Raw genomic sequence first — 57671 nt, 5'->3', positions numbered from 1 at the left:
TACCACCGAAAGGATGGGTCCCCCACCTGCGTGGGGGGATGACAGAGAAAAGACGGCGATGACAGAGAAAAGGTGGGGATAAAAGCAAAGGAAAATGAATGGATGAGCAAAGTAAAAATGACAGTGAAAACTGGTCAGCAGCCACTGCCTTTCTTTTTAAGGCAGTGACTGCTTATTACTAATTGAATACAGCCTCACCGGTATTATCCAGCGCCAAGGATGTCGTGGATTGCGATGTGGGTTTTCTCCCTAATTCACGCAAGGGTTTACCGCTTAACAGATAATCCTCAATGGTTTCCAGGCTTATATTTTTTGTTTCCGGCATGAAGTAAACCGTATAAATCAAGCCGAGAAAACAAATCACGGCGTAAATGATAAAGGTATATTCAATACCAATGGCTTTATGCAAAAGAGGAAACGTGAAAACAGTCAATGTATTAAACGACCAGTTACTCATCGACGACATGCCCATACCCGCGCCGCGAACGTACAATGGAAAAATTTCAGCCATGGCGATGTGCGGTACCGGCCCAATGCTGATGGCAAATGAAAAAATGTAGACTGTCAGGCAAAGCACCGACAAATAGCCGAGTAAAGACACCTGGTACAAGGAAAATACGCTGAGTGCCGCGAGGCTTATGCAAGCACCGCTGAAGCCAATCAATAATAATTTACGGCGCCCAATCCAGTCGACGCAAAAAATAGCCAGGATGGTGACCAATAAATTGACAATACCAATCCCCATGGTGGCGAGAATCTGGCCAGTGGCATTAGTAAAGCCAAGATTTTTAAAAATTTCCGGTGCGAAATAAATGATGACGTTAATGCCGCTTAACTGCTGCAGGCAGAATAAAATCATCCCCAATGACAAGACCGGCAGCAAGGGTTTACGAAACAGGTTTTTCCAGTTTTTTTCATGCGGCTCGCGTTTCAGCGTCGCTTCAATGTGGGTTAACTCGTCAGTAATGGACGCTTGCCTGCGCAACAAACGCAAGGCTTTAGCTGCCGCTTCGCGCCGGGCAACACTTAATAACCAACGGGGGGATTCAGGCAGGAAAAGGATGCCAGCAAACAAAATGAAAGCCGGTATGGCACTGGAGGCAAACATCGTCCGCCAGGCCTGATGTTCAATCAGCAGGTAATTGGCACAATAGGCACAGACAATGCCGATTGTAATCGCCAATTGATAAATGGCCACCATTGCTCCCCGTAAATTCACCGGCGCCGTTTCAGCCAGGTAAAGCGGGGTTGTGACTGACGCAATACCAATGGCCAATCCAAGAACAAATCGCGACAAAATAAGCATCCAGATTGCCGGGGCAAGGGCTGCACCCAGGGCGCCAACAAAAAAAAGCGCACCGGCAAAGGACAACAATGCGCGGCGGCCATAGCGCTTCACGTAACGCGTTCCCAACAGAGCACCGATCAACATGGAACCAAACAGCGCACCAAAAGGAAGCGCGGCGGCCATAGTCCCGATATGGGTGTGGGTAAGCGTAAAATGATTTTTCAAGAGATCAAGCGATCCGGCTATAATGCCTTCATCATAACCAAAAAGAAATCCAGCGAGCGAGCCAATAATTGCGACTAACCATGCCATATTATATCCTTAAAAGTCCATGTTGTTTTTTTAATTTACTGCTGCAGGATGCAATGCTTTTTCCAAAGCGGTCGCACACAAATGGGTAATCAATGACCAGTTTTTTTGCTTAATCGCCTCATCGGGTACAATCCAGGAACCACCTACACACTCTACATTAGGCAGCGCAAGATAGTCCAGGTAATTCTTATCATGGATACCGCCTGTAGGACAAAACTTAAGTGTAGGAAATGGGGCGGAGAGCGCTTTCAACAGTTTAATACCCCCAATCGCTTCGGCCGGGAAAAATTTAAACTCATGATAGCCATGGTCTAAACCTTCCATGATTTCAGACACACTTGAAACCCCGGGTATTAACGGTATGTCACTGGCCAATCCAGCTTTAAGCAAGGCAGGCGTTGCGCCGGGGCTGATGGCAAACTGCGCCCCTGCTTCCCGGCACTGCTGCAATTGCTGGCCGTTAATCACGGTGCCGGCACCGACACAGGCTTTAGCGAATTGCCGACTGATCAAACGGATGGCGTCCAGGGCCACTGGCGTCCTCAGGGTTATTTCGAGTACGTGGATTCCACCCGTTAATACGGCATCTGCCAGCGGTTCGGCATCCGCCAGATCATGAAGCACGATCACTGGAACCACTGGCCCCATAGCCAATAAAGACGAAGCAGACAAGTTATTAGCAACGTGCATTGTTTTTTTCCATGGTTTGTTTAAGATACACGGCCGCGCCGAGCAGGCCCGGCTGATGGGCCGCCACCACAAACGTCGCAATGCTGCGGTTAAACGCGGAAAAGCGGCCTTTTGCTTCAAAGCGCGTTCTAAATTCGCTGCCGGCTATCAAGGGCAGGAGTTTCGGCACAATGCCGCCGGCAATGTACACACCGCCAAAGGTGCTGAGCGACAGCGCCAAATCACCCGCAAAGCTGCCTAAACTGGCAAAAAACTGCGAAACCGCAGCACAAGCCAGCGGCGACTGTCCGTTGAGGGCTTGGTGAGCAATCTCAGCCGCGCTTAAAGGCTCAACCCGTTGTTGACTGAACGCCGCAAGAGCGAGGTATAAATTCTCAAGACCGGGGCCTGAGATAACCCGTTCAACAGAAACATGGCCATAACGCTCGTGCAAAAAGCGCTGGATAAACCACTCCTGTTCGGTTTGAGCCGCCCACCCCCCATGCCCCGCCTCACCCGGCAACGGTATGAAACCGCCGACCGCAGGGACCAGATGCGCGACGCCCAAGCCCGTACCAGCACCCAGCACAACCAGTGGTTTGCTCTCATCCACCGTGCCGCCGCCAATGGACAGTCGATCATCAGCCGGCAAAAGAGGCAAACTCATCGCCGTCGCCGTGAAGTCATTCACTACCTGGAGTTGTTCCAATTGAAGCGCTTGTTTTAAATCCTGAATCGAAAATTGCCAATCCAGATTGGTCATGCTCACCTCATCACTGGTTACCGGGCAGGCAATGGCAATTGCCGCATGGCGGATGTCATGCAAATCATGGCTATGTTGATAATGTTTAAGGGCTGCATCCAGATTGGAAAATTGCGCGCAGGGAAACACAGCGAGCCTATCCACCTGCAAATTATATAAATCCACACGACTAAATCGGGCATTGGTTCCGCCGATGTCAGCCACAATGGCATAGGTACTCTGGTTAGGCATGCACATCGTCCTCCGTTACAAACAAACTACAGGCCCCTTCTTCAGCTCCCGACAACTGATTTCTCAAGCTTCCAAACAGTTCCCGCCCCATCCCGGCATAACAGGATGATAAATCGACTGCCTGCGGCCGACGTCGGGCCAACTCGTCTGCACTGACCAGCAACTGCAAAACCCCTTCCCGACCATCCACGCGTATCCTGTCACCGTTTTCAATCCGGGCTATCAAGCCGCCGTCAACGGCTTCCGGGGTCACATGAATAGCGGCCGGTATTTTTCCAGACGCACCCGACATGCGCCCATCCGTCACCAGGGCAACCTGGTAGCCCTTATCCTGCAGCACCCCAAGAATGGGCGTGAGTTTGTGCAATTCCGGCATCCCGCAGGCTTTGGGTCCTTGAAAACGGACAACCACCACACAGTCCTTGTTGAGCTCACCCGCCTTAAACGCCTCCTCCAATGCCTGCTGACTGGCAAAAACAGCCGCCGGTGCTTCAATAACATCCTGATGTTCAGCCAGCGAGGATGTTTTCATCACTGCCCGACCCAGGTTACCGTCTAAAACCTGCAAACCGCCCTGCGGTTTAAAAGGTTTCTCCACTGATGTTAATACCTGCTCATCAAGAGAATAGGCCGGGCCATTGACCCACTCAAGGGTATCGCCAGTCAACCGGGGCTCGTCGGTATATCGGCGCAAGCCAAAACCGGCCACGGTTTCTACCTCTTCATGCAGTAAGCCGGCATCAAGCAGGGTACGAATGAAATACGCCATGCCGCCCGCCTGTTGAAAGTGATTGATGTCAGCTTGACCATTTGGATAAATTCTGGCAAGAAGCGGGGTCACGGTCGATAAATCCGCAAAATCATCCCAATTCAACACAAAGCCCGCTGCCCGCGCAATCGCAATGAGATGGATGGTATGGTTAGTGGAGCCGCCTGAGGCCAGTAAACCCACCATGCCATTGACCAGTACAGCAGCCGTCACCAGTTTTCCTAAAGGCAGGTACTCCTGATCTAAATCGGTTAATTGCACAATGCGCCGTGCGGCGGCTCGTGTTAATTCCTGACGCAAAGGGGTATTCGGATTTACGAAAGACGATCCCGGCAACTGCAGGCCCATGATCTCCATGACCAGTTGGTTGGAGTTAGCCGTACCATAAAACGTGCAGGTCCCGGGGCTATGGTAAGAAGCCGCTTCGACATCGAGTAAGGCATCCTCACTGACCAACCCTTCAGCATACAATTGCCGAACCTTCGCCTTTTCCTTATTGGCAATGCCGCTCGGCATGGGGCCTGCCGGCACAAAGAGGAACGGCAGATGGCCGAAAGTCAGCGCCGCCATGAGCAAGCCAGGCACGATTTTGTCGCAAATGCCAAGCAATAATCCGCCGTCGAACAAATTATGGGCAAGACTCACTGCGGTGGCCATAGCAATGACATCACGGCTTAGAAGACTTAACTCCATGCCAGGCTGCCCCTGCGTGACACCGTCACACATGGCCGGCACCCCACCGGCAAATTGGGCCACGCCTCCCGCTTCACGTACCGCGAGCTTGATTAGCGATGGATACGCCGCATAAGGCTGATGCGCTGAAAGCAGATCATTATAAGACGACACGATAGCAATATTAGGCTTCACCATGGCGCGTATGTCGTGCTTGTCCGAGGCGCTGCAGGCGGCAAACCCATGGGCTAAATTACCGCAATGCAGGGCCTTGCGATGCGGTCCTTTAAGACGAGCCGCTTCAAGGCGCGATAAATAATGTTCACGGCTTTTAAGGCTCCGCTCGTTGATTCTGTCAGTGACTTGCTGAATAACCGGATGCATGATTTACCTCATTGTGCTGCAAACATCACCTGCACGTCCGTGCCGGGATGTTGCAGAAAAGCCCGGATCGGCATGGCGGTGGCTTCGTCTGACGCCAGCGCCAGATTTAATACCGCCAGTTTTTTTTCACCCACTAAATGCAGGTAAACATGCCGGCTTTTCAATAACCTGTTTTTACTGAGCGAAATCCGCGGATAGGGTGCCGTTTTAGGGACTATGTTTAACACGATAAGCCGTTCATCATGAAGACCGGCATCGATTTGTTCGCTGCAGGGAAACAGGGACGCGGTGTGTCCATCCTCCCCCATGCCCAGAATGACAATATCAAAAACCGGTAAGGCCTTGAGCCGTTCTTCGATGTCTAATAGACGTTCAGCCTCTGTCGTTTTGTTGCTATGGAGGCTGATAAAGCGAGCATTGGCCGCCTGATGCTTCAGGAGATAATGCCTAACCAGGGTTTCATTACTGTCGGGATCGGTGGGCGCAACACAGCGTTCATCAGCCAGAGTAATGGTCACCTTTTGCCAGTCCAAATCGGCTTTAGCCAGACGCTGAAACAAGGTTTTTGGCGTGCTGCCCCCCGAAACCACCAGGTAAGCCTGTCCACGCTCCGCGATGGCCTCGCCAAGAATGGTGGTCATGTCCTTGACAAACTGTTCGTTTAATAAGTCTGAATCATTAAAATGATTTAATTGCATCTGTTAATCCCATTGATGATGATGCCGGGCTAATAGCGTTTCTGCCGCGTCAGGTCCAAACGAGCCCGCGGGGTAGCTATGTAGAGGCACGTCGACGTCTTCCCAGGCCTTGAGAATCCCGTCCACCCATTGCCAAGCCTGCTCAACCTCGTCGCGGCGGACAAACAGGTACTGATGACCCAGCATGGCCTCCAGTAGCAGGCGCTCGTATGCGTCGGCGATTCGTAAGGTTTCGAAGGTTTTATTAAAACTTAAATCGAGTTGGCTTTCTTTAAGCTGCATGGTTTCGCCAAGGCCTGGGATTTTATTCATGATTTGAATTTCCACCCCCTCATCCGGCTGTAATCGGATAATCAGCTTGTTGGCATTTAACTGCGGGCAGGTAGCGGCAAAAATATTATGCGGCTGCGATTTAAAATAAATAACCACTTCGCTTTGTTTTTTCGCCATGCGTTTGCCTGTTCGCAGATAAAAAGGAACCCCGGACCAACGCCAGTTATCAATAGCGACTTTGAGTGCGACAAAGGTTTCCGTGGTGCTCGCGGCACGCGCTCCCTCTTCCTCTAAATAGCCGGGAACCGGCGTGCCACCCAGATGGCCGCCGACATATTGCCCTCTTACCGTGTTATCTATCGCATTGTCCGAATCAATGGGACGCAAGGCTTTAAGCACTTTTAATTTTTCATCGCGAATACTGTCGGCATTGAGACTGACCGGCGGCTCCATGGCAATCAATGACAGGATTTGCAACAAATGGTTCTGCACCATGTCCCGCATTTGGCCAGCGTCATCATAATAGCCCCAACGCCCTTCTACCCCAACGGCTTCGGCGACAGTAATCTGAACATGATCGATGGCCGTACGATCCCAGTTCGATGAAAAAATGAAATTGGCAAAACGCAACACCAATAAATTCAATACGGTTTCTTTACCGAGATAATGATCAATACGATAAATCTGATTTTCATTAAAATAATCGGCCACCTGATTATTAGTGGCAATAGAACTGGCCAGATTATGACCGATGGGTTTTTCAAGAACAATACGCGCAGCCCCCTCAGCCAGACCCACACTGGCTAAACCCTGGCTGATGGCTCCAAATAATGAGGGGGGCACGGCCAGATAGCTGACCGGCGTGCGTTGTTTGGACGATGCGGCATCGAGAAGTCTACGATAATCCGCGGCCTGGCTTAAATCCATTTGCACATAAATACTGCGTTGCTGTAGACGATTTAACACAGCCTCATCGAGCGGCTCAGTCACAAACCGTTCAAGGTTGGTTTTTAAAAACTGGCGATACTGGTCACGGTTCAGGGGATCGCGTGCACAACCTATCAGTTGAGTCTCTTCCGCCAATAGATTGGCCTTCTCCAGTTGATACAGGGCAGGAAGGAGCTTACGCCGGGCAAGATCACCCAAGGTGCCAAACAGGATTAAATCACAGGCTTTATGGTCAGTCGTTGTTGGCATCATGAACCCTGATTACACTCCTGATAATGCAAGTTCGAGGATAATAACCGCTTGATCCTCCGCGGAATTCGGGATTGTACAATACTGGTGGTCCGCGTCAACAGCTAAAACCGGATTAAGGATTGAATTTTTGCAGTATTTGCTATCGTTCCGTGTGTGTATGCAATGCGGCATGTGTAAAAAATATTTACTGATTCATTGAAACAGGTAATATGGATTGTCTTAATTTAGGAGAAGGTGATGATAGAAAAACATGGTCTATTTAAAACTGAATCGAAAGAGAAAGGCTCTACTTATATTTATGCCAAACTTGATGCGGAAACAGCGCAAGGTATCGTTGAGGAAAACTGTGGTAAATTTTCAGCCCCCTGGTTAATTCGTGACAGCAGTGTCGACGGGCTTCTCTCTATCACTTTTTTAAGTCTTGAATCAAAGAACATCCATCACCTACGCCTCTGTTTTAACGGAAAGCAATGGGACTATGCCCCTTCTAATCTAAATGCGGCTAAAGCGGTAGCCTTGCAATGCCAAAACGTGTCTAAAGACAAGTTAGATGAATCGGGCGCAGTGCTTTTGGCCTCTTTTTTATCAGAAAAGGGCTATGATACGGTCAATTTAATTCATCCGCCCGAGGCGCAGGCTACAAAAAATAAATTTTATGCCGGTTACGATGTGAGTACTATAAACACATTAAAGCCCTATAGCGCCTAAAAGCCAAGGCATCAGCGTATCGGCTTGTGGGTATATTTCACAAGCCAAACCGTGGCTTCGCCACAGTCGTGATCTCTTACCTTGTGTGTCAGCACCGTAAAATGATGCAGTGCCAGCAAATATTGATATTCTGCCAGGCTTAAAGAAGCATGATAAAGATTCTGTCCGCCATTGTCGCTCCAAATCTCCCCTTCGGCAAAGTCGGTGGTAAAGAGCAAGACACCCCCAACGTTGAGGTGTTGTTCAAACACCTTGAACATGGCGCGCTGATCATCCGGCGGTAAATGAAAAAAACTATGCCAGGCGAGAATCGCATCAAAGGTTTCGCCGAGCGCCAGATTGCGCATATCATCAACGATGAAACGCTGCTCGGGAAAGCGCTGACGCGCCAACTCAATCATGTTCACCGACGCATCTACCCCCGTGATAGCAAATCCCTGTTCAATGAAATAGCGCGCCATCGGTTCGCCCGTTCCGCAGCCTAAATCCAATATCTTTTTACTGCTGCGGCGTATTTCATCACAAACCGCCTCAAGATAAGGCTTTTCGAAGAGTTCACGGCTACGATGCGCGTCATACCAATCGACTATTTTGTTATAAGACTCATACACCCTGTCTTTATTGCTTTGTTCGTTCATAAAAACCCATTGCCTGCGCGCAGAAGCGGAAGTATTTCGATTAATGGCCTTTCCGGCAAATCCACCAGTGTTTTATTGTTATTACCAATACTTGAAAGCAGCATAATCAAGCTGTTTACACCGTGACAAACCGCATCGGTTCGTACCGTACGCGTGGTGAAATTGGTTATAAAGCCGCCAATCGCCCGCTCAGGATTTTTGACGTTATAGGTATTCTCTGCGGTGTAGGCATTCTGCAATAACCACCGGCTGGTAAGCATCATGGCATCTTGATACCGTTGACATTGACTGCCCCCCTGCTGGGTGCAGAATTGATAGAGCACCCCCATGACTTCATTGATCCAGCCATTGCCGCTGGTCGTCATTGCATCGAGGTAGCGGCCATTGCTGTAAATGTCGTTTTTATCCGTGATCTGCCGCGCGAGAATGGCCTTGGCAATGTCATCGATGGTTTTGCGATAGACCGGGTTGTTATGTACTTTTGCCAAATCAATCAGCGACATCATCACCCAGCTTGAAGAAATGGAATTCGCCGGTCGATAATCATCACCGACGATGAAGCCCTGCGTTTGTAATTGCTTTAAAAACTGCCCGGCAATTATTGCAGCTCCCTGATGGTAGCGCTGATCATGCGTCACGCCATAGAGTCGCGAAAGCGCTGAAAGGACCTGCCCGGAATAAAGAAAGGATTGTTTCTTATAGTCTTTCCATTGGCCGCTGGTGCAGCTCGCCACAGGGTTGACCGTGCCGTCCTGATTCACCCGGGTCAATAACCAATCGCCTGCCTTTTTAGCGGCGGCGAGGTATTTGGGTTCATTGGGGTAGAATTGATTGAGTTCAAGCAGGGTAAAAATGGTTTTGGATGTGGTGCCGACCACGACCCGGCAGGATTTTTCTTTGTTTTTGGGGTTGTAGCCGTAATAAAATCCTCCGGCATGAGGTCCGTCTTTCACCTGATTGGAAAGAATAAATTCGGCAATGGGTTTAAACTGTGCCGCCAACTGGTCATCGGGATGCATTCGATAAAGCATCAGCAAGGTGTATAAACTGGAAGATGAGTAAATGGTACGCAGTAAGGCCTGCTGTTTGTCTTTGCCCGCGTTGTAAAATTTGAAAAACCCATGCAATTGCGGATGCATGGTTTTCAGTAAATAGGCTTCGCTGCTTTTTATCTGCGTTTTCAGGGAATCTGCATTCATCGTGCGAACAGCCACTCGACTGCCCGTTAATTCAAGGCCCTTTTCGCCATATTCAATGAAGGAATACCGTCTCGCCGGATAATAATCAAACGCGACTTTGAAGCGGTAATGATTTAATTCCTTTTCATTCAAACGATCAGTCGGCTGCGGTTTCAGGGCAATTTCCGTGGCTTTTTTTAGGACAGCCGCGAGGCTTGGCCCATGGCTTGCTCCCTCGCCGACCTTATTGCCCAGGTGATAAAGGCTGACATGCACACCCCAGTCTGATTTTTGGTAGGCATTATTCCAGGTAGCATCCAGCGTCTGCAGATTCTCTAGTGGAACCTGTTTGATTTGGTTAATGGCAATACCGCGCACGTAGTTGATGATTTCATCTCGAAAAGCTTGATTATCAACCATAGGAACAAAGGGTTTGCTGGCATGACGCATGCTGTAAGACAGGGCGAACTGCGGCGACAGTAAGGCAGGCAATAGCAGGGTAGCAATGAATTTGCGCATGGTTTAAGACGGTCCTACGCCATTTAATAATATCTTTTAAATTACAGCAGTTTACTGGCCTAAACAAGCGTAGCATTTACGATTGTGCACGACAGTGTTAGCATTGGCAGCGAAAATAAAAGGACTTATGCCATCGCTATGAACCGTGGGATTAATCGTTTTGTTGTACTTGTTGCAGCCATTGCAGGATTATCCGGCTTTCTTTTCGGTTTTGATTCGAGTGTCATTGCCGATATTCACCATCAGGTTTCAGCGCAATTATCCTTAAGCACCTGGCAATGGTCACAGGTTGTCAGTGCCAGCTTACTCGGCTCAGTCTGCGGCATTCCTTTAAGCGGCCTCATCGCTGACCGCATAAGTCGACGTTCCCTGCTGAAAGCCGTGGCGTTGCTCTTTATAGTCGGAACCCTGATTTGTGCAGAGGCCAATAGCCTGACGGCCTTGCTCACCGGCCGGCTGTTAATCGGGCTTTGCATTGGCGTGGCCTCCTACACAGCGCCGCTTTATATCGCCGAAATGGCGCCCAAGGACAAACGCGGGGCTCTGGTGCTGATTAATGGCCTTGCCATTACCTCCGGTCAGGCCGCTGCTTATCTTCTGGGGTACTCCCTTCATGATGTATCGTCTTCCAGCTGGCGACTGCTGCTAGCCATGGGTATTCTTCCAGCGCTGGTATTATACCTCGGCCTGTTTTGTGTACCCCACTCACCGCGCTGGTTAATGAAACACCAGGGGGAGGACAAAGCATGCGACGCCTTAAAACGGCTTCGTTGCAGTCACGTGGAGGTAATGACTGAGTTACAGGAAATAAAAAGACACCAGAGCCCATCGCGGACAAGCCGCTTAATCCTCCTGAAACCGCCGCTTGCGGCACTTTTACTGCTTGGCGTCAGTCTCGGCATTTTTCAACAATTATCAGGCATCAATGCCATTTTGTTTTATGGGCCAATGATCTTTCATGACGCCGGATTCACACCGATTAAACAGGCCATCCTGGCCACGTTCTGGCTCAGCCTGGTTAATTTCATTTTTACCGCCATAACAGCCTGCCTTATTGATCGCCATGGCCGCCGCTTTTTATTGCTTGTTGGAACTTTTTTGGCCTGCCTGAGCCTTTTAACGGTAAGTCTTTCCTTTGCATGCGCGCCCGCCCCATCGCCGTTTTTCCTGTTGTCGGCCATGACACTCTATGTCATCGGCTATTGCATCAGTTTAGGCTCACTGTTCTGGGTCATCATTGCCGAAATTTATCCATCCAGCGTGCGCGGGTTTGCCATGAGCTTCGCCACTCTGATGCAATGGGCCGCTAATTTTGCCGTCTCTATTTCATTTCTTCAGGCATATGAACGATTCGGCGAAAGCACGGTTTTTCTTGGTTTTGCCCTCATTTGTTTACTGGCCTTCGCCATTACCTATTATTTTGTCCCCGAAACCTCAGGCATAAGCCTTGAAAAAATTGAAGAAAACCTGTCGAATGGATTGCCACTGAGAGACATTGGCCAACCGCGTCGACACCGGATCATACGATTGACTTCACTTTGGAAAAAACACCATGACTTATTTAACTTATAAACGCTGCCGTCTCGGCATCCTTGGCGCTGGACGCATTGGCAAACTGCACGCGGAAAACATTCAATTCCATCTGCCGCAATTTCAATTGATGGCCATTGCCGATCCGGCTCTGGACAAATCCTGGGCCGAAAGATTGCAAATCCCCTTCATCAGCGGCGATAGCCGCGACATCATAGAGCGTGAGGATATCGACGCAATTCTGATTGCCTCGCCCTCGTCCCTGCACATCGAGCAGATTAAGGCCGCAAGCGCTGCCGGCAAGGCCATTTTTTGTGAAAAACCCATCGGTCTTACCGAAGAATCGATTCAGGAGGCCTTAACCCGCGTCGAGGCAAATCATACTTTGCTGCAATTGGGTTTCAACCGCCGCTTTGATCACAGTTTTGCTACCTTGCAGGCCCAAATTAGAGCAGGTGATATTGGTTCCCTGCAGATTCTGCGTATTTCTTCCCGTGATCCGGTCTGCCCTCCCAAGGGTTATGCCGCGACCTCCGGCGATCTGTTTATGGACATGACCATCCACGATTTTGACATGGCGCGTTTTTTAACGTCCTGCGAAGTGGTTGAGGTATACGCCAGCGGCGCCGTCTTGATCGATCCGGATTTTGAAGCCTGCCAGGATGTGGACACCGCCATTATACAGCTTCGTTTTGCCAATGGCGCTTTAGGGGTTATCGACAACAGCCGCCAGGCCGTCTACGGTTATGATCAACGCATTGAAGCTTTCGGGTCCCAAGGCATGCTGCTCGCGGATAATCAACCCAATCACACGGTGAAGCATTACCGTCAAAACAGCACCACCACCGCTAACCCCAAATTCTTTTTTCTGGAACGTTATCAACAGGCTTTCATTGCGGAATTGCTGGCATTTCATGACGCCTGGCAACAGTCGAAACCCAGCCCGGTGTCAGGGTGGGATGGCCTTCAGGCCCTGCGCATAGCCCGTGCGGCCAAGCAATCACTGGCCACGGGCCTTCCTGTTCATCTGGATTGAGGTGGTTATGACGCAGACCGAGTTTGCCGTTGATAACGATCGCCCTGTTGATGTCATTGTCATGGGGCGTGTCGCCGTAGACCTCTATGCCGAACAGGTAGGTTGCAGCCTGGTGGATGCGCAGACTTTTAGAAAATATTTAGGCGGCTGTGCCGGCAATATTGCCGTGGGTGCGGCACGGCTTGGGTTAAAGGCCATGATGTTTTCCTGCGTCGGCAAGGATGACATGGGTACCTTCCTCAAACAAACATTGATGCAGGAAGGGGTGGACATCAGCCTGCTCCAGGAATCGAGCCAGCATTTAACGGGCCTGGTATTATTGGGGATTAAACCGCCGCATGATTTTCCCCTGATGTTTTACCGCAACGACTGTGCCGACATACAACTAAAACCGGAGCATGTCCAGGAAGACAGGATGGCTGAAGCCAAAGCCTTGCTCATCACCGGCACGGGTTTGTCGACGTCCGCTATGTTTGCCACCAGCCGCCATGCGGTGAACGTGGCTAAAAAAACCCGCACCGCCGTCATTCTGGATCTGGATTACCGCCCAGTCTTATGGGGATTAACCGATCGGGGCAATGGCGAACTGCGCTATTTAACCAGCCGCCGCGTCACTAAGACCTATCAACAGATTTTGCCTCAGTGTGCCTTGGTCGTCGGCACAGAGGAAGAAATCTGCATCGCGGGCGGCAGCGAGGATACTCACAAGGCTTTGCAAACGATTCGAGACTTTACAGCTGCGCCCATCGTCATGAAACAGGGCGAAAAAGGCTGTGCGGTTTACTTCGCTCATGACAACTCCCCTTTATCCGCCAAACCATTCCCGGTACCGGTACTCAATGTGCTTGGCGCTGGCGATGGTTTCATGGCTGGTTTGCTTTGCGGTTTGCTGAAAGGCGAATCCTTCGACACGGCAACAACCTATGCCAATGCCTGCGGCGCATTGGTGGTAACCCGCCATGGCTGCGCACCCGCCATCCCCTTCTGGCCTGAATTAAATTATTTTATCAGCCATTACGGCCGGGACCCGGCCATCTGGTCCAGTGACGAATTGTCCAGGCTTCATCAACAATTACTCCCCCCGTCGCAGTCGGAAACACTGCTTAAACAACCCCAGGGGTTCAAAGACGGTTTAAACCGCATTGTCGACATGCAAAAAACCACGTTGCCTATTGGCATGAACTTCAGTTCCCTGCGTTTAAAAAGCGGTCAAACATTTCACTTCGATACCCATTATGAATTTGCAGCGCTGCTAATGACTGGCCGGGTTATTTTTCACTATCAATCATTGAAAAAAGAAGCCGAACGAACGGATTATTTTTCACAGCTGCCCCGCATCCTTCACTGCCCTGCCAGTACACCGGCTTATGTTGAAGCCTTAAGTGATTGTGAGATCATGCTGATTGAAACAGAAAACAATCAAGCATTTACGCCTCTCTTTTTTGATGAGAGCAATCTGCTTGAATGCGACCATCGCGGCAAGGATTTGCTCGACGATACCTCTTATCGTATTGTCCGAACAGCCTTCGATAAACGGAATCGTCCCGAATCGAATCTCGTTGTCGGTGAAATCATCACCTTTCAGGGTCGCTGGTCCAGCTACCCACCGCATGCCCACCCGCAACCGGAAATTTATCATTACCGCTTTTCTGAACCGCAGGGCTTTGCCTTTGGTGAAAATGGCCGGGACGTATTGCGCATTGAGCACAATGACACCTTCCAAATTGCTAAGGGACAAACGCATGCCCATTGCACCGCACCGGGTTACACCATGTACACACTGTGGTTTATTCGCCATCAACCGGATAATCCCTATTTAACCCCCACCTTCCAGGATGAACACGCCTGGACACGTGATCCGAAGTCGCAATGGCGTACATGGCAAGGATAAGAAGTTAAGGAACAGCATGAACAAAATTCGTTTAACCATGGCTCAGGCGCTTTTGCGCTTTTTAGCCAATCAATACGTGGTCATGGATGGCGTGGAGCAACGTTTCGTCGAGGGCGTCTTCGGCATTTTCGGGCATGGCAACGTCACAGGCCTTGGTGAAGCCCTGGAATATGACGCCGAGGGACTAACCTATTACCAGGGCCACAATGAGCAGGGCATGGCCCATACTGCCATTGCCTTTGCCAAGCAGCATAATCGCCTCAGAATTTTTGCCTGCACATCATCTATTGGCCCCGGTGCGACCAATATGGTCACCGCCGCCGCAACAGCCACCACCAACCGCATTCCCTTGCTGCTTTTACCCGGGGACGTGTTCAGTTGCCGCCAGCCCGATCCGGTGTTGCAGCAGCTTGAAGTGCCGCATGATTACACCTTGTCTGTCAATGATTGTTTTAAACCAGTCAGCCGGTATTGGGACAGGATTTCCCGTCCGGAACAGCTCATGACCGCCTGCCTCAACGCGTTTCGCGTGCTCACCGATCCGGCAGACACAGGTGCTGTGACCCTCTGCCTGCCGCAGGATGTGCAATCCGAATGCTACGATTACCCGGAATCGTTTTTCAGTAAACGCCTGTGGTTTATTGACAGACCCGCGCTGCCACAGGATACCCTGCAGCGGGCCGTGGGTTTACTCAAGCGGGCAAAACGCCCCCTCATCATCGCCGGAGGCGGCGTGCATTATTCGCTGGCTGCAGCGACCCTGGCTGACTTCGCCGCCCGACATGGGATTGCGGTGGCTGAAACACAGGCGGGGAAAAGCGCCCTGTTGGCCCAGCATCCTTTTTATGTCGGCGGAATCGGTGTCACGGGCTCAGCAGCGGCTAACCGCCTCGCTGCCGAAGCAGACCTTATTCTGGTAGCCGGCTCGCGGCTTTCTGATTTTACAACAGCCTCCAAATCGGGATTCAATCACGCCGATTGCCAGTTCATCAATCTCAACATCAGCCGTTTTGACAGCGTGAAAATGGATAGCTTAAGCCTAAAAGCTGATGTGCGCACTGGACTTGAACAATTATCGCAGGCCTTGAATGATTACCAGACCGACCTGCCCTATCAACAACAGATTAGAGAATACCGTCTCGGCTGGGAACAAGAGTTGAAACGACTGAGCCAGCCCACCCGCGCCAAGGGTCTTGAGCAAACGGCCGTCCTTGCCCAACTCAATCAATTTGTCACCGCCGAGGATGTCATTGTCAGTGCCGCCGGCAGTCTCCCCGGGGATTTGCATCGCTTATGGCAATGCAAACAGCCTAAAGACTACCACCTCGAATACGCCTACTCCTGCATGGGTTATGAAGTCGCCGGGGGACTGGGCGTGCGCCTCGCCAAGGGGGATACGGGTGAGGTTTATGTGCTGGTAGGGGATGGCAGTTACCTGATGATGCATTCTGAATTAGTCACGTGTATTCAGGAGCATAAAAAAATCACCATCATTCTTTTTGATAACCACGGTTATCAATGCATCCGCAACCTGCAGGAAGCCCATGGCAGCCAGGGATTTGGCAATGAATTCCGCTACCGTGATGCCCAATCCGGTCAGTTACGGGGAGCATACCTGGCCATTGATTTTTGTCAGTATGCCGCAGCGCTTGGAGCAACAAGTTTTTATGCAGAAGACCATGCAAAACTGGATGAAGCCTTACAGGCGGCTAAAAGGGAAACACAGAGTTGCGTCATTGTTTTACCGGTTCTACCCAAAACCATGAGTCAGGGTTACCACACCTGGTGGCGGGTAGGGATTGCAGCTCAATCCAAATCACCGCAGGTGAAACAGGCCTATGAACACGCGACCCGTCGTCTTGAAACAATTAAAGATTATTAAAGGAGCAATACGATGACCATCAAACTGGGTATCGCCCCCATCAACTGGTGCAATGATGATGATCCCTCTTTAGGCAACGACATCACATTTGAGCAATGCATCCGTGAAATGGCCGAGGCAGGCTTTGTGGGCACGGAAATGGGCAATAAATATCCCCGCAATCTAACCGAACTTAAACAATCCCTGGCTGCACATGGTCTTGAAATGGCAAGCGCCTGGTTCAGTACCTTTTTCACGGAAACCGAGCAATATGACGCCACGCTGTCACGCTTTCTCAATCACTTAAGTTTCATGCGTGCTTTAGGCGCTCAATTCGTTAATGTTTGTGAATGTGGCGGCGCCATTCAGAATACGCCGCAAGCTATTTTAGGCAACACTAAACCCGAATTCACCAGCACACAATGGCAACACTTAATTCAGGGACTCCATACCTTAGGCCGCATGGCCCACGATTTCAATATGCAGGTCGTCTACCATTATCATGCCGGCACCGGCGTATTCACTGAGCAGGAAATTGATTACCTGATGCAACACACCAGCCCACAGCTTGTCTCTCTGCTGCTGGATACCGGTCATGCGGCTTTTGCGGGCATTGATCCCGTGCAGTTGATAAAAAAATACGGCCGTCGCATTCGTTATGTGCACTTAAAAGACATCCGTGAAGACATTTTTTATCAGGTACAGCACCAAAAACTGAGCTTTATGGACGCTGTTCGCCAAGGTGTATTCACTGTACCCGGGGATGGCAAACTCGATTTCGCCACAGTGCTGTGCGAATTACGGCAATTGGATTACCAGGGCTGGCTGATTGTCGAAGCAGAACAGGATCCTGCCAAAGCGCCACCCTTAGAGTATGCACGCAAAGCGTATGCCCATCTGGCGGAGGTCATGTAGAGGGAAAGGATGGGTCCCCCGCCTGCGCGGGGGATGACAGAGAAAAGGTGGAATAACACATAAAAGCGGGAATGACAGAGAAAAGCGGAGTTACAGAGAAAAGCGGGGTACAGAGAAAGGGCTGAACTCATAGAGAAAGGCTGGCCAAACCCGTGTCTTGCCCGCGCTGTCTATGTACCGCCGTCTTATTTATTTCGATAGCTTGTGAAAAGAGGCCATTCAAACAGGACGTCCTGACGCCTTCACCTGGAGAAATAAAATCATTGCCCCAAAAAACTACCTTTTCTTGTAATTATCTGTAAAATCAACGCCATAAAATGACTTTATTGATTTTTAACTCAAGGAGCACGTTATGCCTAATACCCCCCATCCAGCCCACAAACGACTAAAAAGAGTGAAGTATCCCCAGCCACTCCCCAGGTGACATTTTATGCCGGCGGTTTATTTGGCAAAACGACAATCCCGAAAGATGCCCAAAACATCCGTCATCACGACAATCACCTGCATATCACTCGGCCTTGTGGGGATCATGCACATAACTGGCTGGTTTATGATAACGATACGATCTTAAGCGAAGACCAGGTGCAGGCAAAGATACAAGAGAAGCTGGAAGAAAAACTGGAACAATTGATGAAAATGGCATCACTCCTGAGCTTGTTACAGGGAACGAATATAAGTTTTTTAAGCACAGTGGCTAATAAATTCGCCTCCACAGGTGCACCCAAAGACGAAGAGTTTTCAAAAGAACCCGAGAATAACCAGTCTCATAAAATGTAACGAAGCGCAGGTCAACGCGCGTAACCATTCAATGCCCTGCTTTTCGCGCTTTATGCGTGGAATTCAATGGCGACCCTCATCAAGCTCAAGCCGCTGTAAATAATAAACCGCCGCCTTTCTGCGGCGGCTTTAATCCAGTTAATGCTATAATTTTAAAATAGAACTTAATCCTTCATCTGCCATGATTGATATCATTACCCATGAAACTTGCCAGCTGCATGACATGGGCCAATTTCACCCCGAGTCACCGGCGAGGATTGAAGCCATCATGGAGGTATTACAAACCTCTGCTCTGCCCCTGCAATGGCATAGCGCAAGACCCATTGACAGCCAATGGCTTTACGCCGCCCATGCCAAAGCGCATGTTGATCACGTTTTGGCCGCCTCGCCCAGACAGGGGTATAAAGCCGTCGGTCCTGATGCCCTGATGAATCCCTTTTCTCTAAACGCTGCCTTGCATGCCGCCGGCAGCGCTATTCAAGCCGTGGATAAAATATATCAGCAGCAGGCAACGCACGTATTTTGCCTGGTCAGGCCGCCTGGGCATCATGCGGAATACAATCAGGCCATGGGGTTTTGTTTTTTTAATACCATTGCCAGCGGGGTCATTTACGCCATCAAGCATTACGGCGTAAAACGAGCAGCCATCGTGGATTTTGACGTCCACCACGGCAATGGCACCCAGCACATTTTAAAAGACAAGAATGAGGTCCTTTTCTGCTCTTCTTTTCAACACCCTTTTTATCCTTTTACGCCCTTGGTCTATAATCACCCGAACCTTATCCACCTGCCCCTTGCGGCAGGGACCTCGGGCGAGGAATACCGGCTACGCTTCGAAGAAGCTATTCTCGGGCCCCTACAGGCTTTCAAACCGGATATTGTCTTTGTTTCCGCAGGCTTTGACGCCCACAAGCGCGACCCCATCGGCGGTTTAAATCTGGATGAAGACGATTTTTATTGGCTTGGGCATACGCTCGCCAACCTTGCCGCGAACTATTGTGAGGATCATATTATTTCCGTACTCGAGGGCGGCTACCATCTCGAGGCCCTGGCCGACTCCACCCACAGTTACCTGTGCGGCCTGTATGATGGCAGCCGTCATTGATTAAGGCCCTGGCGCATCCCATGGTGTAAACGCCGTCATGTCGTTGAAGGAATACAAAGCGGCGGGCTTAAGAGGCCACGTGTAGCTGTGGCGTTGCAATAGGCTTTCAAGCCTGCCGCTGACCTCATGGGTGATGGTTTGCAGGCACTCATCGGCTGGCTTTTGATAGCGGTACGCCAGGGTCATATGAAAAACCCGCGGTATTTTGTGTTCAAGATCATATTGACGCGCCAGCGTTACAATATCCTCACGCGTTTGTGCCGGCAGATGACCATAAAGCTGAATGACATCGCTGACCACAATCTTCTCAATGGTCAGCACAGGCAACAGGTGCAGCCGGTCAAGACTGGTTTTTAAACGGTGTAAACAAGAACGGTGTTGAGACAGAAACCCACCCCAATCGTTTCCTCCCTCCAAAGCTTCGGTAAACAGGTTGATGGCCGTCATGTGGTAACTGTCCAATGGCAGGGGCGAAAAATAGCGTAATAGCCATTTTTCCTCGGCGAGTATTTGATAAATCAGCGACCAAAAAGGCTTGTCTTCATCCCTGATGGGACAAATGACTGTCACACCAGGAAACAGGGTGTAATGCCCTTCGGCATCAATCTTTACACGCGAGGGTGGGGCTGAGTGCGGCAAATGAAGCATCCTTTAAAAAAAGATCCTTTCATTTTAAAAAGTCAGGCGCGTTTGTCAAATTCACGTTGTTTAATGAGCAGGAATATACCTATAATCAAGAGCATGATTTCAAGGAGAGAGAACACGATGCGACGCCAATGGTATATCGGTTTTGGAGTGGTTTTATTAGGCATCCTGCTGTTTCTGGTGATGCTGCATGATACCATTTGGTTTTTGGCGGTATTAACACCCATCATCATTCTCTGGATTTACGACATCACCCAAAAAGAACACACCATTTTACGCAATTTCCCGGTGCTTGGTCATTCACGCTACCTCCTTGAGTTTTTCCGCCCGGAAATCCAGCAGTATTTTATTGCTGATAATGAAGCGGAAAGGCCATTCAACCGCGAAGCACGCTCCCTTATTTATCAGCGCGCCAAAAATGTGCGCGACACTGTTCCTTTCGGCACCGAACGGGAAATTACCCGAGTTGGGTATACCTGGGTATTGCATTCCCTGGCACCCAAGCATGTCTCCGAAGTCGAACCGCGCATCATTGTCGGCGGACCAGATTGTAAAAAACCCTACAGTGCCTCGCGTTTAAACATTTCAGCCATGAGTTATGGTTCGTTATCGCCCAATGCCATCATGGCCCTAAATAAGGGAGCGCAGCTCGGCAGCTTTGCCCATAATACCGGCGAAGGCGGTTTAAGCCCCTATCATCTACAAGGCGGCGATATTATTTTTCAGCTAGGGACAGCTTACTTTGGCTGCCGCGATGATCAGGGCCGTTTCAGCGAAGAGGAGTTTAAAATTGAGGCCAACCGCGAACAGGTCAAAATGATTGAAATTAAATTGTCCCAAGGTGCGAAACCCTCGCATGGCGGTATCCTTCCAGCGGCCAAATTAACACCGGAGATAGCACGGGTCAGGAAAGTGAAAATGGAGGAAGACGTCCTGTCTCCTCCTGCACATACTGCGTTTAATTCACCGATTGGCCTTTTGGAATTTGTGAAAAAATTACGCGATTTATCGGGGGGTAAACCCGTTGGCTTTAAGCTGTGCCTGGGTCGAAAAGAAGAATTTTTAAGCATTTGCAAAGCTATGCTGGCGACTCATATTCTGCCGGATTTTATCACAGTTGACGGCGCCGAAGGCGGTACTGGAGCCGCTCCGCTTGAATACACCAACCGGGTTGGCGAGCCTCTGGAGGCGGCGTTGGTGTTTGTGCACAATGCCTTGGTCGGCATCAATGTACGTGACAAAATCAGGGTGATTTGCAGCGGCAAGGTCTACAGCGGCTATGATCTGGTGGCGAAAATTGCCATGGGAGCTGACATGTGCAATGCTGCACGAGCCATGATGATGGCCATCGGCTGCATTCAATCCAAACAATGCAATGCCAACACCTGCCCTACCGGGGTTGCGACTCAAAATGAACGCCTGCAACGCGGTCTGGTGGTGGATGTCAAAAAGCAACGTGTGGTCAATTATCATCGCAATACCATGAAGAGTTTTCTGGAGATGGTGGGCGCCATGGGTCTGTCCAACCCCAGCGATTTAAAACCCGATTTCCTGATGCGCCGTGTCAGTGAGGAATCCGTGAAATCGTTTTGTGAAATTTATGACTACTTAAAGCCCGGTCAGCTTTTAGGTTCGGATATCCCGCCCAGTTATAAAAAATACTGGGATTTAGCCACGGCGGACAAATTCTAACTCTGCCCTGATACTAGTCGGGGCAGTTATTTTTCACCGGTGACGACAAACACTGAAAATTTAAACAGGCAATTACCCTGATAATGCTCCTTCACTTTTTCGGCATAGGCTTGTACCATGGCTTCATTGATTCGTTTAATTTCTTCAAGCTCAAGTTGCCCATGAAAAAACGCGATGCCGTTCACAAATTTGCGGAAGGTGTCTAAAGAAGGCAGGGTCAAGGCTTCATCTACTCGTTGTATATCGACTGTTTTAAGCGGCAACACGTTAAGCGTCTCAATACCCTGGTGCAATCGGGAATAATCGACCGGCGGTTTAAATGCCCGCAGGGAAGCAAACTGCCCCGAATCCCTGACGTGGTTAAACGTCCACATGAACGGATCATCCCCCGTGGGGAATAGCGTAAAGAATCGCCCCCCTTGTTTAAGCGCCCGCGTGATATTTACAAACGCCTGTTTAATATCGACTGCCCATTGCAGGCACCAAAAAGAAACGATGTAATCAAACGCCCCCTCAAAAGGCAGCGTCAGTACATCCGCCTGTTGCCAATCAGCGTTCTGGCAAGCTTTGGCGGTTTCTCTCGCCAGGGTCAACATATTCTCCGAGGCATCAACACCCAGAAATGAACCCTGCGGTACTTTTTCAATGATTTTTAAGCTAAAACTGCCGTTGCCACAACCAATATCCAACACCGCATCATCCGGTTTAATATCTAGCAACGGTAAAAACGTATCGGCGACGGTGGCCTGAATAAACGAACCTATAGCATAGTCTGATGCCGGCCATTCTTTGTTTGACATGTTTTCCTCACGGGATAAAACCCGGGCCACACAATGGCCCGGAAAAGGTTATAAACAATGTTTATTCTCGTATTTGGCACAGTGATGAGCAAAATACATTCTCAAAGGCGACGTATAGACCTTCGGCTCCTTATCCATCAAAAACAAGCGTTCCGGCTGCAGCTCCACGTAATTGACGCGGCTTAAAATGCTATCATAGGTCCTATCTGCATACGAATAAAACCAGCGATTGAGAAAAGGCAGGATAAGATCGGGGTCATTTGAATAAAAACGCTCATAAATATCCTGAATTAACTCTTTCATCAAATCATAGTTGCTGGCAAAAAAATGGCTCTGATTGTCATGCAGATAACGAATCAAGGTACTGTCATTGCGGTGATTCAAAACCCCGGCATCAATATTTAAGGATACCGCCACACCGATTGCCGACTCCACCTCAAAAGGCACACCCAGTAAATCCTGGCCATTGTGTGAACCCAGGTAATTTTCAAGATAATAAATGGCACCATCATTTAAAGGATCAAAATAACTGTTGATGGCAAAATGGACCGCATACTCTGTTTTTGGATCATAGCCGCAAAACACCAGCGTATTGTAGAAAAATTTTTCATGCGTGATTCTGGAAACAAAAAAATCATCAATTTCCTTCAGGACTGCCTCGCAATGACGCTCCCCACCAAGATCCCCCTGCACCCGGACGACCTGAGTGGGGTAAGGTTGATGGCGGGCGAACCATTGTTTATGATCTGCAACGTCCTGAAAATTGGTGTATTGTCTGACAACGGTATGCTCGCTTAACCCGGCAGCAACCATTTCTTCTTTAGGCAGCTCCGCTATGTTGGCAAAACCTGAAAAGGATAAAAAAATCAGTGACGCTACAAGTGGCATTTTCATAGTTAATTCCTTTTAAAATGAAAAAGACTTCGCGACAGCTTACGAAGGCGTTGAGACTCACCAATCCATTCTACTCCCACTTTGCTCACAGTACCAACAAGCAAGGCAATTTTAGTCATCATTGCACTGTCAAGGCGTCTCGGGTATGGTAACTTAAGTGAATGCTTTATGAATCAACAGGGTTATGGACAAAAACATCCGTATTTATGCAGAAACAGCACACGCGTTGGGATTACCCGCCTTTTTTCAACCTGAGTTGAATGTCTTGACCATTAAACTCGGCAGACGCTCCTATTTTTTCCATGCGGCAATCACACCCTTTAATCAGGGCGCGAGTATCTACCTCGCCAAACACAAATACCTTGCTAATCATCTGCTCGATGCAGCAGGTTTTCCTGTCCCCAAGGCCGCTCTGTTTCTCGCAACCACCTTTAATCGAGAACGCCTCTTGCAAAAATTAGAGCATTTTAATTTTCCACTCGTCGCCAAACCGGCTCAGGATACTGTACGTGGACGTGACGTGCTCTGTAACATCAAGGACATGGAAACCCTTTACCATTATCTGCAGGAACAGCTAAAAACCCATAAATCCATGCAGGTAGAAGAATTCCATCAGGGTCTTAAAGAATATCGCGTTCTCGTGTTTAAAAACCGGGTTATTGGCGTCGTTGAGCGCTTTGCCGCCCGCGTGGTTGGCGATGGCCAACACACCATTGCCCAATTAATCGAGCACGCGAATGTGGCGCGTGACAAGCTAAGCGAGAAATTAACCATTTCTCCCCTGGTTGTTGATCAGGAATATCAACAATGCCTTAAGGAGCAAAACCTAAGCCTTGAGAGTATTCCGAAAGCGGGGCAAATCATCCAATTGTGCCATACGGTCAATACCGGCCGTGGGGGTGATATTTGGTCACATGGCAAAACCATTCTGCCCAACAATGCGCGCTTGCTGGTCAAGGCGGCTAAAACCCTGGGCCTTGAGTTTGTAGGATTTGATGTCTTGTGTGAAGACATCAACCGTTCTTTTGAAAACTCAACCTGGTTTATACTCGAAGGAAATTTTAATCCCAATATCACCATTCATGAAATCCCTCATCGCGGCACACCAAGCCATGTGACCCGTATCGTATTAAAAGCCCTCATTAAACGCCACCCCTTTGCTTACCTGGCAGCCCTTTCTAAAACACACCCGGTGGCTATGGGTTTAAAATTTATTCTGATCGTCAGTCTGATTATTCTTTTTGAACATTTTGCTAAAAATGCCTGATTTTTAGTGATTTTTTATACCATTTTCGCTTGTAAATAACGGCTTGCCGTGAAATGATTTTGTAAGTTTTTTTATTGACAGGATTGATATGAAAGAATCCCTTGGCGACGGATTGAAGGCATTAAAAACGAAAGTCAATGCGGTTGCAAAACTCAAAACCATCAACCGCGTTACCCACTGGGGTTTACAGGAACTGATTTACCCGCCCACTATTCATGAAGTCTCACTGAGTCAGATAGATAGCCTGAATAAAGCAAGAGAAATTGAAGGATTGCACCATCGTGAACTGGATTTGTTTATCAAACAATTTGAAGAAGCCCTGTCTATCCCGGACTTAACTCGGGCCATGGAGAAAGCAAACCGCCTCCTTGCCAAATTATCGACTAATCTAAAATTCGAAGAGACTAACCTAAACACCATTTTTGACAATAATGCCGAATGGGTCGGCGAGAATTTAAAAACGATTTCCAATGGCCAGGAACTTAAGGGATTTATCCTGGGCGTAACGCGGTTTGATTATGATCTGCGCTTAGCCCAAAGCGCTGCCCATGCGCTAGCCAGTGCGATGACACGGTGTCTGGAAAAGTATTATTCTACTCTCAGTGCATCGCAACTCAGCTACCCTGCTTTCCTACGCAGATTGCAACACCTGGATAGGATTTGTGAGTTAATCAAGGCAACCGATGCCCACTATATGCAATGCAAACAGCAGGTAAAAATGCATATTCAATCCGCAAAAACCAACCCTGAGATTAGAAAGCAGTACCAGCAAATCCTCAAAGAAAGCCAGGAAGCCCAGAAGAAAAAAACTGAAGCTAAAAAATACTCAAAGAAAAAACTCATTCAGGCGTTTCGGGATAATATCATTGGTGAGAATAAAGAATGGTTAGCTGCCGTTACGTTTGATTGGGCTGTGGAAAAAATGCGCGTCAAACAAGAACAGCTTGAAGCCAAAGCAAAAAGCAATCCGCGTTACTCAGAAGCCAACACCGTGGCTGATAATTTATGCAAGACCTTGCAACAGTTACGCCGCGACTATTTTGATGAGTCCAAAATTGCAGATGCGGCCACTTTAAGAACAAAATATGCCCAGCTTATCCTGGATGCACACACAGAATTAGATAAACATCGCGGCGTAAAAAAATACATAGCTGACGCGGTGATCCGCGTCCACGGCACCGTGGGCACTTGCTTGCCTTTTTTTAAAGCGCCTCGCACTGATTCGCACAAAAAACTGGATGATTTATTAAGGGATTTAGACGCAATTGATATTCCCCAGACCGCACCTTCTTGAGGACGGTGATCATTTAGGCAACCACAGGAAATTGTTGAACCATACGCACGGCTAACTGACAAAAATACTGGTCGCGCTCAGGAATAAAGGTATCCGTTGCAAACGGGGTGAATTGGACCGTGCCGCTGCATAGTTCGCGAATGGGACAATTCTCGCAGTATTTTTGGCGGTTTTTTTGGTAATTGCTTTTCAGTTTATCCACTTTATCCTGATCTAAAATAATCGCTTCCTCTTCCTCACTGTATCGCCCGATGATGATTTTTTCAGCGCCTTTTATTGCGGATGAAGCATACGTAATGGTCATTGCCACCTGCCCATCCGGAAGCCATACCAGCGGAATTTTCATTTTGTGCCTTGTCATCGCCTGCAAGTGAGCCGCGCCTTTGACCTCCATGTCAATACCATACTCAGAGGCTAAATGGATTGCCTCCTCAAACGAAGCCATATAAGCATGCAGTTCCGGTTGCCGAACTAAATTCGCTTTGGCATCACCAAAATCACAAATGGGAGCACACTGCAAACGCGATACACCATAGGCAGCGCAGAATCGAACCAAATCTGACATATTGTTTACATTATCAGCATGAATCGTGGCACGCACGGTGACATACTCATGATGGTCCGTGAGTTTTTTTATGGTAGTAATGGTCTCGTTAGCGATGCGTTTCGTTAAATTTTTATTGAAGCGCAAATTGTTGGACACGCCGTCAAAGGATACCTGGAAGTCAATGTTTTTATTGATTAATTGATCAAGGAGTTTCTGGTTAAATACGCCATTGGTCATCAGGCATTGGCGGCAAAGCACATCATTTTCCAGTAAAAAATCAATCGACCCAAGCAATGCATCCTGATTCAGGGTGGGTTCACCCCCGAAATAAATGACAGAATACGTTTCATTTGTGTCCTTATTTAAGGCCAATAGTTGTGCCTTTAAAATACCAACAGCCAGTTTGGACGGCATATGCTCATTGCAATGGGAAATGTAATTAAAGCAATATTTGCAATGAATATTGCATAAATTCGTTAGCGTAAGCCAAGTGGAATAACTGGTTTCCAAATCACCAAACAGAATGGGCAATGCCTCATGCTGTGGATTGATTGACATGACTGACACTCCGCAAATAAGGGCCTTGATAATTGAATAAGGGATAGAGCCGAATAAATTTAAGATTAAACTGCTCAAGGTATTGTTTCTGCTGACGGATGTTGTAGGTATAAGGCAAACATTTTTCCGTTTCAATCCCGGTATTGGCTATGACATGCTGCAATTGCCGTAAACAATGCAAAGCATCCTGCTGGCCCAGCAATTGGCCGTAATTCTTTGCCGCATCGAAAGCGTAGCTGGTGCCATGGCCGCAGTATGCCAGGGTTGTTGCGTTTGTATTGAACAGATAGGATTCCGACTCTTTCTGCCCAGCGATCAAATACGGCAAATGCGGATGGGATAACAATTGCACGCCTCGGGATTGCAATAAATAATCCCCATTGTTTTCTTTAACCTCAAAGAGCCCAGCGTGGCAATGATCGCTCATAATCGTACTCATGATATTGAATCGTTCAGCTAAAAAATCACGTAACTGATGAAACAACCAATACCGCTTGAATAAACAATAATTCATCACGGCTTTAAGGGCCTGCTGGTATTGATACCCCTTTTCATCGTCGGCAGGAATACCGAAAAGTCCTTGGGCAATCTGCTCATCAGAAGCCAGTTGATGCATATAGCAAAACGTGGCAGCAAAACTCGCCCATTCTTCATGAAGTACAGCAGGAAAATACTCACTGCCGGTATGGATAAAACCCAACAACTCTTCAGCCTCTTGTGATTTTTCTGATGCAGGCGCATAGGTTTTAAGCTCAATGGTATTGCTGACTCGCCTCAAATCCCGATTCAGTTCATCTTTATCCAGCTCAAGATACAAGGCGTCAGGATCCAGATCAAAACGGGTATTGGAAAAGGGCTCTTTTCCTGCGGAGTATTGGTCAACCCCCTGGCATAAGACGTCACGCCAGTGTGACAGGGAAAAATAGGCTTCATCCATCTCTAAATGCTGGCAAAATTGCAGCAGTGTTTTAGCAATGGCCTGTGTGGGCTCTCCTCGGAGATTGTGAAGGCGAAAAATCAAAAAGCCGCAACCCGGGTCGCGTAATATTGCAGGCATCAACAAAGTCTGTAGTTTCTTACTCCTGACTAACAAGCCATTCGGGATTTTATTCATTTTAAGCGTGGCCTCGGGAAACAAATGCACGTCATGAGCATCGCTAAGAAAAGTCATTATGTGACGGCCAGTATCCCACAACTCAGGTCGATAAAAATAAGACTGCTGTTCAGGAAGAGCATAAATCCTGATGGGGTCATTTTTCATTTGGGTTTCATGCCGCTTTCTATATCCTGTTGCATCGTGATAGCCCGGTTTACCAACGACTCGGTAGTGCTCCTGAAAGTAGCTTCATTATAACGAGGATTTTCTGTTATCGTGTTGCGTAGGTCATCAAGAGAGCCATTTCCATTTAACATATCTATAGCCGCTCGAATCACATTAGCCTTCTGCTCATGCATCCCCCCGGGTTTGCCTTTACTTTCCACATGCTTAAGCTGTCTTTCCAACTCAATAATCAGCTTATCTGTATCTGTCAGGGGTTTTACCTCTTGATATCGCTCTTTAAACGATGAGCGTGGCTCACTGGGTGTATCATCAATGTGCGAAGTCATTTTTTTCTCCAGTTTTTCTTGGCTTCTTCCTAAGCGTAGACAAGTTCATGATTCTTTGCCAAACAGAGCAACTCTCCTTTAATCCCCTACCAAACCATGCTTTTTACTGTGCTGCTGCACGGTCTCATCCAGGCTTGCGGCTTCTGTTAAAGCCGCGACATTTTCACGGGTAAAAAACCCGTCAAACTGATGGCAGCGTTCGACGTATTCCGTTATAAGAATCGAGTAAGGGGAGTGTTTGGAAAAAATTTGTTTTAAATCCGGCTCCGTGCCGCAGGATCCGAAAACCTGGGCCAAAAAAGGAATGGACAGCTCGTTTTGCAGGGTATTGACCACGTAATCTATGTTTTTAAGGCCGCTCGGGTGATCGCCATCAACCACTTCAATGGCAATATGGTGCATACGCCGGCCATAATTTCTAACAAAGTTCTCCGTGGGCATTGGCAAGCCCTCGAACGAATTAACCATAAAAGGGGTATTATTGGCCGTAAACACCTTGGCGGGCGATTTAATATCATGACCATGCGCGGTGCGATTGACATTGGTGGAAGAATTCATGTCGCTGATATTATAAGCGCCCCAGAAATAATAATTGGACAGGCATAATAATTCTAAAATTGCATCTTCCCGCTCCCCTGCGAGAATGCGGGTGGCCATGTGATCAATGCCTTTTAACAAGGGTTTAATGCCCTTGTCCAGACTTAATTGATCCATGTTATCAAGCACTTTCTGCTGGGCTTTGGTCAGGCTAAAAGGCTGCCCCAGATTCAAGCTTTCAAAGTCAAGCAGGTCTTTATCGGTATAGCCTAAGGCATTAAATGAATAATCCGACAGTTTGGTAAATGCAAAATTGCCGTTGCAGTAAAATTTATTTTCAGTGGTTTCAGGCTCACAGAAATGAAACCCCTGCGCGGTAAGAATTTCTCGCGTTTCCTGCTTATCCTTGGTTTTAAACAGTTCACCAACATAACGCGCATTAAATTTTTCCCGGGAATTGGGGTACATTTTATTGATGCGGGTAATGTCATCACGAAAATTGGGATCCAAGGGCTCAAGGATAATCAAAACAGGCGACTCCGTGGTATTGACCAGGCAATATATTTTATGGGTATCGCTGATATAACTGGCTTTGTAGCGATATGGCGTCATGATATAGAGCTCTTTCAAGTAATTAAGGGCATCGCCGGTTTGAACCTGAATGATGACCGCACACATATCGCCATATAAATCCTGCAAACCCACCGTTTGACGCCGCTCATAAATTTTCATGCGGTATTCATTGAAATAGTCGGAATTTTGCTTGTCGCCTTTTGGGGTGTAGGTTAACGGGTTAATCATTCTGACTCCTGCTCGTCATCGCCTCCGGTTCTAATAAAGTATATACACAAAATCAGAGCCGAAGTGGTGCGCGTGCAGGTTGGCATTGGCCAGATCAAATCAATGTTTCTCCAAACGGTGATGTATCGAAGAAATTCCAATCACTCGTGTAATCTCCTTTTGACTATGAATCAAGGAATTGCCGGGCCAAGACCGACCTACTGATTTAATAATGCAACAGCCACGGCGAAGCATAAATTACACCCTGCCGTGATTTGGTTATGGAGCGAGCGGATTAAATCTGCGGCGAATAGACCTGAGACTCCTGCATGGCAGCGCCGTCCACTTGCCCGGCTTGCATATTAAAAAAGAGAACAAACCCTTGACGTTGTTGCAGAACCCGTTTGATCTTATAGTTCTCCGTATTATCAACTATTTTTTTAAACTGTGCGGCAATATCCTGTTTTGACATGCGGTCAGTCACCGACTCCACCGCCTGCATAAACAGAGTGAGTAAAATATCCTTGGGTAAACACCGGTCGCCTTGTGAGTTTCTCTCATAAATCAACAAAGTGAACGTGTTGATTATTTCCTTTAATTCATTTTGGATTCTAAGTTTATTGGCATCCAGCATCGGCTTTAACTCTGCCCATGCGCTTGAGTCTATGCCACGGATGTCGGTCAACGTCGTATTCGTTTTAAGCGCTTCGTTTAAGGTGGGCATAGCCAATAGTTTAAATTGAGTTATCCCCAAGCCAGCAAAATTTACTTCATGCCGATTATCGCTCAGCGCTAAAGCCAAGTTAAACAGGTCTGCATTACCGCAAAGCGCTGCATCACGGACAATTGACTGCCCATCCCTGTCATTTAAAGTCAGTAATTGAGGACAATTCCGTGCAATCCATTTCAGAACCTCCTGGCTAAGTGAGCGCACGCCATAATGCGCCAATGTCCGACCCCATTTGTCCACTGAGTCCAAGAGCCTGGGACAATGCTGATTTATCCAGTTTAAAACATCAAAATTACCTGATTCTGCTGCATAATGCGCCAGCGTCGAACCCCATTGGTCTGCAGCTGTTAATTGATCGGGGCAGTGCTGCTTTATCAGGTTTAAGACATCAAGATTACCCGCGAGCGCAGCATGATGACCTAGTGTTTGACCCAATGAATCGGCTGAGTCTGACAAGTTAGGACAGTATTGCTTCATCCAATTTAAGGCCTCTGGATTATCGGAATAATAAACGGCATAATGCCAAGCCGATTGACCGTAATTGTCTTTTTGCTCAAAAAGAGCAGGATTACGCTCGTATACCGCATGAAGCCTCTTCACATGACCGGAAAGCGCGGCATAATGCGCCATATTCACACCGTTATGGTCTTTTTTGTGTAAATCGTTATACGTTGCCTCATCACCGAGAAGGGCCTGCAGTTGCCAGTTTTCCCTAATCCAGAACGGACTGAATAATTTTAATTTCTTATGGAGCAATTGATAGACTTCATTGCTGAGAGCCGATGGAATCGAATCCGATTCGATTCTGAGCTCCAGGAGCTCTTCTATAAAATTATTAGTCTCCAATGACATGGCGGTTTCCTTGTTTGTTTGTGGCGTTGTAATAATAAAAAATAGCGAGCAGATCACTAAGAAAAACAAGTGCAGGTCGGGCCCAGGCCAACCTGCATGGATAAGGCTTCAATGCCGAAGGGACTAAGTAAAGACTACCTGATAAACAAGGCATCCCTTTAATTCACTATTAAAATATGATGAAATACGCAAATAGTATGCGTTCAAGCTTAATTTGTTAAATGTACAGCCATTTTATTTGATTAAATTTTAATCATATGGTAAAATTTTTTGAATTTTAAATTCACCTCTCCTTTAGTAGAAGAATGTGTTATGCCTAACAATAATTCCACAGCAATACCTGCGTCACTGCAAGCGTTTCTAGCGCATTCCGATTCAATGTATCGCGCTTCTTTGGACACGATCCCGTTATTTGATGCCGACCAAACACAACATTGGACCAGGCAACAAAAGCAATATTTTGCTGCCACTTTTTATCACTTACGCGGGCACTTTATTAATTTCATGTGGTACATGGCCAATTTTTCTTCTAATGAACACATTAAATTGGCTATATTGAATAATATTCATGAAGAAATCGGCACAGGTACCCGCTTTTCACATGAAATGCTCTATGATCGTTTTGCGACTGAATGCCAGGTCAATATTCATGAGGAAATGTTGTCTGAGACGTTTTATTTGCCCTTTGCACGCGAGTTTAATAAAAAGCATTTACAATGGCTCACTTCCCATAGCGAGGAAGAACGCATTGCCGCTTTTGCTGCTTATGAACGCCTTGATAACCTCGATTATCCCCTCCTGGTCAATCTGGCTAAATCACTGCAAATTTCTCAACAAGGCATGGCGTTTTTTAACGTCCATGTCCATGTGACCCATTTCGATTCGGTACTTGATTTATTATTGCCTCTATGGGAAGCCGAGCAACATAAAGTAAAAGCCGCATTTGAATTTATTTATACTCATCAACGGCAGATGTGGTCAAACCTGTCGCACACCATATTCTCACTGGCGCATTCGGAAGCAATTGGGGTTTAATCAATTTTAGGGAATTTGACAATAAAATGAGCAAACTCATTCATTTTCCCTTTACATTGAATATCGCCTCCTGCAGCTTGCATCAGTAACTTACAATAAGCCAACCCCACTCCGCTTCCGTCTTTGCGATCGGAGTAAAAGAAATCAAAAATTTTTTCCGTATTTTTGGTGTATAACCCTTTAGCGGTATCTTTCACATGAAGATAGTTGAAATCGTCCTTCCCCCTTCCCATCTCCAACCAGATAAAAATCTGCCCTTTACCTGTTTCCTCGATGTATTCAAAGCTATTTTTTAACAGATTCCAGATGAGGTTTTTAAAAGCCATCTCCTCTATCCAAACCTGGAAATCATGATCATAATCACAGTGAATCAAACTTTTTTGTTCGTCCTTGGCAGGATAATCATCCAGGGTTTTTTTAAGTAAGTCCTCCACGGAATGAATCGTGAAAGCACTTGTATCAAACTTCTCACGTTTAATGTTATTTAACTGCATACTGATTAGCTGATTACCCATCTCAATACCTCGAGTAATCTTGTTAAGATTTTCTTTAAGGTCTTTTTGAATCTCAGGGTTATTTAGTTTGGCAAGCAGTAACTCCTGCAGCTCTGCCTGCAAATGAATACTGGCTAATGGCGTTCGCAAGTCATGGGCAATACTCCCTGCCAGCAACCGGAGGCCCGACAAACGTCCCGCCTGGATTATTTCTCTGTCGCGTGCAAACAGGGCGCCAATAAGAATGGCGGCGGCGTATGTTATGGTAAGACCAAATACGGATAAATTACCCGGGATGTATTCAAAAACGTTGGTGGATAGATGAAAAAAACAAAAAAAAGCCAGCCCAACACCCAGAAGCAGCAGAATTAATGCGCCAAGGGCACTGGTTACCAGTAACAGAAAGAAAATAGCCGACACACAATTCATCAGCCAAAGGGTTGTACCGTGATTTAACAAGGTCAAGTAGCAGAAGAAAAAGGGAAGACAGAAAAGCAAGGTCATATACCAGAATAGTGGTAGCGCTTTTAACAGGCGCGTCGGCCAGAATTTATTAAATGCCAATAAAGCACAGAGCGTCGTGGCAATCAGGCGCAAGAAAAATTCCTCGGTTAACTGGAAACTTTCAAGCTTCCAAAACACGCCAAAAAGCGGGTAATTAATCATCATCACAATGCCAAACAACGTGATCTGATGACTGGCTTCTTCGGTTTGCCTAACCAGATAGGAGTATATGAGAATAAGGTTATTTTTTAACCACAGCATTAATAGGTATAAAAAAAGATGAATTGATAGAGAATACCATATTATCTTTCAATAGTGTTGGCTTAAGTCATTAACCACGTCGTTTACTATATACTATTGACATTACCCCCAAATTGGACATAAGATGTCTTCATTGTAAATTATTTTTACTCACATTGGTGTTGTGATGGATTATTTTACCAAACCTGCCCTTTCAAATCGTCTTACTCTCCTCCGCTAAGGCGGACAATACTTACACACCATTGTTATATTTTTTCACTGATGCACCTGAATCAAGGTCATTTTTTTCTAATTCAACAAGAGTAATGATGATGTCTACTACACGATTTGCTGCCTGGATTATGTGGGCCACCGCCTCGATTTTTTATGCTTACCAATACATTCTGCGCGTCATGCCCAACATTATGCTCGAGGATTTTACTCGCCAATTTCATATTGACAGTGCCGTGTTTGGTCAATTCTCAGGCGTTTACTACATTGGTTATTCATTGATGCATTTACCCTTGGGTATCCTGCTTGACCGATTCGGGCCCCGTAAAGTGATGACCGGCTGTATCCTGCTCACCGTTGCAGGCCTTCTGCCCATTATTTTTTCAGATCACTGGATTTATCCGGTTATCGGCCGTGCCTTAATCGGCATGGGTTCTTCAGCAGCCATCCTTGGGATTTTCAAAATAATTCGCATGGCCTTTGATGAGCAACGCTTTACCCGTTTGTTGAGCCTGTCAGTAACCATTGGTTTGATTGGCGCCATTTATGGCGGCGGCCCGGTCAGCGCCCTTTGCGATAAATGGGGTTATCAGGCCGTCATCAAACTGTTTTGCCTGTTTGGTTTTGCCCTGGCGCTCATCACCTATTTCATCATACCCGATTTGCAAAAACCGAATAAAAATAAAATTTTGTCGGATATCAAAGCCGTAATTACCAACAGAAAAGTGATTATTTTATGCCTGCTCGCCGGCTTGATGGTAGGGCCTCTGGAAGGGTTTGCCGATGTCTGGGGAGCTGCTTTCCTGCAACAGATTTATGGCTTAAGCCATGAAAGTTCCAGTTACATCACCTCCATGATTTTTTTAGGCATGTGTTTCGGCGCTCCCTTTTTAAGTTTAATGGGTGAAAAAACAGGTAATTATTTAGGGGTCATTATCGGTGCGGGCCTTGTCATGTTCTTTAGCTTTACCCTGATGCTGGCCGGATACCTCACGTCTGTCAGCCTGGTGGGAAGCTTTATCGCCGTCGGCGTGTGCTGCGCTTATCAGATTCTGGCCATTTATAAGGCATCCACCTATGTCCCTGAACAGATTGCTGGCTTAACGACGGCGGTAGCCAATATGATTATCATGAGTTTTGGTTACGCGTTTCACTCCACCATCGGCATCATCATTCAGACTTTTGGCGGCGCCAAGTCAACGCATGCACTGATTTACGGCGTGGGCATTATACCGGTGAGTCTCGGGGTTGCCAGTCTGGGCTTTTTGATGCTTTTATATAGTGAACGCCGGGCATCATCCGCTCTGCAACGAAAGGAATTATTATCTGCCTAGTCAACAGGAATGATATTGATACCACCCAAGCTCACTGTGGCTAAGGATAGCCACTTTTTTATTGCCTTATGCCAATACAAAACGCACAGTTTTGTTAATGCCGGTATTATCCTCAATAAAGAGGTGCGATTATTAGCTTCTTTCGGTAAGGTTTCGGCCATTGAACCGACCTGCGCATACTTCATAAAAACCCTGTTTAGTCAAACCAAGGCACATATACGCAGTGAACCCCTGATCGGTAACGGCAACATTGATGCAACCCCAGTCACCTACAAGGCTTATGAAATCAGCTACCGACAATACGTCGAATTTCTGCTGTATATGAAGCAGATTGCAAAAAATCAGCAGAGTCCGTCTTTAACGGCCTATTGCCCCTCACCCGATAAAGCAGCCATCACGCTCGTCTGGCAATCGCTGGATTGTCTTGAGGACGCAGAGAATTTAAACAACAATGACCAGCACCAGCACTTGAATTTGATCACCAATAGCTGCCGCCACAGTGCCTTAACGCTTCTTAGGCAAGGCACAGGCCTTAAGCATCCTGGCAGTGGTGTGTCGTCCTTCTTTTTTAAACAGTTGCCGCTGACCACTACCCTGGAAACTGATGCGATGGGCCTGGATGATAGCCTTTATTTATTGCCTCTGCCCCCTGAAGCCTATGCTGTGCCTGATTCCCCTTTGCATAACATTCTACAACCCCTGTACTTACGTCTGGATAACTTGACGGTCTCGCACCAAGCCAATCCACTGACCAGGCAGAAATTTTCGGCCATTAAGGCACTGTATCTATCCTTAACTCAAAGCCAACCCACCAGCATGGCCCTGCTTTTAGAGCGGCTGACCGCCTGGGTAAAAAACAATCAAACGTTGATTGGCAGCCATCGCCAGAGCCATTGGATTTCATTCCCTACGGCGACAGAAAAGGTGTTTGATGCGTTATTGAAGGACGTGGCAGCTCAGACTAAAATTGCTTTTTAAGCAGCAAGGCATCTTCTTCCTCACCGTTCTCATCACGGTAATAAGCTTTTTTAATCGTCTCCACTTTAAAGCCCAGGCTTTCATAGAGTGCGATAGCGGCTTTGTTGCTGGGTCTCACCTCCAGCATCACTGTGGTCGTCAAGGATGGATTCAGTGAATTCAACAGATTTTCCAGGAGAAACCGCCCATAGCCCTTTCCCTGTTGATTGTTATCGACACAAAGATTAAGGATGTGACAAACGCCATAACTATGCCGGCAAATGATATACGCTACCACCTGTGCCGAGGATTCATGCAATTCCAGTACTCGGCAGTTGTACCCCACCAGTACACAATCACGCAAAATGTCACGGCTCCATGGGGCGCGATGTGCTGCGAGTTCGATGGCATACACCCTGTCAATATCACTGACCTGCATGGGACGTACTTTAAGCATTGGTCACCCTGGCATTGGCATTTGTTGGAAATAAAAAAGCTTTCTTTGAGTATACTCTGTTTGGCTGTTTTTGTAACCGAAGACGGCGCCGCTTGCCAGACACAACGTCATTAGCAAGCGGTCTGCACCGAATTTATTTCTTCTTTTTCTTGGGCAGGTACAAATCCGTAATTGTGCCTTCGAACGCTTCGGACGATAGCATGATGGTTTCAGAGAGCGTTGGGTGGGGATGAATCGTTAAGGCAATGTCTTCCACATCACATTCCATCTCAATGGCCAAAGACGCCTCGGTAATTAAATCGCCTGCATTCACACCCACAATGCCAGCCCCCAAAATGCGGTTGGTTTCAGGGCAAAATAACAGCTTGGTCATGCCTTCTCCGCGTCCCATACTTAAGGCACGTCCGCTGGCCATCCAGGGAAATGTGGCTTTCTCATAGGCAATGCCTTTTTCCTTGGCTTCCTTTTCGGTCAAGCCAGTCCAGGCAACCTCTGGATCGGTGTAGGCTACGCTGGGGATGCACTTGGGGTCAAAATAGTGTTTCATACCCGCAATAACTTCTGCAGCCACTCGACCTTCAGGAATAGCTTTGTGAGCCAGCATGGGTTGACCCACCACATCACCAATGGCAAAAATATGAGGAACATTGGTGCGCATTTGTTTGTCGACCTTAATAAAGCCGCGCTCATCCACAGAGACACCCGCTTTTTCAGCGCTGATATTCTTGCCATTTGGCCTGCGGCCGACAGATAACAGGACTTGCTGAAAGCGCAGCGGTTTGTCTGTTCCATGCTCACCTTCCATGCTGACATAGATACCGTCTTTTTTGGCCTCGACAGCGGTAACCTTGGTTTTTAACAGGAAGGTCACGCCCTTTTTAGTCATGCGCTTTTGCAGAACGCTGACTAAATCAGCGTCGGCACCGGGCATCAATTGATCCATAAATTCAACGACCGTGACTTTAACACCCAGGGATGAATAAACAGTCGCCATTTCAAGACCAATAATACCGCCGCCCAACACCAGGAGATCGCCCTTGATGTCTGCCAGCTCCAAAGCCCCTGTCGAGCTGAAAATACGCGGGTCATCGGGAACAAAAGGCAATTTAATCGATTCACTGCCCACGGCAATAATGGCCTGCTCAAATTCAATCGTGGTGTTCGCTTCTTTACCAGCCACAGTGACTTCATGCGTGCCTGAGAATTGCCCTACGCCGGTGATAACCTCCACCTTGCGTTGCTTGGCCAGGGCTTTAAGGCCACCGGTTAATTGGCCGACTACTGAATTTTTCCAGGCGACCATTTTTTTATTGTCGAGCTTGGGCGCTCCAAAACTAATCCCTTGATCGGCCAGCTCATGCGACTCATCCACCACTTTGGCAATGTGAAGCAGGGCTTTGGAAGGGATGCATCCCACGTTCAGGCACACCCCGCCCAAACTGTCAAAACGCTCGACAAGAACCACTTTTTTACCCAGATCCGCAGCACGAAAAGCCGCTGTATAACCGCCAGGGCCGCTGCCCAGCACCACCACATCAGTTTTAATCGAACTCATTACAAAGCCTCTTTCTTTAAAATTACAGTAAAATCCGGCGAATATCGCCCAGCAAATCAGCCAGATATCGGGTAAACCGCGCCGCCTCCGCACCATCAATGACGCGATGATCATAGGATAAGGATAAAGGAAGCATCAATCGCGGTTTAAACTCCCCACCCTGATAGACTGGCTTGATGCTGGAACGCGACAACCCCAGGATAGCCACTTCCGGGCTATTGACGATGGGTGTGAACGCGGTGCCGCCGATGCCGCCTAAACTTGAAATGGTAAAGCAGCCGCCGCTCATGTCCGCAGGCATTAATCCTTTGTCGCGGGCTTTTTTACTGATTTCAGCCATGACGCGGGCAATATCACTGACCTGCAACTGGTCCACCTGACGGATAACCGGAACCACCAGGCCGTTCGGGGTTTCAACCGCGATACCGATATTGAAATATTTTTTGTAAATCAGATTTTCGCCGCTGGCATCCAGTGAGGCGTTAAACTGGGGAAAAGCCATTAATGCTTTGGTCACCGCTTTGGCGACAAAAGCGAGAATGGTTAGTTTGTAGCCGTTTTGGGCGGCGCGCTCCGACTCGTCCTTGCGAAAGGCTTCAAGATCAGTAATATCCGCTTCATCAAATTGCGTCACATGGGGAATGGTTATCCAGGAGCGATGGACGTTTTGACCGGTTAAGCGCTTGATTTTATTCAACGGTCTGGTTTCGACCGCGCCAAATTTACTGAAATCGATAACCGGCGCCTGGGGCAGGGAAAAACCACCCGCCGTGGGTTTCTCACTTAAGCGCGATTTGATGTACTGCTGCACATCGTCTTTGGTGATCCGGTTTTTACGCCCACTACCCGCTACTTCGCTTAAATTGACGCCAAATTCCCTGGCCATCCGCCGCACAGCAGGTCCAGCGGCAAGTGCTGCATTGCTGGTGGTCGAAGGCATCGGGATTGGAGCCGTTGGCATCGCTTTGACCGTCTCCGTGGCTGGAGTCGAAGCAGGCGCTGTCGATTCTGGTTTTTCTGAAGGTGCAGAAGCGGCGGCTGCCTGTGCCGTTTTCATCGTCAGAATTAAGCTGCCTTGCGATACTTTATCCCCGACCTTAATAGCCAGGTTTTCAACCTCGCCGTCAAAAGGCGAGGGAATATCCATTGTTGCTTTATCGCCTTCAAGGGTAATCAGGGCCTCATCTTTTTTGACGCGATCACCGGCACTGACCATCACCTCAATCACATCCACATCCGTGGCACCGCCAATATCAGGAATCCTGACTTCCATGGACTGGGAAATGGGTTGCGCATGGAGTTCATTCGATTTTAGGGTTTCTGCCTCGGCAGGTGATTCAGCCGGTTTAGCCGGTGCCTCCTGCTTTGCTTCAGATAGATTGTCTGTCGCTACCGCAACAATCGAATCCCCTTCAGAAACCTTATCTCCGACCTTCACCAGCAATGCCACAACCTTTCCTGCTGTGGGAGAAGGAATTTCCATGCTGGCCTTATCCGATTCCAGGGTGATTAAAGGGGTGTCCACATCAATGTCGTCACCGGGTTTTACTAATACTTCAATGACATCGACACCGCTCGCGCCGCCGATATCAGGAACTTTCACTTTCATCTCATCTGCCATGTTTATCCTCAGCAAAAAGGGGAAGCCATCATGCACGCATGGCATCATGGCCCTTATTATTCATCGATTAAACGGTTACAGGATCAGGTTTATCAGACTGAATACCGTAACGTTTGATGGCCTCTGCCATGCTGGCGGGTTTCATTTGCCCTTCGGCCACCAGGGCTTCAAGCGCCGCGAGTACAATAAATTTGGCATCGACTTCAAAGAAATGACGCAAACGTTCACGGGTATCGCTTCGACCATAACCATCGGTCCCCAGTACCACGTAGCGGCCTGGAACATAAGGTCTTATCTGATCGGCATACAGGCGCATGTAATCGGTTGCCGCAATAACCGGTCCCTGACGTCCGCTTAACTGCTCGTAAACGTAGGATTGCTGAGGTTTGGCGTCTGGATTCATGCGGTTGCGCCGTTCAACAGCCAGCCCATCGCGTCGTAGTTCATTAAAGCTGGTCACGCTCCAGATGTCGGCGGTGACGCCAAAGTCTGCTTGAAGCATCTCAGCCGCCTTAATCACTTCCCTTAAGATGGTGCCGCTTCCCATTAGCTGGACATGCTGCTTGCTTTTTTTCTTGCTTTCCTGCAGCACATACATGCCTTTGAGAATGCCCTCTTCCACATTTGCCGGCATATCCGGGTGGGTGTAGTTTTCATTCATCACCGTAATATAATAAAAGACGTTTTCCTGCTTTTGATACATACGCTGAAGACCATCATGGATAATCACGGCCAATTCATAGGCATAGGTGGGATCGTAGGCAATGCAGTTGGGGATGGTTCCTGCCATCAAATGGCTGTGTCCATCCTGATGCTGTAAGCCCTCACCAGCCAATGTCGTGCGGCCCGCCGTACCACCAAGCAAAAACCCTCTTGCCTGCATGTCGCCGGCAGCCCAGGCCAAATCACCAATGCGCTGAAAACCAAACATGGAATAGTAAATGTAAAACGGAATCATGGGCAGTTTATTGGAACTATAGGACGTGGCCGCCGCAATCCAGGAACAAAAGGCTCCCGCTTCATTAATCCCTTCCTCCAGAATCTGACCGTCCCGGGCTTCGCGGTAATACATTACCTGCTCATGATCAACGGGCGTGTACAGCTGCCCAACGGGCGAATAAATACCAATCTGACGGAATAAACCTTCCATACCAAAGGTTCTGCACTCGTCAGGAACAATGGGTACAATGCGACTGCCCAGAACTTTATCTTTCAACAAAACAGACAGAATACGGACAAAAGCCATGGTGGTCGAAATTTCACGATCACCCGTGCTCTGCGTCACCGATGAAAAAGCAGACAATTCGGGGATGGGCAACGGTTCGAATGCATGGCTTCTGGCCGGCAGGTAGCCCCCCAGCATCTCACGCTGTTTTTGCAGATACTTCACTTCAGGGCTGTCAGGGGCTGGACGATAGAAAGGAATCTCGGTGATTTTGTCATCACTGATAGGAATACTGAAGCGATCACGGAAAGCCCGTAATTGTTCAATGGTCATTTTTTTCTGCTGGTGAGTAATATTCTGCCCTTCACCAGCCGCGCCCATACCATATCCTTTAATGGTTTTAGCCAGAATCACCGTCGGAGACCCCTGGTGCTCTACTGCCTGGGCATAAGCGGCATAGACTTTTTGCGGATCATGACCGCCCCGGTTAAGACGCCAGATTTCTTCATCCGACAGGTTCTCAACCATTTTTTTCAATTCAGGGTATTGGCCAAAAAAATGTTCGCGGACGTAAGCGCCGTTATTGGCCTTATAAGCCTGGTAATCACCGTCAACGCATTCTTCCATACGCTTTTGCATAATGCCGGTTTTATCACGGGCAAATAAAGGATCCCAGCGGCCGCCCCAAATGACTTTAATGACATTCCAGCCAGCACCGCGGAACACCCCTTCGAGTTCCTGAATAATTTTGCCATTTCCACGGACAGGCCCATCCAGACGCTGCAGGTTGCAATTCACCACGAAAATCAGATTATCCAGCTTTTCACGGGCGGCAATCGACAATGCGCCGACGGATTCAGGCTCATCCATTTCACCATCGCCGAGGAATGCCCAGACTTTGCGCCCTTCCGCTTTAATCAGGCCGCGGTTTTCCAGGTATTTTAAGAAACGCGCCTGATAAATGGCTTGCAAGGGCCCTAATCCCATGGACACCGTAGGGAATTGCCAGAAATCGCTCATCAACCAGGGGTGAGGATAGGACGACAGGCCATCTGCTTCCACTTCCTGACGGAAATGAGCCAGTTGGCTTTCATTTAAGCGGCCTTCAAGAAAGGCCCGCGCATAAATTCCGGGTGAAGAATGACCCTGAATATAAAGCAGGTCGCCGCCATGAGGCGTGGCATTAGGGCCTTTAAAAAAATAGTTGAACCCTGTTTCATAGAGGGTGGATGACGAAGCATAGGATGCAATATGGCCGCCCAGTTCGGGCGCGTATTTACCCGCACGCAACACCATGGCCACGGCATTCCAGCGAATCAGCGCATTAATGCGCTTGCCCACCCCTTCATCGGGTGGCATTTGCTTTTCCTCATCGGGTCTGATGGTGTTGCGGTAAGGGGTATGCACCGCATCGCGCAATCTCACACCCTCCGTGCTGGCCTTGCTCACCAACTCCTGGAGAATATAGGCGGCACGTTCATTTCCATCATTTAATAATACCGCTTGCAAGGCATCCAGCCATTCACGTGTTTCAATTGGATCTATATCGTTTATCTTTTCTTGGGACATGGATGTCTTCCTCGTCAATCTATAAAACGTTTAACAAACAGCCGCAGCCTGCAGGCGTTTCTTCACTACGCCCCCACAGGATTGCACGCAAGCCACATAATCGCCGCGGCAATTGCACGTTGTTTTGCGGCATTGTAGTGGATCAAAATAGGAATTCAAATCCCGTTTAATAATTTGCCCGTTTACAGCACTTTCGTGAAAATAATGATTAAAGTTTTTTGCTGCCGTTTGGAAATTATAGGCGGTGCATTGGGCGCAATTATTACGGCATACTTTATTGCAGGCGCGGGCTCGCTGCTCACAAGACAACGTACAGGCCTTGTAATGGGGTTTGCTTTGCGGGGTTATCACGGGGTGTGAGCAGGCAGCGAGCAGAGCCAGGGTCAGGATTGCCAGTACAACACGAGCCATCGAATTGATCATAGTAAACGCTTCCTCGTTATTATTTAACCCGTTTACAGCCAGGCGACCAAAGTAAAAAAGGCCAAGAACACCAGATAAACAATCAGGGCATGTTCCACCAGTGTCTGCGCCTGCGGCAGGGTAACCACGTCATGCTCCGAAGTCCGCGCCGCAAGTATCCCGCCCTGCCCAAGAAGCAATTCATTCTGATCGGGCCGTGACAGGACGTGCTGGGTAAAGAAACTGAAACCTCTCTGGAAATTACCGACCAGCAAATAAAGCAGAACGGTGACACGGGCAGTAATCCAGTCGAGGTAACGGGTTATTGTCCCGGCGGCTTCGGCTGTTTGCGCCTGAGCCTGGCTTAGGGAAAGCAAGCGGTACACCAGCACCGCTAAAGGACCCAGTAAAATATACCAGAAAATCACCGCGAATAATTGCCCATTAACTGCGGCAAAATAATACCTCGCCGCTGAATCGTCTTCTTCATCGGATTTATCCGTGGCCACAGGATAAAACGGGTTGTTGGGGCCTAAGCAATAGTAAAAAATAACGATATTAAGCAGTAAATAAATAAAACCAAACAGTATGTGGCAGAATAAAAACAAAACCAGAAAGGTCACCAGGACTAAGGGTAGCAGAACCGCCAAAAGCCTCATGTAGGGATTGGCCAGGGCAGAGCCCTCAGGCAGACGCTGGTTAATGGCGTTAAAATACCGGGCAAACCACGTAAACCGGTTTAGAGAAGCAGCATGAATCAGGTAACGTTCGCTAAATAGACACAGTACAATGACCAATAATTTCATGATTAATCCTTCTGCATTTTTTCCGAGAGAGCGATCGGCGTTGGGTATTTCAACACCACGAGGTATGACGACACAATAAACGTTAAAATGGTTGTAGCCTGAATGAGGTTAGAGGCCACTTCTGAAATGAGTTTTGTACTCAGCGCGATACTGGCCACCAACAGCGAGAACTCACTCGCCTGCCCAAGGCGCACGCCGACTTCCTTGGCAATGGTTTTCTTTTCTCCGGCTCGCTGCAGCAGGAACCAGAAAAACAACGGTTTCAGTACCAGCATCAAGACCGATAGAATAATCGCCGGAATAAAAACCTGAGCGCCAAAACCGAAATTAAATGTCGCCCCAATGGAGAAAAAGAACATTACCAGAAAGAAATCGCGCAGCGGTTTTAAGCTTTCGGCAATGAACAGCGAAATAGGGCTTGAGGCTAAGGCCACGCCGGCGACAAAAGCACCGATATCTTCAGACAGCCCTAATTGCTTGGCCAGGAAAGACAGCCCAAGACACCAGCCGATGGAAAGCAGAAACACATACTCCTGGGTTCGGTCAAAACGGGCAAGCAGCTTAACCAGAATGTAGCGCTCAACCGCAAAGGCAAATAAGGTCAGCGACGGCAGCGCCACCAGCACCAGAATGAAATCATCGAGCGCAAGGCCATTGCCCTGGGCACCATTAATCATAATAAGAATGATAATGGCAATCACGTCCTGCATCAGCAGCACGCTAATCATCACTTCACCGGTATGTTGATGATGCAAAATAGTTGTGGGCAACAGCTTGAGTCCAATGATGGTACTGGAGAACATCATCGCTGCGCCAAGAACCCAGGATTCTGTTTCGCCAAGACCAAACCAGCGCCCAATAAGGTAGGCAATGATGGCGAAGACAACGGAACTGACTATCGCAATCCAGGTAATTTTGCGCAACATATGGACCAGATTCTGCGGTTGCAGGTGCAGCCCCAGCAGAAAAAGCAGAAAAACAATGCCGATATCACCGACCTGTTGCACGACGGTGACGTCAGAAACCAGACGCAGGCCCCAGGGACCCAGGGCCGCACCCAGTAATATGTAGGCCACCAGCAGGGACTGTTTTGTATACAATACCAGAGTCGAAAAAATGGCCGCTCCGGCAAATATTAAAAAAATTGTATAAAAAACCGACTCATTATGCATAACGTGAATGCCCTACTGTTCGTGTTATCTGAAATGAATAGCAAATACCCAAAGGAGGCATTATAAAAAACACCTGCATGGGAATCTACCTCAACATTATCAGAATCAAGATCTTGGCTGTCCCTAGGATAACACAGAATAGCGAAGACCCAATCCTTTTATCCGCCGAGAACCTGACAAGGCTTCGGTTATTCTTGCCGACTACCGCCGCCAGCAATCCTCCAAAAAAGCAGAATAGACAATTAATTATCAAGATGATAAAATTTTTTGTTGGTCTATGCCAAAGTAAACTTATTCAGTACAATACAGACCTTTTTGCCCAAAGCCGAAAGCGATTGCATCGTTGGCGAGCCAACCCATGCGTGTTTTATTAAAAATCAGGGAGTATTGCAGTAGATGTCAAACAGTAAAAATCATGGCGTTACGGATGTTATCTTAAGCGGCACAGCCAAGGCCTGGATTGTTTGGGGATTAGGTTGCGTATTCTACTTTTATGAATGCCTCCTGCAGGTTTCCCCAAGCGTCATGAGTAACGAATTGATGCGTGATTTTGCCGTAACCAGCCAAACCCTGGGTATTTTATCCGGCATCTATTTTTATTCCTATGCGGCCATGCAATTGCCGGGCGGCGTGATGATGGATTATTTTGGCCCGCAAAAGTTGCTAACCCTGGCCACCACCATCTGTGCCGTCAGCACAATTGCCTTTGGCCTGACCGACAATTTTTTTGCCGCGTGCCTTGCGCGTCTGATGATTGGTTTCGGCTCCGCATTCGCCGCAGTAGGCGCCATGAAACTGGCTGCCAACTGGTTTCCCGCCAACCGCTTCGCCCTGCTGACCGGGCTGATGGTGACCATTGGCATGCTCGGCGCTATCGGCGGTGAAGCGCCTCTGGCTTTGCTGATTGACCATTATGGCTGGCGCAAAAGCATGGTGATCATGGGCAGTATTGGTTTAATCATCGCTATACTCATTCTTGTCATTGCCAAAGACGCACCAGCCAACAAGAAACCAGTCGTTACCTCATCTCACGATGAACCGTTATGGAGCAGCCTGGTTACCCTGGTTAAAAATAAGCAATTGTGGCTGGTCGCCATCTACGGTGGATTAATGTACATGTCCACACCGGTTTTCTGTGGTCTTTGGGGGGTTCCCTTTCTCATGTATAAAATGGGCCTGGCCAAAGCCACGGCTGCGAATTACATTTCCCTGGTATTCATTGGCTGGGCGATTGCCAGCCCTCTGTGGGGAGTTTATTCCAACCGCATTGGCCGCCGCAAGCCGCCGCTGTACATCGGTGCTGTAGGCGCTCTGATAACCAGCACCCTGTTTATTTTTGCTCCCATTACCTCAGGCTGGCAGATGCAGGGACTGCTGTTCATTTTTGGCGTGTTCTCGTCTGCTTTCCTGCCGGCCTTTGCGGTGGCCAAAGAGCTTTGCAGCCGTCGGTATGTCGCGACCGGTTTAAGCTTTATGAATATGATGAACATGGTGGGTATCGCCCTGGCCCAGCCCATCATCGGCTTTATTCTCGATAGAATGTGGCAGGGTGAAATTGTCAATAAAGTCCGGGTTTATCCTCTCGAAGCCTATCATGTTGCGCTGGCGATTTTACCGGTTGGCATTTTAATTTCATTACTGATTTTACCGAAGATAAAAGAAACCTTTTGTCAAAGTGTTCACGACTAATTAACAGAAAACGACTATGACTAAAAAACTTTTTATTAAAACCAATGGCTGCCAGATGAATGAATACGATTCATCCAAAATGGCGGATGTACTGCTAAACACACACGGCCTGGAAAAAACAGACCGGCTTGAAGAGGCCGATGTGATCCTTTTAAATACCTGTTCAATCCGTGAAAAGGCACAGGAAAAAGTCTTCTCGCAACTGGGTCAATGGCGGGAATACAAAGAAAAAAACCCGCATGTCATTATTGGCGTGGGCGGCTGCGTCGCCAGTCAGGAAGGCGGTGATATTATCAGGCGCGCGCCGTATGTGGACATTGTTTTTGGCCCTCAGACCCTGCATCGTCTTCCTGCCCTGCTCGAAGAACGCGCCCGAACAAAAAAACCGGTCGTCGATATCAGTTTTCCTGAAATTGAAAAATTTGATCACCTGCCCGCCCCCCGTGCCGAAGGCCCTGTCGCCTTTGTTTCCATTATGGAGGGCTGCAGCAAATACTGCAGTTACTGCGTGGTTCCTTACACCCGCGGCGAGGAAATCAGCCGCCCCTTTGACGATGTGCTGGCGGAATGCTATCAACTGGCTTCCCAGGGGGTGCGGGAAATTAATCTACTCGGCCAGAACGTCAATGATTACCGTGGCGCGATGAATTCGGGCGAAACCGCTGACCTGGCCTTACTCATTCACTACCTCGCGGCCATTGACGGGATTGGACGCATCCGTTTCACGACGTCTCATCCGCTGGCCTTTTCAGACAATCTCATCAATGCCTTTGCCGAAGTGCCTGAACTGGCTAACCACCTTCACCTGCCTGTGCAAAGCGGCTCAGACCGTGTTCTTGCCATGATGAAGCGCGGTTATACCGCTCTGGAGTACAAATCAAAAATCAGAAAATTACGCAAGGTGAGGCCTGACATTCGCTTGTCAACCGACATCATTGTCGGCTTCCCCGGCGAAACCGACAAGGACTTCCAGGATACGATGGATTTAGTCCATGATATCGGTTTCGACACTTCGTTCAGTTTTATTTACAGCGCCCGCCCCGGGACACCGGCAGCTAACCTGCCGGATGATACGCCCATGGACGTCAAGAAACAGCGCCTGCAGATTCTGCAAAACCGGCTTTTAATCAATGCGGCCCAATACAGCCAATCCATGGTGGGCAGCACACAGCGCATTCTGGTGACTGGCCAATCCAAAAAGAATGCTCAGCAATTAGCCGGACGTACAGAATGCAATCGCGTAGTCAATTTTGATGGCCCAGAGACGCTTATTGGCCAATTTGTCCATGTGGACATTTCGGAAGCCTTGCCTAACTCTTTGCGTGGCCGTATCAGCGTATCCGAGAGTACTGTTTCGGCATGAATGCACTGGACAATGACTTACACGTCCCCCGCGATCTGCATGGGCAACGCATTGACGTGGCCTTGGCGAAATTGCTTCCTGACTACTCGCGTTCTCAATTGAGCCAATGGTTAAAGCAAGGCCTCATTCAGGTCAATCAGCGGCAATTAAAGCCCAAAGACAAGGTCATGGAAGGCGATATTATCTCGCTGACCGTGGATGAATCAGCCCATCAGCAGGCCAATCAACCCTGTGAACCGGAGCCTATCCCGCTTGATGTCGTGTATGAAGACGACATGCTGCTGGTGATCAATAAGCAGGCCGGTCTTGTCGTGCACCCCGGTGCAGGAAACCCCAAACACACGCTGGTCAACGCGCTGCTTCACCATGCTCCCCAACTGGCTGCACTTTCCAGGGCAGGCATCGTGCACCGTCTGGATAAAGACACCACCGGCTTGCTGGTTGTGGCTAAAACCCTGCCAGCTCACACCTCGCTGGTACGGCAGATGCAGGATCGCGAAATCCAGCGCCGTTACGTCACGTTAGTCCAGGGGCATGTGATAAGCGGTGGGGAAATTGACACGTTTTTTGGCCGGCATCCCCGCAATCGCCTGAAAATGGCGGTTCTTAATCAGGGTCGACAAGCCATAACCCTCTATACCGTCAAACGGCAGTATGATGATTTCACCCTGCTTGATGTGCAACTGTTAACCGGCCGCACCCACCAGATCCGCGTGCATATGGCCCACATAAACCACCCAGTGGTTGGCGATCCCCTTTATGGCGGGCGCACCAGGATACCAGCTGACATTGCTCCTGAATTACGCGAGGCCTTGCAATCCTTCAAACGCCAGGCCCTTCATGCCGCTTCCCTGTCATTTCACCATCCCGAACACGATAAATTATTGACTTTCACTGCGCCTTTGCCGGATGATTTTCAAACCTTGATAAATAGTCTGGATGAGTACCTTGTCTGATTTAATTGCCGATTGGCCGGCTCCTGCGTCAATTCGCGCCATCACCACGCGAAGGTATTCAGGCGGCTTTAGTGAGGCCCCTTATGATCGAAATAATCTTGGCCTGCATGTGGGCGACAATCCCGATCATGTGCTGCGTAACCGCCGTGAATTGGTAACCAGGTTGCAATTACCCGGCGATCCGGCCTGGCTCGACCAGACGCACAGCACCACCTGTGTGGTCATCGAAGAAACACCTAATCGCCGCGCAGATGCCGCCATCACCCGCGATAAACGCCAGGTTTTAGCCATTATGACTGCCGATTGCCTCCCTATTCTGCTTTGCAACCGCGAAGGAACGGAAATTGCCGCCATCCATGCGGGCTGGCGTGGTCTGGTTAATGGCATCGTTGAACAGACGGTGGAAACCATGCATAGTCAGCCCAAGGATCTCATGGCCTGGATAGGGCCTGGCATCTGCGCATCCTGTTATGAAGTTGGTGATGACATGCGTGACCAATTTCAAAACAAATATGACTTTTCATTACCCGCTTTTCAAAAAAAGGACAGCAAATGGCTAGCTGATTTGCCGAGCCTGGCTGCCCTTGTTTTGGAAAATGTGTCCATTCCTACTGTGTCGAAGTCTAATCTTTGCACTTTTGAGCAAAAAAATGACTTCTATTCCTATCGCCGCGAGGCACAAACAGGTAGAATGGCCACTTTAATTTGGTTCACTTAAACGTTCGGAAAAACTATGTCTCGTAAATTACTTTCATTTCTGACTGGTTTGCTCTTCATTGGACTCACTGCGTCTGCCGCAGCCGATGATAATAAAACCATCACTACCTTAGCCCCCGTTCTTAAGAACGTGATGCCAGCTATCGTTAACGTCGCCGTCCAGGGTGTTATCCCCGCAGCCCCCCCTGCCGCAGACAATGATGATGAGGACAATGATCGTTCCCAGCTTACTCCCGAAAAACCACGTAAATTTCAAAGCATTGGTTCCGGCGTTATTGTTGATCCCAAACACGGTGTCATCATTACCAATGATCATGTCATCCGTAACGCCACCCTCATTACCGTCACCTTAAATGACGGCCGTCGCCTCAAAGCCAAACTGATTGGCAGCGACAGTGAAACCGATCTGGCGGTGTTAAAAATCGATGCCAAGAATTTAAAAAGTCTGCCGATTGGTGACTCCGATAAAGCGGAAGTCGGCGATTTTGTAGTTGCTATCGGAAACCCTTTCGGTTTAAACAGCTTTGGCAACAGCCAATCGGCTACGTTTGGCATCATCAGCGCCATGAAACGCAGCGATTTAAACATCGAAGGCATTGAGAACTTCATCCAGACGGATGCCGCCATCAACCCTGGAAACTCCGGCGGTGCGCTGGTGAATGCCCGTGGCGAATTAATCGGCATCAATACCGCCATCCTTTCTCCCTATGGCGGAAATGTCGGTATCGGTTTTGCCATTCCCATTAACATGGCGAAAGATGTGGTGCAGCAATTAATCAAATTTGGCTCCATCCACCGTGGCTTAATGGGCATTTTTGTCCAGCATTTAACCCCCGAGTTAGCGCAGGCTATGGGCTATCCTGAAGATTTCCAGGGCGCACTGGTTTCGCAGGTGAATGAAAAATCCCCGGCTGAACGAGCTGGATTGAAACCGGGCGATATCATTACCCAGATCAACAACACGAAAATCACTCAGGCGACTCAGGTAAAAACCACCATCAGCCTTCTGCGTGTCGGCAGCGACGCCAAGATCACAGTCAAACGGGATGGCAAGGAACTGACCTTAAACGCCGTGGTAACGGATATCAAAAAGCACGAACAGGAATTGCAGGCGACCAATCCGTTCCTTTATGGCCTTGCTTTAAGGAATTTTGAGCAGGATTCTCCGCTGCATGGCCATGTGGTGGGTATTCAAGTTGTGGGCGCATCCGAAAGCAGTGCCGGCTGGCGCGCCGGTTTAAGACCTGGCGACATCATTATCAGCGCCAACAAGGAACGCACGCCTAACGTGAAAACCCTGCAAACGATTGCAGCTCAAAAAAAACAACAATTGCTGATTCAGGTTTTACGTGACGCCGGCGCTCTGTATATTCTGATCATCTAGTCTTTCAGGCGAACAAGTCTTAAGGCTTGTTCGCCCCTCCAAAAAATTAAAAATTTAAGCATTTAACTCTTGACAGAATTCTTCATAAACGACAAAATCACGGCCTCTTGTGGCTATGTAGCTCAGCCGGTTAGAGCGCGGCACTCATAATGCTGAGGTCGGTGGTTCGAGTCCACCCATAGCCACCATTTATGCCTTCATTGATTCCTTCTATTCAATTCACTTTTTTGCACCAACTCTGATTCATACCTGTACGCGGCATTAACCCAGTACCCTGTTTCAATTAATACTCTGATTATTCAAAAACGCTATTGAAACCGTGTAAATTTGGTTATGATGTCATAATTGCTTATTTCAGTGTTGCTTGATGCGTAAGATTTTATCATTAATCCTGATTTCACTTGGTTTGGCCTGTGCTTATGCGACCACCGTTGCTATCAAAAACATAGCGATTGATGGGCGACCCGCCTACGAGCTTATTGCCGGGCATTTTGCCAATGAAAACAGCGCCCTTCAGTTAAAGCTCAAGCTGTCCTCCACCCTGAAACAACCGGTAACCATTGAGCATGACAAAAGTCAGAATGCCTATGTGGTCAAAATTGGCCCGATTGAGGATTATACCGTTGCTCAAAACATCAAACAGCTGTTAAATCATGAACCCTCCACGGGCAGCAATAAGCCGCCAGCGGCCCAAGCTCCACAATTAACACCGACTGAATTAACGGGTTCTGAGAAAAAATTATGGAATCTTCGCAATGCCGACATCCGTGCGGTGATTGCCGAAGTTTCCCGCGTCACGGGTAAAAATTTCATTATTGATCCACGCGTCCAGGGAAAAATTTCCATTGTTTCCTCAACGCCCATGTCCAATAACGAACTTTATCAGGTTTTTCTTTCTGTATTGCAGGTTTCAGGCTACGCGGCCATTCCCAGCGGCGACGTCATCAAGATCATTCCCAATATTGATGCAAAAACCGTCTCTTCTGATTTATTAAGCCAGATGCGCAACCCGCCGCGCGGCGATGACATGATGGTGGAAGTCATGCCCGTGCGTTACGTACCCGCTGAACAACTGGTTCCCGTGTTGCGTCCACTGATGCCGCAATGGAGCAGCATTTCCGCCTATGCGCCTTCCAATATGCTGATACTTTCCGGCCGGGCAAGTAATATTAAAAGTCTGGCGAACATTATCAAACAGGTCGACAGCTCGTCTGCCAATGACATTGACATGGTTAGATTGCGGCACGCCCTGGCCATGGATGTCGCAACTACCCTAAAGGACTTAATTAAATCACAACCAGGCAGCGGCCATGCGCAAACTATGATTGCAGCTGATGATCGCAGCAATGCCATTTTAATCAGCGGCAGCCGCACCGAGCGTATTAAACTGCGTCTGCTGATTGCCGGCCTCGACCGCCAAAGCCCCAATGGCACCAACAGCAATACCCAGGTTGTTTATTTGAATTATTTACGAGCAGAAGATTTAGTCCCAATTCTTGCGGGTATTGCCCAGGCTAATTTCAGCGGCAACGTCGGTACAACCATCGGCACCATTACCCGGCCTGAACTCGACAGCACCAACCCGGCTTCAAACCTCGTTAATAATTCGTCCTCCGGCGGTTACGGCGGCAATAGCACCGGCACAACCCAACCGGCTCAAACAGGCGCAGCCAACCCCACGGCCACCCCTAATACTACTGGCGCAAGCACCCAGAGTGAAGGCTCAACCAAGCCTACAGTCCAGATTATTGCCGAACCCAATACCAATTCCATTATTCTCAATGCGCCGGCGAGCTTAATCCGTATTTTAAAAGGCGTCATTCATCAATTGGATATCCGCCCGGCGCAATTATTGATTGAGGCGCTGGTAGCGGAAGTGGATGCCAGTGACGTCAACAGTCTGGGTATTGAGTGGGGAACCAACCAGCAAACCGGTGATCCAGGTGATTTTCGCCCCGGGTTTGCCATCATTAACAACCAGACTACCATTGATGATTTCCAGGCCCAAATTTATGCGCTGGCCCGTAAGCGCAAGGCTAATATCCTGTCGACGCCGTCCGTCGTCGTATTAGATAACCGTCAGGCTAAAATTTTAGTCGGTAGACAGGTATCTGTGGCATCCACCACCTACCCCAACAATGCCGGCGGCACGACCACCGCCAGCCCTTATGTGACGTTTGATCGGGTTAATGTCGCCCTGCACCTTTATGTACGGCCGCAAATTACCCGCGGTGAAGGCATCCAGTTACAGATTGACCAGGGCAATGACACGGTTGATCCAGCCAGTACACTGGATACAACCAATCCAGTCTTTAAAATCAGCAGCATTGTTACCTCGGTTCATGTGGAAAGCGGTGATATTGTGGTCCTTGGCGGTTTGACACAGGATAGCCTCGGCAATGATGATAACCGGCTACCGATATTGGGCGATATTCCAGGCATTGGCCGTCTTTTCCAACACAATATCCGCAACCGTGAAAAGCGCGTGCTCATGGTCTTTATCCGTCCTATAATTTTAAGAACAGAAGCGGATGCAGTGCATTTAAGCGGCGGCAAGTACAATGATTTGCGCCAGTCGCAGCTGGACTTCCTCCGTTCGCAGGAAACGTATCACAAACACGATGATGAAACTGTGTTGCCCCCGTTGAAATCCGCGGATTTACCGCGCCCATTCCAGAATCAACTGGTTCAACGCAGCACCACCATAGTCACGACGAAATAGCAATGAACGAGTCCGACAACATCAAGCGATTACCCTACGGTTTTGCCAAAACCCATGGGCTGGTTGCTGTTTTAAACGATGAAGAAACCCTGCTCTATCATCTTCCCCATTTGTCCTTGACGGCCCTGGCTGAAGCCAAACGCCTGCTTAAGCACACCTTAACGCTAAAAGAAGTCAACGAACATGAATTCCAGCAGCACCTGGCCCAATGCTATCAATCGCAATCCTCCGTTCTTGATGCAGCCATCGACATGGAAGGTGATTTTGATCTCTCACAATTTGCGGATCAACTGTCCAACAGCGAGGATTTGCTGGATAACAAGGATGATGCGCCCATTATTCGCCTGATTAATGCCTTGTTTACCCAAGCCATTAAACAGAAAGCCTCAGACATTCATATCGAAACCTACGAAAACCGGGTGATTGCCCGCAACCGCATAGACGGCGTGCTTCATGAAGTACTCGAAATCCAACGGGCTATTGCGCCGCTGTTGATTTCCCGCGTCAAGGTCATGGCTAAACTCGACATTGCGGAAAAGCGTATTCCTCAGGATGGCCGCATTGCCCTTCGCATCGGCGGTCATAATATTGATGTCCGCGTATCCACCCTACCCTCCAATTATGGTGAGCGCATCGTGCTCAGGATTCTGGATAAGCAGGCGGCCCAGCTCGATTTAAACCTGCTCGGCATGCCGGAAAGCACCCTGAGCATTATTCGCCGTATGATTGCCGAACCCCATGGCATCATTTTATTGACAGGTCCCACGGGCTCCGGTAAAACCACCTCGCTTTACGCCATGCTAACAGAATTAAACGAAGTCAGCCGTAATATTCTCACCATTGAAGATCCCATCGAATACGATCTGCCTGGTATTGGTCAGACCCAGGTCAACACCAAAGTGGAGATGACGTTTGCCAAAGGGCTGCGCGCTATTTTGCGTCAGGATCCGGATGTCGTGATGATTGGCGAAATCCGCGATTTGGAAACCGCTGAAATTGCAGTGCAGGCAAGCCTAACCGGCCATTTGGTGCTATCGACCCTGCACACCAACAGTGCGCTTGGCGCCATTACCCGATTGCGTGACATGGGTGTTGAATCATTTTTGCTCTCCTCCAGCCTGGTTGGCCTTATCGCCCAGCGACTGGTGAGGAAATTGTGCTCCTTTTGCAAAGTGCCCCACGTACTCAGGGATGATGAACTGGAATTGATGAGTCTTCCCAAACATTCCGAAAAAATCACCGTCTATGAACCAAAGGGCTGCACGGAGTGCAATAATCTGGGTTATCGAGGCCGAACCGGGATTTATGAATTGATTGAAATGGATGAAACCTTACGGCGCATGATTCACCGCGATGAGAATCTGCAAGTGCTGGAAGACTACCTGCGTCCCAATAATCCAAGTATTCGCCAGGATGGGTTTAAACGCGTGCTGATGGGCGATACGTCTTTAGCTGAAATCCTGCGCGTGACCAGCCAGCATTAATCTTTTTCTTCAAAAAGCCGAATCGCATTGGGTTGCGTTTCTATGACATATATTTTTTCAGCCTGAGGCGGAACTGCAACAGCTGCCGGCGGTGTTGATTGCGCTACCGGGGTAAGCTGTGAAACAAATAAATCGCTGCTTAAATCCAGATTCTCCTCCACCATTTGCGCCGTATCCGGGTGCAATGCCGACGCTTTTAACAGGCGCTTGGTTTTTGATTCAATGAAATACATGACGTCATCCACAATATCAAGGCCCTGGGGTTCTGCAAGGTTACTGACAAGGACTTCTTTAATACGCGGATTAGCCAATGAAATGCGGCTAATCTTGCCATTGTTAGCCAAACCCTTGGAGGTCTGTCCCAATTCTACGATGTAGACATACCCCTGATGAATTTTAAGCTTTGTTGGGGCATCCAGTCCGGAAGCAAACGATTCTACGACAATATTACGGGATTCAATGCCGCCATTATGAGAGATTTTAACAATCGTGCCATCCAACAAACTCGCCGCGAGATAATACTCCCCGTCATTGTTTTCCACCCGCACGGTGGATGAGGGTTGCTTATACCATAATCCCGTGTAATCACCGGTTAATGTTTGATCATGGATAGAATAATCCGCACGGTTAAGAACCAGAATATTGCCGAGAAACATGTCCGTTAATATGATTTTACCTTCCTGACTGGTATCGAGGGTTAAGCTGGTTGCATGAAAATTAAGATTGGTCAGGCCGGAGTCAAGGTCTGCAAAAACAAAGTGGCTTTCAAGGGTTGCCTCGTCCGCATTGAATTCCTTGATGGATGCCAAATCAGTGACGTGCAGGGAACGTCTATCGGAATCGTAAGCAAAATCCCACATTTGCGCTACCGGTGAATCAAAAAGAATCTCTGTTTCCCGTGTGGCGATATCAATTTCAAACAGTTGATTCTGATTATTGGTCACATAAAGCTTGTCACCGGAACGATCAAGCGTCAGGTTATCCAGTCCGGGCGGCAGGGTCGCTAACAACAGGCTTTCACCCGTAAACGGATTATGGCGATAAACATCCCCTGTGCGTCGCCCGATAAAATAAACGATACCATCCCTATCGACTTTGACCGCGGCAGGTTTATCAATATTTTGCACCAAGGGTGTTACGATGCCGGTTGTAACATCGATAACAACAATTTGGCCATGCACGACATCGGGTGCATAAAGCAATCCATCCGGCCCAAAATCAAATGAATTTAACCAACGTCCTTCCGGTAAAAAAGGCAATAAGGGGATAGGACGCGGGAACGATCCCTGCCAATCCAATTGATAAAGATTATAAGGATCAAATCCGGCTACATACAGGCGATCATCCTGACATCGATAGGCGATGCCGTCAACCCCCAGCAGACTGGGGCCGAAGGTTGCTTTGTAGAGTCCCGTTTCTGGCAATACCTGAAATGCTTCCATATTGGATTGGTAGATACTGCCATCATTAAGCACCGTAATGACGCGACCGTCCAGAAAACTGCTGATGGCAATTCCCCCTGGGACATCACGTGCCGGATTACGTGGGATAACCGTTAAATCCAGAGGAAAACTGCTCACCTCGGTCAGGGTATAAAAAACGCTCTCGAATTGCTTTTCGACCACATTAAAAAGCCGTATCACTTTGGGCACTGACGCGGTCAGCAATTGATTATTATTGCGGGTCACAAGGCCATAAGAACCCTTGGTTTCTTCAGTTGATTGCAGAAAAAGAGAGGAACTTCGGGTTTGCGCCAGAACGGGGTATGCAGACAATACAGCCAGGATACTGATGAAGGCCAAAAAACAGGCTCTGACACACAACCTCGTGTCAGCAAGTCGACCCTCAAAAGGATATACGTCACGACAGGGCTTATCAGCAATAATCATGACTTTGAGCTCCCGAACCAGGAATTATCTCTGTTTATTACCCGTTTACAGAAGATAAGCTAGCTATAGTTCAAGGGGCTGTGAATGCAACTTTTAGGAGGAATTGCCAATCCGGTATCCAGCCAATCCCTCTCCCAACCCTCTCCCAGAGGGAGAGGGAGTATTTTGTCTGTACCTCTCCCCCCGGGAAGAGCGTTTACCCCTCCTCTCCCAGAGGGAGAGGGAGTATTTGGGGTCCGACCCGGTCACATCGGTAACAAAAATGACCGGACACATAGGTAACAGTTAATCTGCATCCAGACAA

The 57671-nt window shown here is 48.3% G+C and carries 46 protein-coding genes and 1 tRNA gene; 22 read left to right on the top strand and 25 right to left on the bottom strand.

From position 1 onward, the window contains the following. Window positions 1-178 precede the first annotated feature (178 nt). Genes Lery_RS09530 through zwf form a run of 6 tightly spaced genes read right to left on the bottom strand, consistent with a single transcriptional unit; the run spans window position 179 to window position 7259 of the window. Entirely contained in the window at window positions 179-1600 is a 1422-nt protein-coding gene (locus Lery_RS09530; protein ID WP_058527032.1) for a sugar porter family MFS transporter, read from the bottom strand. Between the two features lie 30 nt (window positions 1601-1630). Next, entirely contained in the window at window positions 1631-2290 is a 660-nt protein-coding gene (locus tag Lery_RS09525) for a bifunctional 4-hydroxy-2-oxoglutarate aldolase/2-dehydro-3-deoxy-phosphogluconate aldolase (protein WP_058527031.1), read from the bottom strand. Then, on the bottom strand, window positions 2277-3269 hold the full coding sequence (glk, locus tag Lery_RS09520; RefSeq protein ID WP_420324158.1) for a glucokinase: 993 nt from the start codon (window positions 3267-3269) through the stop codon (window positions 2277-2279). Before glk ends, Lery_RS09525 begins: the two co-directional genes overlap by 14 nt. Next, window positions 3256-5088 (bottom strand): phosphogluconate dehydratase, encoded by a 1833-nt coding sequence (gene edd / locus Lery_RS09515; protein WP_058527029.1) that lies wholly within the window; start codon window positions 5086-5088, stop codon window positions 3256-3258. Before edd ends, glk begins: the two co-directional genes overlap by 14 nt. An 8-nt stretch (window positions 5089-5096) precedes the next feature. Then, entirely contained in the window at window positions 5097-5786 is a 690-nt protein-coding gene (gene pgl, locus Lery_RS09510; protein WP_058527028.1) for a 6-phosphogluconolactonase, read from the bottom strand. 3 nt (window positions 5787-5789) lie between these two features. Continuing rightward, complete coding sequence (gene zwf, locus Lery_RS09505) at window positions 5790-7259, bottom strand: glucose-6-phosphate dehydrogenase (protein WP_237759199.1); 1470 nt, start codon at window positions 7257-7259, stop codon at window positions 5790-5792. 234 nt (window positions 7260-7493) lie between these two features. On the opposite strand from zwf, the gene Lery_RS09500 reads away from it, so the two are divergent. After that, a complete protein-coding gene (locus tag Lery_RS09500) occupies window positions 7494-7967 on the top strand; it encodes a hypothetical protein (protein WP_156412487.1) in 474 nt (157 codons plus the stop codon). 11 nt (window positions 7968-7978) lie between these two features. Here Lery_RS09500 and Lery_RS09495 read toward each other — a convergent pair whose 3' ends face one another. Both Lery_RS09495 and Lery_RS15710 read right to left on the bottom strand, forming a co-directional pair. Continuing rightward, window positions 7979-8605, bottom strand: coding sequence for a class I SAM-dependent methyltransferase (locus Lery_RS09495; protein WP_058527026.1), 627 nt, complete (start codon window positions 8603-8605; stop codon window positions 7979-7981). Further along, window positions 8602-10302: a glycoside hydrolase family protein gene (locus Lery_RS15710; RefSeq protein WP_058527025.1), complete on the bottom strand. Its 1701-nt coding sequence runs from the start codon at window positions 10300-10302 to the stop codon at window positions 8602-8604. Before Lery_RS15710 ends, Lery_RS09495 begins: the two co-directional genes overlap by 4 nt. Window positions 10303-10386: 84 nt before the next feature. Between Lery_RS15710 and Lery_RS09485 the strand changes: the two genes are divergently transcribed. The 7 genes from Lery_RS09485 to Lery_RS09455 all read left to right on the top strand — a co-directional run bounded on the left by Lery_RS09485 (window position 10387) and on the right by Lery_RS09455 (window position 19417). After that, a complete protein-coding gene (locus tag Lery_RS09485; protein ID WP_237759198.1) occupies window positions 10387-11874 on the top strand; it encodes a sugar porter family MFS transporter in 1488 nt (495 codons plus the stop codon). Next, window positions 11855-12868, top strand: a complete 1014-nt coding sequence (iolG, locus tag Lery_RS09480) for an inositol 2-dehydrogenase (protein ID WP_058527023.1) — start codon at window positions 11855-11857, stop codon at window positions 12866-12868. Before Lery_RS09485 ends, iolG begins: the two co-directional genes overlap by 20 nt. Before the next feature lie 7 nt (window positions 12869-12875). Then, window positions 12876-14759 (top strand): 5-dehydro-2-deoxygluconokinase, encoded by a 1884-nt coding sequence (iolC, locus tag Lery_RS09475; protein WP_058527022.1) that lies wholly within the window; start codon window positions 12876-12878, stop codon window positions 14757-14759. 16 nt (window positions 14760-14775) lie between these two features. Continuing rightward, window positions 14776-16641 (top strand): 3D-(3,5/4)-trihydroxycyclohexane-1,2-dione acylhydrolase (decyclizing), encoded by a 1866-nt coding sequence (iolD, locus tag Lery_RS09470; protein WP_058527021.1) that lies wholly within the window; start codon window positions 14776-14778, stop codon window positions 16639-16641. A 12-nt stretch (window positions 16642-16653) separates the two neighbouring features. Then, a complete protein-coding gene (iolE, locus tag Lery_RS09465) occupies window positions 16654-17535 on the top strand; it encodes a myo-inosose-2 dehydratase (RefSeq protein ID WP_058527020.1) in 882 nt (293 codons plus the stop codon). 420 nt (window positions 17536-17955) lie between these two features. Then, complete coding sequence (locus Lery_RS09460; RefSeq protein WP_058527019.1) at window positions 17956-18312, top strand: hypothetical protein; 357 nt, start codon at window positions 17956-17958, stop codon at window positions 18310-18312. 181 nt (window positions 18313-18493) lie between these two features. Next, complete coding sequence (locus Lery_RS09455) at window positions 18494-19417, top strand: histone deacetylase family protein (RefSeq protein ID WP_058527018.1); 924 nt, start codon at window positions 18494-18496, stop codon at window positions 19415-19417. Here the strand turns inward: Lery_RS09455 and Lery_RS09450 are convergent, their stop codons facing one another. Further along, window positions 19418-20056, bottom strand: coding sequence for a DUF1868 domain-containing protein (locus Lery_RS09450; protein WP_162262962.1), 639 nt, complete (start codon window positions 20054-20056; stop codon window positions 19418-19420). Between the two features lie 126 nt (window positions 20057-20182). Here Lery_RS09450 and Lery_RS09445 point away from each other — a divergent pair, with 126 nt between their 5' ends. Then, on the top strand, window positions 20183-21754 hold the full coding sequence (locus Lery_RS09445) for an FMN-binding glutamate synthase family protein (protein ID WP_058527016.1): 1572 nt from the start codon (window positions 20183-20185) through the stop codon (window positions 21752-21754). A gap of 26 nt (window positions 21755-21780) precedes the next feature. On the opposite strand, the gene Lery_RS09440 is transcribed toward Lery_RS09445, so the two are convergent. After that, window positions 21781-22554 (bottom strand): class I SAM-dependent methyltransferase, encoded by a 774-nt coding sequence (locus Lery_RS09440; RefSeq protein ID WP_058527015.1) that lies wholly within the window; start codon window positions 22552-22554, stop codon window positions 21781-21783. A gap of 48 nt (window positions 22555-22602) precedes the next feature. Continuing rightward, a complete protein-coding gene (locus Lery_RS09435; RefSeq protein WP_058527014.1) occupies window positions 22603-23448 on the bottom strand; it encodes an Lpg0189 family type II secretion system effector in 846 nt (281 codons plus the stop codon). A gap of 184 nt (window positions 23449-23632) precedes the next feature. Between Lery_RS09435 and Lery_RS09430 the strand changes: the two genes are divergently transcribed. Both Lery_RS09430 and Lery_RS09425 read left to right on the top strand, forming a co-directional pair. Next, entirely contained in the window at window positions 23633-24715 is a 1083-nt protein-coding gene (locus Lery_RS09430) for a hypothetical protein (RefSeq protein WP_058527013.1), read from the top strand. Window positions 24716-24803: 88 nt separating this feature from the next. Beyond that, window positions 24804-26009, top strand: a complete 1206-nt coding sequence (locus Lery_RS09425) for a hypothetical protein (protein WP_058527012.1) — start codon at window positions 24804-24806, stop codon at window positions 26007-26009. A 13-nt stretch (window positions 26010-26022) separates the two neighbouring features. Here Lery_RS09425 and Lery_RS09420 read toward each other — a convergent pair whose 3' ends face one another. The 5 genes from Lery_RS09420 to Lery_RS09400 form a co-directional block, all read right to left on the bottom strand. Beyond that, window positions 26023-27114 (bottom strand): radical SAM protein, encoded by a 1092-nt coding sequence (locus Lery_RS09420; RefSeq protein WP_058527011.1) that lies wholly within the window; start codon window positions 27112-27114, stop codon window positions 26023-26025. After that, entirely contained in the window at window positions 27092-28375 is a 1284-nt protein-coding gene (locus Lery_RS09415; RefSeq protein WP_058527010.1) for an RtcB family protein, read from the bottom strand. The genes Lery_RS09420 and Lery_RS09415 overlap by 23 nt, the downstream gene beginning before the upstream one ends. After that, a complete protein-coding gene (locus Lery_RS09410; RefSeq protein WP_058527009.1) occupies window positions 28372-28722 on the bottom strand; it encodes a hypothetical protein in 351 nt (116 codons plus the stop codon). The genes Lery_RS09415 and Lery_RS09410 overlap by 4 nt, the downstream gene beginning before the upstream one ends. A 78-nt stretch (window positions 28723-28800) precedes the next feature. Beyond that, complete coding sequence (locus Lery_RS09405) at window positions 28801-30060, bottom strand: hypothetical protein (RefSeq protein WP_058527008.1); 1260 nt, start codon at window positions 30058-30060, stop codon at window positions 28801-28803. Between the two features lie 274 nt (window positions 30061-30334). Then, window positions 30335-31621, bottom strand: a complete 1287-nt coding sequence (locus Lery_RS09400) for an ankyrin repeat domain-containing protein (RefSeq protein ID WP_058527007.1) — start codon at window positions 31619-31621, stop codon at window positions 30335-30337. A gap of 312 nt (window positions 31622-31933) precedes the next feature. Between Lery_RS09400 and Lery_RS09395 the strand changes: the two genes are divergently transcribed. Then, on the top strand, window positions 31934-32656 hold the full coding sequence (locus tag Lery_RS09395; RefSeq protein ID WP_058527006.1) for an iron-containing redox enzyme family protein: 723 nt from the start codon (window positions 31934-31936) through the stop codon (window positions 32654-32656). Here the strand turns inward: Lery_RS09395 and Lery_RS09390 are convergent. After that, complete coding sequence (locus Lery_RS09390) at window positions 32653-33915, bottom strand: ATP-binding protein (RefSeq protein WP_058527005.1); 1263 nt, start codon at window positions 33913-33915, stop codon at window positions 32653-32655. The two genes, Lery_RS09395 and Lery_RS09390, sit on opposite strands and share 4 nt — an antisense overlap. Before the next feature lie 311 nt (window positions 33916-34226). Between Lery_RS09390 and Lery_RS09385 the strand changes: the two genes are divergently transcribed. Together Lery_RS09385 and Lery_RS09380 are read left to right on the top strand one after the other, a co-directional pair. Further along, window positions 34227-35459, top strand: a complete 1233-nt coding sequence (locus tag Lery_RS09385; RefSeq protein WP_058527105.1) for an MFS transporter — start codon at window positions 34227-34229, stop codon at window positions 35457-35459. 15 nt (window positions 35460-35474) lie between these two features. Beyond that, the gene (locus Lery_RS09380) at window positions 35475-36437 is read left to right on the top strand and encodes a hypothetical protein (RefSeq protein WP_131751016.1); all 963 of its coding nucleotides are present in this window, start codon (window positions 35475-35477) and stop codon (window positions 36435-36437) included. Here the strand turns inward: Lery_RS09380 and rimI are convergent. From rimI to Lery_RS09345, 7 genes are all read right to left on the bottom strand, one after another. Continuing rightward, window positions 36421-36873, bottom strand: a complete 453-nt coding sequence (rimI, locus tag Lery_RS09375) for a ribosomal protein S18-alanine N-acetyltransferase (protein WP_058527003.1) — start codon at window positions 36871-36873, stop codon at window positions 36421-36423. The two genes, Lery_RS09380 and rimI, sit on opposite strands and share 17 nt — an antisense overlap. A 133-nt stretch (window positions 36874-37006) precedes the next feature. Then, window positions 37007-38428 carry a dihydrolipoyl dehydrogenase gene (lpdA, locus tag Lery_RS09370; protein WP_058527002.1) on the bottom strand — a complete coding sequence of 474 codons (1422 nt, stop codon included), beginning with the start codon at window positions 38426-38428 and terminating at the stop codon, window positions 37007-37009. A 22-nt stretch (window positions 38429-38450) separates the two neighbouring features. After that, window positions 38451-40049, bottom strand: coding sequence for a dihydrolipoyllysine-residue acetyltransferase (gene aceF / locus Lery_RS09365; RefSeq protein WP_058527001.1), 1599 nt, complete (start codon window positions 40047-40049; stop codon window positions 38451-38453). Between the two features lie 67 nt (window positions 40050-40116). Next, complete coding sequence (aceE, locus tag Lery_RS09360) at window positions 40117-42783, bottom strand: pyruvate dehydrogenase (acetyl-transferring), homodimeric type (RefSeq protein ID WP_058527000.1); 2667 nt, start codon at window positions 42781-42783, stop codon at window positions 40117-40119. 30 nt (window positions 42784-42813) lie between these two features. Next, the gene (locus Lery_RS09355; RefSeq protein WP_131751017.1) at window positions 42814-43194 is read right to left on the bottom strand and encodes an acyltransferase; all 381 of its coding nucleotides are present in this window, start codon (window positions 43192-43194) and stop codon (window positions 42814-42816) included. A gap of 44 nt (window positions 43195-43238) precedes the next feature. Then, a complete protein-coding gene (locus Lery_RS09350; protein ID WP_058526998.1) occupies window positions 43239-43991 on the bottom strand; it encodes a hypothetical protein in 753 nt (250 codons plus the stop codon). Between the two features lie 2 nt (window positions 43992-43993). Then, window positions 43994-45163, bottom strand: coding sequence for a cation:proton antiporter (locus Lery_RS09345; protein ID WP_058526997.1), 1170 nt, complete (start codon window positions 45161-45163; stop codon window positions 43994-43996). Between the two features lie 396 nt (window positions 45164-45559). On the opposite strand from Lery_RS09345, the gene Lery_RS09335 reads away from it, so the two are divergent. The 8 genes from Lery_RS09335 (at window position 45560) to lspE (ending at window position 55478) form a co-directional block, all read left to right on the top strand. Further along, a complete protein-coding gene (locus tag Lery_RS09335; protein WP_058526995.1) occupies window positions 45560-46852 on the top strand; it encodes an MFS transporter in 1293 nt (430 codons plus the stop codon). A 16-nt stretch (window positions 46853-46868) separates the two neighbouring features. Beyond that, window positions 46869-48215 (top strand): tRNA (N6-isopentenyl adenosine(37)-C2)-methylthiotransferase MiaB, encoded by a 1347-nt coding sequence (gene miaB / locus Lery_RS09330; RefSeq protein WP_058526994.1) that lies wholly within the window; start codon window positions 46869-46871, stop codon window positions 48213-48215. Next, entirely contained in the window at window positions 48212-49171 is a 960-nt protein-coding gene (rluD, locus tag Lery_RS09325; RefSeq protein ID WP_058526993.1) for a 23S rRNA pseudouridine(1911/1915/1917) synthase RluD, read from the top strand. Before miaB ends, rluD begins: the two co-directional genes overlap by 4 nt. After that, window positions 49164-49889, top strand: coding sequence for a peptidoglycan editing factor PgeF (gene pgeF / locus Lery_RS09320; RefSeq protein WP_058527104.1), 726 nt, complete (start codon window positions 49164-49166; stop codon window positions 49887-49889). Before rluD ends, pgeF begins: the two co-directional genes overlap by 8 nt. Before the next feature lie 15 nt (window positions 49890-49904). Continuing rightward, window positions 49905-51272, top strand: coding sequence for a Do family serine endopeptidase (locus Lery_RS09315; RefSeq protein ID WP_058526992.1), 1368 nt, complete (start codon window positions 49905-49907; stop codon window positions 51270-51272). Window positions 51273-51383: 111 nt separating this feature from the next. Then, window positions 51384-51460: transfer RNA gene (locus Lery_RS09310), tRNA-Met, on the top strand. Between the two features lie 179 nt (window positions 51461-51639). Further along, window positions 51640-53994, top strand: a complete 2355-nt coding sequence (gene lspD / locus Lery_RS09305) for a GspD family T2SS secretin variant LspD (protein WP_058526991.1) — start codon at window positions 51640-51642, stop codon at window positions 53992-53994. Between the two features lie 2 nt (window positions 53995-53996). After that, window positions 53997-55478, top strand: coding sequence for a GspE family T2SS ATPase variant LspE (gene lspE / locus Lery_RS09300; RefSeq protein WP_058526990.1), 1482 nt, complete (start codon window positions 53997-53999; stop codon window positions 55476-55478). On the opposite strand, the gene Lery_RS09295 is transcribed toward lspE, so the two are convergent. Next, entirely contained in the window at window positions 55475-57367 is a 1893-nt protein-coding gene (locus Lery_RS09295) for an NHL repeat-containing protein (protein ID WP_058526989.1), read from the bottom strand. The genes lspE and Lery_RS09295 overlap by 4 nt on opposite strands. Window positions 57368-57671: the final 304 nt, after the last annotated feature.

The sequence above is a fragment of the Legionella erythra genome (genome assembly GCF_001467615.1).
GTDB classification, from domain to species: Bacteria; Pseudomonadota; Gammaproteobacteria; order Legionellales; family Legionellaceae; genus Legionella_C; species Legionella_C erythra.
Note: the sequence above shows the minus strand (reverse complement) of the source record. Positions and strands in the feature narration are given on the sequence as shown.

Coding starts and splice junctions, on each gene's coding strand:
- Lery_RS09530 (WP_058527032.1), bottom strand. CDS start 1,600: ATGGCATGGTTAGTCGCAATTATTGGCTCGCTCGCTGGATTTCTTTTT.
- Lery_RS09525 (WP_058527031.1), bottom strand. CDS start 2,290: ATGCACGTTGCTAATAACTTGTCTGCTTCGTCTTTATTGGCTATGGGG.
- glk (WP_420324158.1), bottom strand. CDS start 3,269: ATGTGCATGCCTAACCAGAGTACCTATGCCATTGTGGCTGACATCGGC.
- edd (WP_058527029.1), bottom strand. CDS start 5,088: ATGCATCCGGTTATTCAGCAAGTCACTGACAGAATCAACGAGCGGAGC.
- pgl (WP_058527028.1), bottom strand. CDS start 5,786: ATGCAATTAAATCATTTTAATGATTCAGACTTATTAAACGAACAGTTT.
- zwf (WP_237759199.1), bottom strand. CDS start 7,259: ATGATGCCAACAACGACTGACCATAAAGCCTGTGATTTAATCCTGTTT.
- Lery_RS09495 (WP_058527026.1), bottom strand. CDS start 8,605: ATGAACGAACAAAGCAATAAAGACAGGGTGTATGAGTCTTATAACAAA.
- Lery_RS15710 (WP_058527025.1), bottom strand. CDS start 10,302: ATGCGCAAATTCATTGCTACCCTGCTATTGCCTGCCTTACTGTCGCCG.
- iolG (WP_058527023.1), top strand. CDS start 11,855: ATGACTTATTTAACTTATAAACGCTGCCGTCTCGGCATCCTTGGCGCT.
- iolC (WP_058527022.1), top strand. CDS start 12,876: ATGACGCAGACCGAGTTTGCCGTTGATAACGATCGCCCTGTTGATGTC.
- iolD (WP_058527021.1), top strand. CDS start 14,776: ATGAACAAAATTCGTTTAACCATGGCTCAGGCGCTTTTGCGCTTTTTA.
- iolE (WP_058527020.1), top strand. CDS start 16,654: ATGACCATCAAACTGGGTATCGCCCCCATCAACTGGTGCAATGATGAT.
- Lery_RS09455 (WP_058527018.1), top strand. CDS start 18,494: ATGATTGATATCATTACCCATGAAACTTGCCAGCTGCATGACATGGGC.
- Lery_RS09445 (WP_058527016.1), top strand. CDS start 20,183: ATGCGACGCCAATGGTATATCGGTTTTGGAGTGGTTTTATTAGGCATC.
- Lery_RS09440 (WP_058527015.1), bottom strand. CDS start 22,554: ATGTCAAACAAAGAATGGCCGGCATCAGACTATGCTATAGGTTCGTTT.
- Lery_RS09435 (WP_058527014.1), bottom strand. CDS start 23,448: ATGAAAATGCCACTTGTAGCGTCACTGATTTTTTTATCCTTTTCAGGT.
- Lery_RS09430 (WP_058527013.1), top strand. CDS start 23,633: ATGGACAAAAACATCCGTATTTATGCAGAAACAGCACACGCGTTGGGA.
- Lery_RS09425 (WP_058527012.1), top strand. CDS start 24,804: ATGAAAGAATCCCTTGGCGACGGATTGAAGGCATTAAAAACGAAAGTC.
- Lery_RS09420 (WP_058527011.1), bottom strand. CDS start 27,114: ATGTCAATCAATCCACAGCATGAGGCATTGCCCATTCTGTTTGGTGAT.
- Lery_RS09415 (WP_058527010.1), bottom strand. CDS start 28,375: ATGAAAAATGACCCCATCAGGATTTATGCTCTTCCTGAACAGCAGTCT.
- Lery_RS09410 (WP_058527009.1), bottom strand. CDS start 28,722: ATGACTTCGCACATTGATGATACACCCAGTGAGCCACGCTCATCGTTT.
- Lery_RS09405 (WP_058527008.1), bottom strand. CDS start 30,060: ATGATTAACCCGTTAACCTACACCCCAAAAGGCGACAAGCAAAATTCC.
- Lery_RS09400 (WP_058527007.1), bottom strand. CDS start 31,621: ATGTCATTGGAGACTAATAATTTTATAGAAGAGCTCCTGGAGCTCAGA.
- Lery_RS09395 (WP_058527006.1), top strand. CDS start 31,934: ATGCCTAACAATAATTCCACAGCAATACCTGCGTCACTGCAAGCGTTT.
- Lery_RS09390 (WP_058527005.1), bottom strand. CDS start 33,915: ATGCTGTGGTTAAAAAATAACCTTATTCTCATATACTCCTATCTGGTT.
- Lery_RS09385 (WP_058527105.1), top strand. CDS start 34,227: ATGTCTACTACACGATTTGCTGCCTGGATTATGTGGGCCACCGCCTCG.
- rimI (WP_058527003.1), bottom strand. CDS start 36,873: ATGCTTAAAGTACGTCCCATGCAGGTCAGTGATATTGACAGGGTGTAT.
- lpdA (WP_058527002.1), bottom strand. CDS start 38,428: ATGAGTTCGATTAAAACTGATGTGGTGGTGCTGGGCAGCGGCCCTGGC.
- aceF (WP_058527001.1), bottom strand. CDS start 40,049: ATGGCAGATGAGATGAAAGTGAAAGTTCCTGATATCGGCGGCGCGAGC.
- aceE (WP_058527000.1), bottom strand. CDS start 42,783: ATGTCCCAAGAAAAGATAAACGATATAGATCCAATTGAAACACGTGAA.
- Lery_RS09355 (WP_131751017.1), bottom strand. CDS start 43,194: ATGGCTCGTGTTGTACTGGCAATCCTGACCCTGGCTCTGCTCGCTGCC.
- Lery_RS09350 (WP_058526998.1), bottom strand. CDS start 43,991: ATGAAATTATTGGTCATTGTACTGTGTCTATTTAGCGAACGTTACCTG.
- Lery_RS09345 (WP_058526997.1), bottom strand. CDS start 45,163: ATGCATAATGAGTCGGTTTTTTATACAATTTTTTTAATATTTGCCGGA.
- Lery_RS09335 (WP_058526995.1), top strand. CDS start 45,560: ATGTCAAACAGTAAAAATCATGGCGTTACGGATGTTATCTTAAGCGGC.
- miaB (WP_058526994.1), top strand. CDS start 46,869: ATGACTAAAAAACTTTTTATTAAAACCAATGGCTGCCAGATGAATGAA.
- rluD (WP_058526993.1), top strand. CDS start 48,212: ATGAATGCACTGGACAATGACTTACACGTCCCCCGCGATCTGCATGGG.
- Lery_RS09315 (WP_058526992.1), top strand. CDS start 49,905: ATGTCTCGTAAATTACTTTCATTTCTGACTGGTTTGCTCTTCATTGGA.
- lspD (WP_058526991.1), top strand. CDS start 51,640: ATGCGTAAGATTTTATCATTAATCCTGATTTCACTTGGTTTGGCCTGT.
- lspE (WP_058526990.1), top strand. CDS start 53,997: ATGAACGAGTCCGACAACATCAAGCGATTACCCTACGGTTTTGCCAAA.
- Lery_RS09295 (WP_058526989.1), bottom strand. CDS start 57,367: ATGATTATTGCTGATAAGCCCTGTCGTGACGTATATCCTTTTGAGGGT.